At 63.6% G+C, this 57671-nt stretch carries 43 protein-coding genes and 1 tRNA gene (2 of these 44 running past the window's edge); 28 read left to right on the forward strand and 16 right to left on the reverse strand.

Features of this window, described 5'->3' with window-relative positions; translation table 11 throughout:
- On the forward strand, positions 1–6879 hold the 3' portion of the coding sequence (tssI, locus tag AC1DB0_RS22860) for a type VI secretion system tip protein TssI/VgrG (protein WP_476758744.1). Its footprint begins 1695 nt before the window's first position; only the last 6879 of its 8574 coding nucleotides appear in the window; its start codon lies off the left edge, out of view; it ends in the stop codon at positions 6877–6879.
- 56 nt (positions 6880–6935) lie between these two features.
- Positions 6936–7436: a hypothetical protein gene (locus AC1DB0_RS22865; protein ID WP_441370504.1), complete on the forward strand. Its 501-nt coding sequence runs from the start codon at positions 6936–6938 to the stop codon at positions 7434–7436.
- Positions 7437–7498: 62 nt separating this feature from the next.
- Here the strand turns inward: AC1DB0_RS22865 and AC1DB0_RS22870 are convergent, their stop codons facing one another.
- The 7 genes from AC1DB0_RS22870 to AC1DB0_RS22900 all read right to left on the reverse strand — a co-directional run bounded on the left by AC1DB0_RS22870 (position 7499) and on the right by AC1DB0_RS22900 (position 17321).
- Positions 7499–8359, reverse strand: a complete 861-nt coding sequence (locus AC1DB0_RS22870) for a DUF3304 domain-containing protein (RefSeq protein ID WP_476757828.1) — start codon at positions 8357–8359, stop codon at positions 7499–7501.
- Positions 8352–9131, reverse strand: a complete 780-nt coding sequence (locus AC1DB0_RS22875) for a DUF3304 domain-containing protein (protein WP_476757829.1) — start codon at positions 9129–9131, stop codon at positions 8352–8354. The genes AC1DB0_RS22870 and AC1DB0_RS22875 overlap by 8 nt, the downstream gene beginning before the upstream one ends.
- A 17-nt stretch (positions 9132–9148) precedes the next feature.
- Positions 9149–11455 (reverse strand): DUF2235 domain-containing protein, encoded by a 2307-nt coding sequence (locus AC1DB0_RS22880; RefSeq protein WP_476757830.1) that lies wholly within the window; start codon positions 11453–11455, stop codon positions 9149–9151.
- A complete protein-coding gene (locus AC1DB0_RS22885; protein ID WP_476757831.1) occupies positions 11448–12227 on the reverse strand; it encodes a DUF3304 domain-containing protein in 780 nt (259 codons plus the stop codon). The genes AC1DB0_RS22880 and AC1DB0_RS22885 overlap by 8 nt, the downstream gene beginning before the upstream one ends.
- 169 nt (positions 12228–12396) lie before the next feature.
- Positions 12397–13359, reverse strand: a complete 963-nt coding sequence (locus tag AC1DB0_RS22890) for a DUF4123 domain-containing protein (RefSeq protein ID WP_476757832.1) — start codon at positions 13357–13359, stop codon at positions 12397–12399.
- Positions 13360–13364: 5 nt separating this feature from the next.
- Entirely contained in the window at positions 13365–16316 is a 2952-nt protein-coding gene (locus AC1DB0_RS22895; RefSeq protein WP_476757833.1) for a type VI secretion system Vgr family protein, read from the reverse strand.
- A gap of 57 nt (positions 16317–16373) precedes the next feature.
- Positions 16374–17321: a hypothetical protein gene (locus tag AC1DB0_RS22900; RefSeq protein ID WP_476757834.1), complete on the reverse strand. Its 948-nt coding sequence runs from the start codon at positions 17319–17321 to the stop codon at positions 16374–16376.
- A 225-nt stretch (positions 17322–17546) separates the two neighbouring features.
- Between AC1DB0_RS22900 and AC1DB0_RS22905 the strand changes: the two genes are divergently transcribed.
- The 5 genes from AC1DB0_RS22905 (at position 17547) to AC1DB0_RS22925 (ending at position 25423) form a co-directional block, all read left to right on the forward strand.
- On the forward strand, positions 17547–18398 hold the full coding sequence (locus AC1DB0_RS22905) for a M15 family metallopeptidase (protein ID WP_054420519.1): 852 nt from the start codon (positions 17547–17549) through the stop codon (positions 18396–18398).
- Positions 18399–18455: 57 nt separating this feature from the next.
- Positions 18456–19814 carry a hypothetical protein gene (locus AC1DB0_RS22910; RefSeq protein WP_476757835.1) on the forward strand — a complete coding sequence of 453 codons (1359 nt, stop codon included), beginning with the start codon at positions 18456–18458 and terminating at the stop codon, positions 19812–19814.
- Positions 19815–19878: 64 nt separating this feature from the next.
- Positions 19879–23646 carry a type VI secretion system membrane subunit TssM gene (gene tssM, locus AC1DB0_RS22915; RefSeq protein ID WP_476757836.1) on the forward strand — a complete coding sequence of 1256 codons (3768 nt, stop codon included), beginning with the start codon at positions 19879–19881 and terminating at the stop codon, positions 23644–23646.
- Entirely contained in the window at positions 23643–24626 is a 984-nt protein-coding gene (gene tagF / locus AC1DB0_RS22920) for a type VI secretion system-associated protein TagF (RefSeq protein WP_175170729.1), read from the forward strand. Before tssM ends, tagF begins: the two co-directional genes overlap by 4 nt.
- 2 nt (positions 24627–24628) lie before the next feature.
- On the forward strand, positions 24629–25423 hold the full coding sequence (locus AC1DB0_RS22925; RefSeq protein ID WP_054420516.1) for an OmpA family protein: 795 nt from the start codon (positions 24629–24631) through the stop codon (positions 25421–25423).
- A 161-nt stretch (positions 25424–25584) separates the two neighbouring features.
- Here the strand turns inward: AC1DB0_RS22925 and tssA are convergent, their stop codons facing one another.
- Positions 25585–26706, reverse strand: coding sequence for a type VI secretion system protein TssA (tssA, locus tag AC1DB0_RS22930; protein ID WP_346552253.1), 1122 nt, complete (start codon positions 26704–26706; stop codon positions 25585–25587).
- Positions 26707–26836: 130 nt separating this feature from the next.
- Between tssA and AC1DB0_RS22935 the strand changes: the two genes are divergently transcribed.
- Together AC1DB0_RS22935 and AC1DB0_RS22940 are read left to right on the forward strand one after the other, a co-directional pair.
- On the forward strand, positions 26837–27091 hold the full coding sequence (locus AC1DB0_RS22935; RefSeq protein ID WP_054420514.1) for a hypothetical protein: 255 nt from the start codon (positions 26837–26839) through the stop codon (positions 27089–27091).
- Between the two features lie 17 nt (positions 27092–27108).
- Entirely contained in the window at positions 27109–27378 is a 270-nt protein-coding gene (locus tag AC1DB0_RS22940) for a PAAR domain-containing protein (RefSeq protein WP_054420513.1), read from the forward strand.
- Positions 27379–27423: 45 nt separating this feature from the next.
- On the opposite strand, the gene AC1DB0_RS22945 is transcribed toward AC1DB0_RS22940, so the two are convergent.
- The 4 genes from AC1DB0_RS22945 to AC1DB0_RS22960 all read right to left on the reverse strand — a co-directional run bounded on the left by AC1DB0_RS22945 (position 27424) and on the right by AC1DB0_RS22960 (position 31335).
- A complete protein-coding gene (locus AC1DB0_RS22945; RefSeq protein ID WP_476757837.1) occupies positions 27424–28452 on the reverse strand; it encodes a S1C family serine protease in 1029 nt (342 codons plus the stop codon).
- A gap of 29 nt (positions 28453–28481) precedes the next feature.
- On the reverse strand, positions 28482–30032 hold the full coding sequence (locus AC1DB0_RS22950; protein ID WP_476757838.1) for a hypothetical protein: 1551 nt from the start codon (positions 30030–30032) through the stop codon (positions 28482–28484).
- A 327-nt stretch (positions 30033–30359) separates the two neighbouring features.
- Positions 30360–30435, reverse strand: a tRNA-Lys gene (locus AC1DB0_RS22955).
- A 153-nt stretch (positions 30436–30588) separates the two neighbouring features.
- Complete coding sequence (locus AC1DB0_RS22960; protein ID WP_427945938.1) at positions 30589–31335, reverse strand: 3-oxoacyl-ACP reductase family protein; 747 nt, start codon at positions 31333–31335, stop codon at positions 30589–30591.
- A 116-nt stretch (positions 31336–31451) separates the two neighbouring features.
- On the opposite strand from AC1DB0_RS22960, the gene AC1DB0_RS22965 reads away from it, so the two are divergent.
- Positions 31452–32126 (forward strand): TetR/AcrR family transcriptional regulator, encoded by a 675-nt coding sequence (locus tag AC1DB0_RS22965; protein WP_447577117.1) that lies wholly within the window; start codon positions 31452–31454, stop codon positions 32124–32126.
- 11 nt (positions 32127–32137) lie between these two features.
- Entirely contained in the window at positions 32138–33733 is a 1596-nt protein-coding gene (locus AC1DB0_RS22970; RefSeq protein ID WP_476757839.1) for a diguanylate cyclase, read from the forward strand.
- 13 nt (positions 33734–33746) lie between these two features.
- On the opposite strand, the gene AC1DB0_RS22975 is transcribed toward AC1DB0_RS22970, so the two are convergent.
- Complete coding sequence (locus tag AC1DB0_RS22975) at positions 33747–35831, reverse strand: AsmA family protein (RefSeq protein WP_476757840.1); 2085 nt, start codon at positions 35829–35831, stop codon at positions 33747–33749.
- Positions 35832–36178: 347 nt separating this feature from the next.
- On the opposite strand from AC1DB0_RS22975, the gene AC1DB0_RS22980 reads away from it, so the two are divergent.
- The gene (locus AC1DB0_RS22980; protein WP_476757841.1) at positions 36179–38077 is read left to right on the forward strand and encodes an LTA synthase family protein; all 1899 of its coding nucleotides are present in this window, start codon (positions 36179–36181) and stop codon (positions 38075–38077) included.
- On the opposite strand, the gene AC1DB0_RS22985 is transcribed toward AC1DB0_RS22980, so the two are convergent.
- Positions 38078–38683 (reverse strand): DNA-3-methyladenine glycosylase I, encoded by a 606-nt coding sequence (locus tag AC1DB0_RS22985; RefSeq protein WP_476757842.1) that lies wholly within the window; start codon positions 38681–38683, stop codon positions 38078–38080.
- Positions 38684–38900: 217 nt separating this feature from the next.
- On the opposite strand from AC1DB0_RS22985, the gene AC1DB0_RS22990 reads away from it, so the two are divergent.
- Positions 38901–39362 carry a YkgJ family cysteine cluster protein gene (locus AC1DB0_RS22990; protein WP_054420495.1) on the forward strand — a complete coding sequence of 154 codons (462 nt, stop codon included), beginning with the start codon at positions 38901–38903 and terminating at the stop codon, positions 39360–39362.
- A 116-nt stretch (positions 39363–39478) separates the two neighbouring features.
- Here AC1DB0_RS22990 and AC1DB0_RS22995 read toward each other — a convergent pair whose 3' ends face one another.
- Together AC1DB0_RS22995 and AC1DB0_RS23000 are read right to left on the reverse strand one after the other, a co-directional pair.
- Complete coding sequence (locus AC1DB0_RS22995) at positions 39479–40333, reverse strand: alpha/beta hydrolase (RefSeq protein ID WP_476757843.1); 855 nt, start codon at positions 40331–40333, stop codon at positions 39479–39481.
- 215 nt (positions 40334–40548) lie between these two features.
- On the reverse strand, positions 40549–41328 hold the full coding sequence (locus AC1DB0_RS23000) for a helix-turn-helix transcriptional regulator (RefSeq protein ID WP_082386879.1): 780 nt from the start codon (positions 41326–41328) through the stop codon (positions 40549–40551).
- 108 nt (positions 41329–41436) lie between these two features.
- Here AC1DB0_RS23000 and AC1DB0_RS23005 point away from each other — a divergent pair, with 108 nt between their 5' ends.
- From AC1DB0_RS23005 to AC1DB0_RS23075, 15 genes are all read left to right on the forward strand, one after another.
- Positions 41437–41877, forward strand: a complete 441-nt coding sequence (locus tag AC1DB0_RS23005) for a transcriptional repressor (RefSeq protein ID WP_476758745.1) — start codon at positions 41437–41439, stop codon at positions 41875–41877.
- A complete protein-coding gene (locus tag AC1DB0_RS23010; protein WP_054420493.1) occupies positions 41874–42293 on the forward strand; it encodes a hypothetical protein in 420 nt (139 codons plus the stop codon). The genes AC1DB0_RS23005 and AC1DB0_RS23010 overlap by 4 nt, the downstream gene beginning before the upstream one ends.
- Before the next feature lie 415 nt (positions 42294–42708).
- Complete coding sequence (locus AC1DB0_RS23015; RefSeq protein WP_054420492.1) at positions 42709–43620, forward strand: LysR family transcriptional regulator; 912 nt, start codon at positions 42709–42711, stop codon at positions 43618–43620.
- A 180-nt stretch (positions 43621–43800) separates the two neighbouring features.
- Positions 43801–45417, forward strand: coding sequence for a methyl-accepting chemotaxis protein (locus tag AC1DB0_RS23020; protein ID WP_476757844.1), 1617 nt, complete (start codon positions 43801–43803; stop codon positions 45415–45417).
- A 225-nt stretch (positions 45418–45642) separates the two neighbouring features.
- Positions 45643–45930 (forward strand): ClpX C4-type zinc finger protein, encoded by a 288-nt coding sequence (locus tag AC1DB0_RS23025; RefSeq protein WP_054420490.1) that lies wholly within the window; start codon positions 45643–45645, stop codon positions 45928–45930.
- Between the two features lie 824 nt (positions 45931–46754).
- A complete protein-coding gene (locus AC1DB0_RS23030) occupies positions 46755–47081 on the forward strand; it encodes a hypothetical protein (protein WP_447577113.1) in 327 nt (108 codons plus the stop codon).
- 597 nt (positions 47082–47678) lie between these two features.
- Positions 47679–48413, forward strand: a complete 735-nt coding sequence (locus tag AC1DB0_RS23035) for a toxin co-regulated pilus biosynthesis Q family protein (RefSeq protein WP_476757845.1) — start codon at positions 47679–47681, stop codon at positions 48411–48413.
- Between the two features lie 24 nt (positions 48414–48437).
- A complete protein-coding gene (locus tag AC1DB0_RS23040; RefSeq protein ID WP_476757846.1) occupies positions 48438–50129 on the forward strand; it encodes a type II secretion system protein GspD in 1692 nt (563 codons plus the stop codon).
- Between the two features lie 2 nt (positions 50130–50131).
- Positions 50132–51493, forward strand: coding sequence for a hypothetical protein (locus AC1DB0_RS23045; protein WP_476757847.1), 1362 nt, complete (start codon positions 50132–50134; stop codon positions 51491–51493).
- On the forward strand, positions 51477–52013 hold the full coding sequence (locus tag AC1DB0_RS23050; protein WP_175172188.1) for a hypothetical protein: 537 nt from the start codon (positions 51477–51479) through the stop codon (positions 52011–52013). The genes AC1DB0_RS23045 and AC1DB0_RS23050 overlap by 17 nt, the downstream gene beginning before the upstream one ends.
- Positions 52010–53803 carry an ATPase, T2SS/T4P/T4SS family gene (locus tag AC1DB0_RS23055; protein ID WP_476757848.1) on the forward strand — a complete coding sequence of 598 codons (1794 nt, stop codon included), beginning with the start codon at positions 52010–52012 and terminating at the stop codon, positions 53801–53803. Before AC1DB0_RS23050 ends, AC1DB0_RS23055 begins: the two co-directional genes overlap by 4 nt.
- Positions 53800–54900, forward strand: coding sequence for a hypothetical protein (locus AC1DB0_RS23060; protein WP_476757849.1), 1101 nt, complete (start codon positions 53800–53802; stop codon positions 54898–54900). The genes AC1DB0_RS23055 and AC1DB0_RS23060 overlap by 4 nt, the downstream gene beginning before the upstream one ends.
- A 75-nt stretch (positions 54901–54975) precedes the next feature.
- Positions 54976–55599 (forward strand): pilus assembly FimT family protein, encoded by a 624-nt coding sequence (locus tag AC1DB0_RS23065; RefSeq protein WP_447577107.1) that lies wholly within the window; start codon positions 54976–54978, stop codon positions 55597–55599.
- Between the two features lie 699 nt (positions 55600–56298).
- Positions 56299–56943: a hypothetical protein gene (locus AC1DB0_RS23070; RefSeq protein WP_476757926.1), complete on the forward strand. Its 645-nt coding sequence runs from the start codon at positions 56299–56301 to the stop codon at positions 56941–56943.
- Between the two features lie 61 nt (positions 56944–57004).
- A protein-coding gene (locus AC1DB0_RS23075) for a hypothetical protein (protein ID WP_476757850.1) crosses the window boundary here: on the forward strand, positions 57005–57671 show its 5' portion. Its footprint extends 164 nt past the window's final position; only the first 667 of its 831 coding nucleotides appear in the window; the start codon lies at positions 57005–57007; the stop codon falls past the right edge of the window.

The following is a 57671-nucleotide window of genomic DNA, read 5'->3' on the forward strand; positions in this document are numbered from 1 at the left end:
TCCACGGCCGCCACGCAGCTGGGCCTGGGTTACCTGGTCGAGCAAGAACTCGACGACGCCAACCGCGGTCAATGGCGCGGCACCGGCTTCGAACTGCGCTCGGACGCCTGGACCGTGGCGCGTTCGGGCCAGGGCATGCTGATATCGGCCACCGCACGCGAACAAGGCAAGTCGACGCAGGCCGACGCCGAAGAAGCGCTGTTGCTGCTGCGCGGCGCGCAAGACGCCTCGCGCCGCTTGAACGACAGCGCCGGCCAACATCAGGCGCGCCCCTTGGCTGCGGCCGAGGGCTACGACGCCCTGCTCCAGGCGCTGGACCCCGAGCAAGACGGCCGCTACACGCCGCAAGTCAACGGACAAGCCGCCGGCAAAGCCGCCAACGGCCAACGCACGGGCGATGCAGCCGTCGAACGCATCAACGGCCCGCATCTGTTTATCGACACCCCGAATTCGCTGAACCTGGCCACGCCCGCCAGCGCCGTGCTGCACGCGGGCGAGCACCTGCACACCACCGCGCAGTCCGACGCCCACGTCGCCGCCCAGCAGACCTACGCGGCCGTCTCGGCGCGCTCTGCCAGCGTGTTCGCACAGCAAGGCCCGATCCGCGCCATCTCGGCGCAAGCGCCCGTGTCCTTGCACGCGCACACCGACATCCTGGAAGCGCTGGCCGGCCAGGACATCACCGTCACCTCGTCCGCCGAAGGCATCGAGATCCTGGGCAACCAGCGCGTCACTTTGCAAGCCGCAGGCGGCAGCGTCACGCTGGACGGCGCGGACATCGTCTTCAAGGGGCCGGGCCTGTTCTCGGTCAAGGGCGCAACGCACAACTTCGTCGGGCCGGGCAACGACGCCGCCAATCTTCCGGCGCTGCCCAGCACCACCGTTGACGATCCGCTGATCGTCAGTGCGGAGCTGGTGCACAAGGACGGCGCGTTCGCCACCGCGGCGAAGAAGGCCGGTGCGAGTTTGATGGCGGGGTTTGGTGGCGCGGGCACCGGCGCGGGGGCTGGTGCCGCGGCAGGGCTGGGCGATGTCGTGCCCAGTGGCTTGAGTGAATTGGGCAAGACCGCGGCCGGCGCCGCCTCCAAGCTGTCGCAGCTGGCCGGCCAAGCGAACACGCTGGCCGGGCTGGCGAAGAATCCGATGGGCGCACTCTCGGCAGGTTCTGGCTTGCTGGGCAACGCAAGCCCCGCCTTGGGCGGCCTGATGTCGACCGCCAAGAACACAATGGGCATGGTGTCGCAAGCGCAAGCCATGGTCGCCAACCCGATGTCGGCGCTACCCGCCGCGTCGGGCCTGCTGGGCTCCGTCGCCCCGGGCGCAAGCGGCATGATCGACAGCGCGACGTCGGCGGTTGGCACGGTGACGAAGGCGGCGGAATTGATCAAGAACCCCGCATCGGCCCTGCCCGCCGCCACCGACATGCTGGCATCCGTTGCGCCCGAAGGCGCATCAAAAATGATCAGCAGCGCGGCAGGCTTTGCGGGCGTTGGGGCGGGTGCCGGGTTGGGTTCGGAAGCGGGTGCAGGTGTAGGAGAAAGCGTCGGGGCCGCGCCCCAGGCGAGTGTGGCGGGTGCGAGTTCGGCGGGCGGTGCTGCAACGGCATCTGCATCGGCGGCGGCTCCTGCCGCTGCTCCTGCTGCTGCTTCGGCTCCTGCTCCTGCTGCTGCTTCGGCTCCTGCTCCTGCTGCTGCTTCGGCTCCTGCTGCTGCTTCGGCTGCTGCTCCTGCTTCGGCTCCTGCTGCTGCTTCGGCTGCTGCTCCTGCTTCGGCTCCTGCTGCTGCTTCGGCTGCTGCTCCTGCTTCGGCTCCCGCTTCGGCATCGGCCTCGGCTCCTACCTCGGCATCGACTTCGCCGGCGGCATCCGCATCGGCGCCTGCCACCACGGCGCCGAGTTCAGCGGCCGCACCTTCTACCGCGACGGCGTCTACTGCTGCGCCGACGCCAGCGGCATCCGCCGCCTCCACGCCCAATACAACCTCGACGAACGTGGCTGGCGCAAATGGAACAAGCAGCGCCACCGCATCGGACGGTGCGCCTGCCAGCGTGTCGCCGGCCGCCACCGCATCCGCTCCGATGTCAGCGTCTACCAGCACCGGCATGTCTTCCGGTACGCCTGATGCGGCGACGACTGCCGCCGGGTCGCCGATGGCCGCAGCGCAAGCATCCGCGACGTCGCCAGCATCGATGGGAAGTACCGCCAACATCCCGGTGGCCTCGACGGCCTCAGCCCCCGCCGTGGCGGGAATGGACGCACCCGTCAGCGCCGCGGGTGTCGCCTCCGGCGCGGGTGTCACCGCCGGCACGGGCGTCACTGCTGGCGCCGCCGCAGGCACGGGTGCAGGCGCTGGTGTCGCCGCTGGCGCAGGCGCAGCGGGCGTAGCGGGCGTAGCGGGCGCAGCGGGCGTAGGCGTTGCTGCAACGAACGCGTTGGCGCAATCGGCAGCCGGCAACGCCATCCCGGCCACCACATTGGCCGCCGCGCCTGCGACAACGGGCATCGACACCGCCAGCCTGGGCAACTCGCCATTCGGCGTGAACGCCATTGATGCGCCAGGAGTCGATGCGCCCGCATTCATGACACCGGCCACGTTCGCATCCGATTATTCGACTGCTGACGTATCCACGCCGAACGTCAATTCCGCAGGGTTGACCAACGCTACCAGCGCGGCGGATGTTCAAAGCGTGACGGCAGAACATGTCGCTTCGGAAGCGGCCATTCAGGCGCTCAACCCAACAACCACGAGCGCGGTAGGTGCGGATGCGGCGGGCGTCATTGCAACCCACGCAGGGACGGCCAACGCAGGCACGGCCAGCTTCGGAACCGCCAGCGCGGCGCCCGTCAGCCTTGACGCGGTGAATCTGGGCGCGGCCGCCACCACTACGGCGGCATTGGGCGCCACCACTACGGCGGCCTCGGGCGCAACCACTACGGCGGCCTCGGGCGCAACCACTACGGCGGCCTCGGGCGCAACGGTCAACGCTTCGGCCATCGACAAGACCAGCGTGGCCCCTTACGCAAACGGCTTGAATAGCAACGCCGAAAATACTTCGGCGCGCGACACTTCCCTGTCCGGCTCAATCAATACCTCGGCCGCTATGTTGCCGTCGACACCGGTTGCCGCCGACGCACCGCCAGCGGAATCCATCGCCACGCAGCTGTCGATCGGAACCGCGATCACCAACGCCGCTATTGCCAGCACCGGCCTGTTGGCCGCCGTTGCGGCAACGGTGGCGGCGACTACGCCGCTACGCTCGCGCTCGGATGACGACGCCCGCGACGACGCCACCACGCAGACGCCAACACACGCTACGCCGGGCGCGGCAGCATCGCACCACCACAACGCCGCCGCACTTAGCAGCGATACGCGGCACGCGACTCCTGCCGGCGAGAAGGCACACGCATCGGCGCAATCATCGGCGTTGCCATCGGCATTGCCATCCGCATTGCCATCCGCGTTGCCATCCGGGTTGCCATCCGGGTTGCCATCCGCGTTGCCATCGGCGTTGTCATCCGCGCATGCCACGCAATCCACGCAAGCCGCCGCATCGTCCGCACACGCCGCATCGTCCGCACACGCCGCATCCCAAGCAGACGCAGCATCCCAAGCAGACGCCACGCATAAAGACGATGCCGCGCAACGCCCTTCCGCTGTCCCGAACGCGGCCTTGCTGACGACGCTCGCGGCAGGCGCCAGCAGCTTGTTCAGCGCTAGCGCCTCCGCAGCCAGCAGCGCCGCATCAACCGTGTCCGCCGCTGACAGCACCTTGTCCGGCGCACTGGATCTGCCCAACGTTGCATCGCCTGCCGGCACGGCGATAGCGAGCGTCAACGTGCCTAACGTCACGACGAGTACGCTCCCGTCGGTTGCCGAACCCTTGCCCCAAGTTGAGGCTTATACCGGGGTCACAGAAGCGAGTCACGACGCGGGCCTATCCACGATGTCCAAGGCTGGCATCACAAGCGACTCCAACGTCCTTACCGCCAGCACCACCCGCGTCCCGGGATCGGAGACCGTGCTGAACAGCGCGCCGTCCATGCCGCAAACTGCCACGCAAACGCCCGGCTTCGTTCCGGCATCAGGAACCTCGCTGCCGCAAGGCGCGGGCCTTCCGGGTGCAGGCGGTGGCGGCTTGGGCATTCCCGGCGTCGACGCGTCAGCCTCTGGCAACGCGGCGATTGGCACCGCCAGCGCGGGAACCAGTGCGACCGCCGCTGCGGCGAGTACGAGTTCCAGCGCTGCCTCGGCCTCGACGGCTGCGACAGGCGGCGATGCAACCGTAGCGGCCGCGTCTGCGCCGGGTGCGGGTGCGGGTGCGGGGACAGTCGCGCAAACAGGTTCTGCCTCGGGTGGCGTCGCGGGAACGGACGCTGTGTCCGGTGCGGGTGCGAGCGTCGGTGCAGACGCTGGCGGCACTGCGAGCACCAATACCGGCACTACCGCTGGCACCAACGCAGGCAGCCACGCCAACGCCGGCACCGCTACAACCGTCACGTCCGCCGACACCAGCAACCCGGCCAGCTCCGCGCATCAAGGTGCCGCCGCCACCGGTTCCACGAACCCGGGTGGCGTCGATACTCCCTCCAGCGCCTCCCCTGCCACGGCTCCACCATCCGCTACAACCGGCGCAGCGACGACGAGCAGCACGGCCCCGGGCTCGGCGGCAGGCACCGCCCCCACCGCTACCGCGCCTTCTGCTACACCCACAACACCCGCAGCATCGACTGCCGCAGTACCGCCTGCCGCAACCGCTCCCTCGGCAAACCCCGCCCCGGCAACCACGCCCACCGCCTCTGCGCCCATCGCAAGCACCGCCCCCGCCTCCAGCCCCGACAGCGTCCTGGGCAACACGACCGCGCGCGCGGCGGGCATGTCAGACAGCACGCCCGCCACCCGCGCGACTGACTTGTCAGCCGCAGCAGGGGCAGGCGCCGCCGCAAGCACCGCGGCCTCAAGCAGTGGCGCGGGCGCATCCGGCATCGCCGCGGTTGCGGCAGGCGGCGGCCTGGCGACGTTTGCGCAGCAGGCCAGCGCCGCGTCCACGGCGATCTCCAGCGCATCCACGTTCGCCGCAGGCGGCGTCAGCGCCAACGTCGGCGCGGCGATCGTGCCGGTCATGACGCAGGCGTTGAACGCCAGTGGCGACCGCATGGCCGCCTTGAGTTCCGCCGTTGACACGCTGTTCAACTTGCCCGACGTCAATCAATCGAACATCCCATCCGTGGCCGGGGCCATCCTGAGCATGCCGGGCCTGTCATCGTCGTCGGTGCCGAGCGTGATCGGCGCCATCCTGCAATCCCCCACGCTTGCCACCGAAACCTTGCCCAAGGTGGCCGACGTGCTGATGAAAATTCCCGGCGTGGCAGATTCACCGCTGCCGCAGATCGCACGCGATGTGCTGGACTCGGTCGGGCTGGGAACCACGGCGCGCACGCAAGGCACGAACCTGCCTGGCGGTGCCCCCGCGGGCTCCGGCCGCGTGGTGGCGGGCGTCTCCACCTACCGCGCCCGCCAGGACGGCGCGCGCCTGCAATACGTCAATCTGGCCCAAGTGGCCGAACGCTGGAACGACGGCAGCGCGCTGACCACCACCGAACGGCAATCGAACCGCCCACGCATTCACGTGGAGTTCAACCGCCCCGGCCAGCACCGCTTCACCATCACGGTCAAGGCCGACCCCGCCAACATTCCCTACTCTGCACGCGAACGCGGCCGGCGCCCCAGCTATCAGGAACCGCACAGCAACCCGCGCAGCTACGTCACCAACGCCGACGGCACCCGCATCGTTGACGACATCACGCTGCCCGCCGCCGGCCTGAACCTGTACCTGTTCGAAGTGCGCGACGAACGTGGGCAACTGATCAAAACCGAACGCGTCGAGACCGTGCGCCGCTTGTACATCCAGGAGGTCATGTGCATGAGCGCGCATCCGGCCGGCCACCTGGCCGACGTCACCCCCGTCACCGCGGAATTTGCGCTGCACGGCATCGACATGATCCAGCTTCCACGCCTGCAATTCCGAGGCCGCTCGGCGGTTGACGCGGCCGACACCCCCGAGTCCCAGCAAGCCATCATGAACGCCGTGCGCGCTGTCTATTCCAGTTCCGCAGGCAAGCAGCGCGAACCCTATACGCTGGTCGTTTGCCACGTTGACCGCCTGGCCGCGCCGGGCGTCAGCGGCGACATGCGGCTGCCGGTGCCCGCCGGCCCCGGCGGGCGCGTCATGACCGTACCCATCGTCAACGACGACCGCAGCCGGTCCAGCCTCTGGTACGAATTCGACGCCAGCGACGACTGGCTGGTGCACGCGCGCTACCTCTACACAGACGCCTCGGGCGCCGAGCGCTCGATTCCGATTCCGCGCCACCTGATCACGCCCATCCGCGAGAGCAATGGGTCGGTCTGGTCCGTGTCAGTGGACCTGACCCGCGTGTCCCCCACCCCGCTGACCGGCATGCTGAACATCCAGTTCAACACCGTGGCCGCCAGCTACGCCGGCCTTGCCATCACGGGCACCAACCTGCTGTTCGTGTCGACGCTGGACCCTTACGAACCCAATTCGCAAGCCTACCTGACCGAAACCCTTGCCCACGAAATGGGCCACTTGCTGGGCATGGTGCCCAGCGGCCCCGACTGGCCTGGGCTGCGCAACCAGGACGAGTCGGCGGACGACTCAAAGCTGGACCCGCCGCCGCACTTCTACTACAACGCAGGGGGCCACTGCTATTACGGCCTGCCCGACCAGAATGGCGAGTACAACGAAGAAATCGGGCAGTGCGTGATGTACGGCATCACCTGCGCGAACATTCATTTCTGCCCCAGTTGCAGCAAGGCCGTGCGCAAGGTCGACTGCTCCGAAGGCTGGACGGCATTCTGACGCCGCCTTAGCCCCGACGACCACCGCCGCCCGCTTACGCAAATTCAGATTCCGACATGCCCATCATGACGACCGATTGGATTGAACCCGCCACCTTCGCTTCGGTGCCCTCGCACTCGCAGAAGGAACACGCCTGCATGCCGCCGCTGCAAGGCTACGACGCGCAGATGCGCATCGCCGCGCCCACCCGCGTGACGATCCGCGACGGCAGCACGCTGACGATTCCGGTCTGCGCGCGCGGCATCCTGCCCGTCGTGGACGACCCGCAGCTGCCGCGCTTCGTGGCGGTGGACACGCGCACCGGCAAGGTCTATCGCGGCATCGCATTCAACTACGTGCGGCCCAAGCTGCCCAATGTGTCGGTCGACCCCAGCGAAGGCGCCCCCCCGCCCAAGATTCCGCTGCCGCCAGGCATGACCGTCGAAACGCGCTTCACCACAGATATGGCCGGGGTACTGCATCTGCCCGCCACGCCCGCGACGTACGAGGTGTATATCGAGGCGGAAACCGTGAAGTCGAATACGGTGACGATCGAGGTTGAAGCCGGGAAGAAGTAAGCGCGGCAAAGCGGGAAGCGTGCCGCGCCGCCCGATGCGGGCCAGCCCCCATCACGCGCACGTCATTCCGACGCGCATTCTTCATTTGCGAGCATTCCAGGCGCATGCACTTTCGTAGCCGCGACGAGGCCTCGCACTTCGCTGCACACGTTCTTGTCACCGGGCGGCGCGCCGGTCGCCTTCATCTGGGCGATCTTTTCTTTTGAGAGTTTTCCCACTTCACGGCCGAAGTCGCCTGGCTTTCGGTTGGGGGCTTTCAACATGGCTGCTATCTCCGCATCTCTTTCAAAATCGGACGCGACGATGAAGTACAGATACATGTAGGCGCGCATGTCCGCGGCGTCTTCGATGCGGTACCGCATCCAGGCTTGTTTGGCGACCTTGGAAAGAACATCGTTCAGCTGGTCATCGTGCTCGTATCCAACGAGTTCGTCGCGATAGTTTTTGTACAACCAGCTAGTGGTAGCGGAGATCGGGATCCTGCTTTGCCCCGACAGCTGGCGACTCAATGCAAGTTCAATATGTTCATCGGGATAGATGTGCAATTCCAGAATGAGCGTGCCATTGCCGTCGGGCGCTTTCGTGGCAGGAAAATGCACCGACGTTTCCTTTTTGAACATCACGTCGTCGAATTTGCTGTCAAACATATGCTTGCGAATCATATCGGGGTCGCCACCGCTCCACTTCACAGTGAACTCTGTTCCCGTGAACGTGTAGCAGCAAGCGACGCGTCCCCCACCGCCGCCTGGCTCCAGGGAGCTGGAACCGGCCACACGGCCGGAAGCGTCGATGAGGCGAACGGGTGCGAGGTTCCATGGCGTGTAGTTGTAGGCAACCAGGCTGACGCCGCTGTACACCGGCTCCCCGTTGCAACCCGTTAAGAGGCCAAGTCCCAACAGCGCGCCAACTGCGACCCTACGCATTCTTGTCTCCCGGTGGTTTGCCCGTTTTCCTTATCTGATCCAGCTTGGCCTGCGGCAACGCCATGACTTCCTGAGCAAAGTCGCCCGGCGCACGTCCCGGCCTCAACAGAATCGTCTTCATCTGCGGATCTGAATCGAAGTTCGATGCGACGGTGAAATACAGCCGCATGTATTGGCGCATGTCTTGCTTGTCTTCAATGCGGTATTTCTGCCAAGCAGACTGCAACACCTTTGCAGCCACCCGCAGCAGTTCGGCGTCGCTTCGGTAGTCGCCAAGCGAAGCGCGATGCTCGCGCCACAGCCAGTCCACGGTATCGACAATCGGAATCCGCGTCTGGCCAAGCAGCTTGCGGCTTAGCGCCAGCTCCATGTGTTCGTCCGGATAGATGTGCAATTCCAGATACAGAGGACCATCACCGGGCGGGATCTCCGCCGCCGGAAAGTTGATGGCGCGCTGCCGATCAAAATACAGCGAGTCGGCCTTGCCGTCATGCAGATGCGTGCGCAACAACTCCGCATCGACGCCGCGCCAGTCGGCGATGAACTCGGTTCCCTTGAGCGTGAAGCAGCAGGTGACCGAGCCTTCACCACCGCCCGGGCTGACCTGCATCGTCGACGCAACGCCATTGCCCTTGTCCTTGACGCTGATGCTGCGGATATTCCACGGCGTGTAGTTGTAGACGATGAAGCTGACGCCTCGGTAGACCGGCTCGCCATTGCAGCCGGCCAACAAGCCCACGCAACACAGCAACGCGATCCATGCCCTACGCATGCCTGTCGCTCGCGCCGTCAAGGCCGGGTGGGTGTCATTTGTTGCATGTTCTGCTCTGATCTTGTCGCCAGAGCTTCCACCTTCTCCGCGTTGCGCATGTCCTTGGCACGTTGGTCCATTTCCGCCTTCGCATCGGTCTTGGCAAATATGTCTTTGTCGCGTACGCGGAAGTACATCGTGGTGCTGGCCAACAGGTGATCGGGCCAACTGCTCAACATGGCGTCGTGCACCAGCCAGTCGAACAAGGTCATGACCTTGGGTGGCAACTGCGTCTTGCCGTCGCGCGCATCGCGCCAGGCGGTCAGCAGGCGCTTTTGCATGGCGCGTTCTGCCTTCATGTCGGCCAGCGGGTCGGGAGCCTTCTGTGCGGTCTGGGCGTCGCCCGGCTTTGCCCCATTGCGCATGGCTTCGTAGGCATCCCGTTCTGGGGCCCACATTTCCATCACTCGAAGCTGTTCCGGGGCATGCTGTTCCCAGTTCTTACGACGCAGCTCGGTTTCGGCATCCCGCTGCTCGGCCTTTTCAAGGCTTTTGTATTCCTCTTCCAGACGATCCCAGAGTGGCTTGAATCGTTGCGGTGGCGCTTCTCCCCGGCTCGCCATGGCGCGCTCGCGGCGTTCTTTCGCAAGGGCTTGGAGTTCGCGATGCCGCGCGGTAGTTTCGGGCTTGGCAAGCTCTTCCCGCGACAGCCTCGACAAGCGCCGCGCCTCCTCCTGGGCCTCTTGCTCGGGAGTCATGTAATCGCGGTCTTTGAGCCATGCTTCGGCGGGGTCTGAAAGCCCTGCACGAAACACCGGGTCCTGATACCGCACCGCCAGCCAGCGCAAGAAGATTTCCATGTGCGGAGCGAAATCGCAACCGGGCTCGTACTTGACGAGTTCGCGGTAGGCCGCGACGAGTTCCGGGACGTGGTAGCTCTGGCCTTCGTCTTCGATGGGGACGGCGAGAGTCATTAAGTTGTAGGCGGCAGGCAAAGTCTTGGCCAGATATTCCATGCTATGAATCGCGGCTCCCTGCGACATCGCGAGGTTCATCATCTCTCGTAGAGGAACACGCGATAAGGATGCCCGAGCCCCCAGTGCGCCGGGAGGTGCTACACCCGTAACGTCGCCACTAGAACCCGGATGCAGATATTGCATGCCGCGCGTCTTTTCCAACGAATCCATGCGCTGGTTGCGACGTAGTTCATGGGCCGCAGCGAAGTGAACGGCCTTTTCAACAGCGGCGGGCACGGTCAGCGTGCGATCCTTATGACTTTGCTTGAGAAGGTCCGTGAAGGGAAGAAACCCCAGAAAGGTATTCTCGTCCATGATCGACGCAACAGAATCAAATAGCCCCAAGAATCGGATACGAATTTCAGCATCAGGGGCTCCATCTTTGCCAATGATGGCAAGGTCCTGATCATGACGGCGCTTATACTTTTTTACGATATCGTTGATGAACTGTTTTGCGATTACACCGCCTCGGTCGGCGCCAAATACTGAAATCTCGATACGTACGACTTTTTCAGTACCCGCGTTGGCAGTTTCGTAGGCTAGCTTGAATTGACGCTTTGCCGCATCCAACCGAGTGTCTATACCGGTGCCCATCAGAAGAGCAACGCTCGCGTTGTCCCGTATGATCGGAACGCCTTCCATGATGGTGGCCTTGGTGGCTTCTTTGGCACTGGTCCATGCGACCTTCAATGGGTTTTTCTTAAACCCCGTCCAAGCACCTCGAATTGTGGCTTCTGCGCGGGTGCCGACGCGCTCCAAATCCAACGCGTTCCAGATCCGCACGGTCTTCTCTGGCAGAGTTCGGACTTCCTTGATGACATCCTTGTACGTCTTAACCATAGGTTGATAGGAGCCATTCTTGAGGGACTCCTGCACCGCCTTTCGTGCCCGAGCCATCCCATCAACATTGGGAATCTCGTCAAGGCGAGTGATATTCTGGGCAGCGCCCTTTACACTAGCTACAGCCTTATCGGCCAGCTTTCCACCGGCGATCGCCATCGCGTTGACGAATTCATCGACCTTGGCGCCATGGTTAAGCTCGACGCCGATGCCGGAATAATAAAAACGTAGCCAATGCTGCTTCTTTGGGCGCTCGCTATCCTCCTCGGTGAAATGGGCCATCCACAACCTGCTCACATTCGACAAGAACGTTGGCGCATTCTCGTCCAGGTCTTTGTTGCTCCCAAACCCATCAAAGAAGAATCCCATCCGCAAAGTCAGACCGCATTCGGTGCAAGAATCCTTGGGATAGGCGGCCTCATTCTGCGCGATCGCTTTCAATACCGAGGCTGGGGTGCGATCCTGCTCTGGCAACTGCAACTTAGACATTCTTATCCCCAGGAGGCGTTCCAGCAGCCTTAACTTGGGCGATTTTTTCCTTGGTAAGTGCGGCGACGGCACGACCAAAATCACCTGGCTTTCGCTTCGGCTCCTGCAGTAGTTTCGCCAGGTCGGCGTCGTTATCAAAATTCGACGCAACAGTGAAGTAAAGATACATATACGCCCTCATATCCTCGGCGTCCTCGATACGATAGCGAATCCACGCTTGCTTCGCGACCTTTGCGAGGACATACCGTAGTTCATGTATATCCTCGTATTCCATCAATTCATCTCGGTGATGCTCGTAAAGCCACCTGGTCGTCTCTGGGATTGGAATTCTGGCTTGGCCAAGCAGCTTTCGACTCAAGGCAAACTCCATGTGCTCATCTGGATAGATATGCAATTCCAAAAAGATGGGACCGTCTCCAGGAGGAGACTCCTGAGGAGGAAAGTCAACTTTGGTCTCTTTGGTAAAGATCACGTCATCGAATTTCCCATCGAACATGTGTTTTCGCATCAAGTCTGCATCGCCGCCACGCCACTTAACAGTAAAGTCAGTTCCCTTGAGCGTGTAGCAGCATGAGACACTGCCTTCCCCCCCTCCGGACCGAAGCATTCCACTCCCGGCCGCGCCACCGAACGCATCGACGATTCGAACGGAAGTTAAGTCCCACGGCGTGTAGTTGTAGGTAATGACGCTCACACCCTGGTAGGTTGGTTCGCCATTGCAACCCGCCAATAGGCCAAGCCAGATGAGCACGCCGATCAACCCTTTACGCATCCTTGACTCCCGAATTATTCAGATTCACACAATCTCTTTGCTACGACTGCCCATTGAGCTTCGCACCAGACTTCTTGCCTCTCCGGATACTGCATGCGGTTTTAAGCTGATCAATAGTCCTTGCAGCAACATCATGTCTCCCTAATGAGATATCCAGGCTGCACGGCGATCAACCCGCCCAATGCAACGCCTGCACCTCATCCCACACCGCATCCGGCACGCTCGCCAGCGCCTTCGCCAGCGCGCCGTCAGCATCCGGCCGATATCCCCGCAAGCCCTCACGGATCAACGGATGCTCATCAAAACCAGGTGAAATCGACACGCCCCACGCCACATAGTCAAACGTGTCCTTGTCGCCCTTCACTCCATGCGCCCGCGCGCGTTCCAGCTGCGCTTGCACGCGAGGCACCAGCGCATCCTGATCCGGGTCGCCGGGCAGCAGCCCGGGATACAGACGGCGTAGTTGCACCGCGAGCTTGTCCGGGTAGTCCAGATCAAACAGCATCTGGTGCTGCTCGGGCGTGAAGCGTTGGATGCCGTCGGGCGGGTCTGCGGGCAGCCTGCCCGTGCCGGACACGTCCGCCTGCGTCCCATCGCGCAGCGCGTAGCGCAAGGTGATTAGCGGCGAGGCGAAGCGCGTGCGCTGCTCGGCGGTCCAGACTTGCAGGGCGCGCGCCAGGATGCGGGCGTCGTACCAGTGCAGAAAGAACTCACTGGCGTCGGGCAAGGCGTAGTCGCAAAACCTTCCGAAGTGCGCGATGAGTTTTTCCAGTGGCACGGCGGACGCGAAGCTCATCATTGCGTAGCGGCCGCCATTGCGTTCATGCAGGGCGTTCAACACGCGCACAAGCGACGTACTGAAATCAGCCCGGCGCGGCCCGCGCAGCACGCCTTGCGATGCGCCGTCAACTTCGATCAGCAGGGGCGCCACGTCGCCGTAGATGTCCAGGCCGGTCTGCGCCCAGATCGAGCCAAAGCTCAGGTCTTCAGTGGCGGTGATGCGCGCCAGCAGATCGGGGTGGCCACGAAAGTCGACGATCACATAGGCGCGCGCGGCTTCGCCGTAGGGGCCGCGGTGTTGCGGCAGTTCAGCCATCGTGGAAAGCAGCGCCTGCTGCCAGGAATAAGCCATCGCCATCACGCCTTGTCAGTGATCGACTGCACGCTGTCCTGGGCGTCCAGAATGCAGGTCTTGCACACGGTGAATTGCGGAAACGGATACGGCATTTGCGTCGGGCCGGCGAATTGCTTGTTGCCGGTCTTGACGTCGATGCGGCCCGGGGCCGTGACGGTGATGTTGCCGCCTTCGATGACGATGCTGGCGCCCGCTGCGTTGGCGATGCGGATGCGTTTGGGCGACGCGTATTCGATGCCGGCGTTGGAGCTGATCATGCGCAGGTCTTGCTGGGCCTGTACCGTCAGCACATCGTGTTGCGAGATCACGTCGACTTCGCCGGTGCCGGCGATCAGGTCCAGGCCCGACTCGGCGCCGCCCTGCTGCACGCCGGCCACGATGCCCAGCGCCTGGCCGGTGTGCACGCGCAACGAGCCGATGACGGCCAGGTTGTGGTCTTGTCCCGACGACCAATGCACCAGCTCGCCGGCCGTGATTTGCACGTTGCGCCCGGCGGCTTGCGTGAGCCCGGCGCGGCCCGCCATCAGCACCAGCGGATCGGTCAGGTGCGGCACTTTGCCGTCGGCCACTTCCGTGTGCTTGGCCGAGGCATCGCCCGATGCGCCGCCGAGGGCGTCGCCGGCGACGGTGCCGGAGACGGCGTGCGTCATTGCGGCCAGCGGCCCACGTTCGCCGTCCAGCCGGCTCGCGCCTGCGGACGTCGTGCCACGGGCCGAGGCCAGCCGCACGCCCTGGTGCGCGCCGACCACGCCGTCGAATGACTGCGCCATGATGTCGGCCTGCCCGGCCAAGGCCAGCGGCGCTGCGGCATCGCCGGCAGGCTCGCTGCCGCCCGCCGTGTAGGTGGTCAGCAGGATACCGCCGCCGCCGCGCAACGCGCCGAAGCCGTCGGTGCGCAATTCCGCGCCCACGCCGCGCACGTTGCCGCGATAGTTACCCGCTTGGTGTATCAGATGGCCCAGGTTCAGCTCGCTGGCAGACTGCGTGGACTTGATCTGCATGCGCAGCTGGCCGTCGCTGTCGTCGAACACGATCTGGTTGTAGCCGTCGCCGCCGAACTCCTTGCTCTTGAAGCCGCTTAGCGCGGCCGCATTGCGGTGCTGCTCGTCGCCGCCCGCCGCGCCGTGCCAGGCTGGCGCGTTGCCGCTGGCCAGGTTGGCTTGTGCGCTGGGCTTGCCATCGCTGGCCGCGGCATAGACCTCGGTGTTCATCGGTTCGCCGGCTTTGCCGCCGGGGGTGGACGGAATGCCGCCTTCGCCGCGTCCGTTGTATAGGGCACCTACGACAAGCGGCTGGTCGATGTCTTCATCCAGGAATCGCACCAGTACTTCCTGGCCGATACGCGGCACAAAGCTCATGCCCATGCCCGCGCCCGCCTGGCGTTGCGCCACGCGCGCCCAGCGGCTTTTGGCCAGGCCGTCGCCGTCGGCTTGCCAATGAAAGCGCACGCGCACGTCACCGCGCGCGTTGCGGTAGATCTCGTCTTCGCCACTGGCTTCGGTGGCGCCTTCGGCGTTCGTCACGATGGCAGTGTGGACGCCCACCGCCGATGGCGCGCCGGCAAGCCTAGCGCCGCGCGCGGTGGGCGGCATGGCGCGCCAAGGGCGGTCGCAACGCACCGCACGAAAGCGGTTGGCGTAGCCGACTTCGTGCGCACGCGCCAGCACGGCGGCTTCGGGGCGGCCGACGCCGATGTCGCCGTCGTTGCGTTGTCCGTTGTGTTGCCCGTCGCGTTGTCCGCCGCGATGTCCGTTGCGTTGCCCGCCGTGCTGTTCGTGATATTCATCCCCGTCGCCCGACGCCGACTCGTCGTCTTCAAAACACAGAAAGTCGTCCAACGCGCCCAGCTTGTTGGCCAGGTTGGCGTCGGCCTGACCGGGCAGGTTGTTCACACCCGCATGCTCCACGCGGTCTAACGCAAACACCGGTTCAAAACCCGATTCCCCTGACGGCCCCAACGGCGACATGTCTTGCAGCGTGAAGCGCGTGCCGGATCGGAACGTCCGCACATTGCCGCGCCCCAAGAATGTCTCGGCGCTTGCCTGCACGGCTTCCATCAGCAAAGTGGCCTGGAACTGCGCGTGCGCCTGATTCAGCAGCCCGCCGTGGCCCAGGGGTTCAAACCATTCCAGGCCCGCGCTCTCGTCGTCGGCGCCGCTGGCGGGGCCGGCCAGCGCTTGTCCGGTGATGGCGTGTTTGCCGCTGTCGTGCCAGGCCAGCACGGTGACGCGTTCGACGCCTCGGCGCTGCCTGCGCGCCAGGGCCTGCACGCCGTCGCGCGATTCCGTTGCATGCGCGCGCTGAAAGCGCACACCCGCGCCGGCGGACTCAGCGTCTTCAGCCAAGCTGCGGCTGTCGGCAAAGATCAGTACGGTGTGGCGCGCGGGTGCGGCGTCGTCTTCGACGGTGGTCCAGCCCAGGCCAGATTCCGCGAGCAGGCGCGACAGGAAGGCGTAATCGGTTTCGCGGTACTGCGTGGTGTAGGAACGTGCGGGCAGATCGGCCAGATGGCGCTCGACCTCGGCGGCGATCTTGTAGGTGTAGCCCTCGTAGCTATCCAGCACGTGGCGCACGATTTCAAGGACGGGCTGATTTTCATAGATGCGGCTGTCGCGCCGTTGCGTGGCCAGCCACAGCCACGGCGCCAACGTCACGCGGTAGCGCGCTTTGCCCGCATTGCCGCCCAGCATCTCGGCCGCACGCACGACACCGCTGCGGCCGGTCTCGCTGCCATCGGCGCGCGTGGTCCACAACGTAGCGGGCCGCGACACCATGTCGTTCAGGTCCAGCGCTGCGTCGTCGGCCAGCGCCACGACGCGCATCTCGGCCAGCGCTGACAGGCCTTCGCGCGCGACCCAGCCTTCAACTTGCAGGGACGCCATCGCGCCCTCGCCGTCAAGCCGGTAGAGACGGGAGTTGGCGCTGGCGCTGCCGTTGCTTGCGTTCACAGCCATGGAGCAAAAACCTCGTGGGGGACGTTAGCGATACCGGCCCGATACGGACGGCAAATTTCAGGGTTCGACGTTGGCCTGCGGGGTGGGGCATTCGGGCGCGGTGCCCCATTGCCCTGCACACACGCGCAGGCGGCATTGTTCGCCTTCGATAAAGCTGAGCTTGCGGCATTCCTTCAAGCGCTCGGACAGCGGCGAGCCGGGCATCTCACGCATGAAAACGCCTTCCGACTTATACACACGCGTGCCCGGCGGCGATGCGGGCGGCAAGCCATAGTTCATCAACGCGGATAACAGCGCGGCGTCGGTATCAGAGGGCTTGGCAGTCTTGCGCGGCGGCGTGCTGGCGGGCTTCGCGGCACGCGGTGCGTTGGCATGCTGCGCGCGTTGCTCGGCAGCCTGACGCGTGGGACCGGGAGCTGCGGCAGGCGAACCTGCGGCAGGCGATCCTGCGGCAGGCGATCCCGCGGCAGGCGATCCTGCGGCAGGCGATCCCGCGGCAGGCGATCCCGCGGCGGGCGATCCCGCGGCAGGCGGTGTCGTCATCGCCAGCATGGATAGCGGATTGGTGGGTTCGTTTTGCGGCTCAGGTTCACCACGGCCCACGCCTGCATCGCGCGCGGGCGGCGCTTCGTCAATGATGGCGGCCACGTCGGGCGGCTTATCCATGGGCTTGATGGCGAGCTCGCCCGATGGCGAAGACGGGCTCGGCATTGATGCCTGCGGCAACGAGGCGACGGGGTTGGAAGCGGATGCCACGGCAGGAGCGGGGGCCTGCGCCACCATCGGCGCGGCCCCGTCCTCATGAATGATCCAGCTGATGCCGCCCGCCATCAGCGCCAGCAATACCGCCAGCGCCACCCAACGCCGTGCGCGGCCCTCGCGCGGCGTCGCAAGATGTTTGACTTCGGCTTCCGGCGCGCGCCCTTCAAGCGCGGCAAGAATTCGCGACGACTCGGCCTCGCCGCGCGCGGGTGCTGAAGCGCTGAGCAAACTCGGCGCGGTCATCGTAGGGCGAGCTTCTTTTTTCTCTTCTGCCATGCGGGTTCCCGTGTCAGCAGGAGGCGTGTGCAGCCCCCCTGTAACCAAGCTCGACGAGAATACCCGATAGGCCTATTTTGAACATTGCTCCTTGTTACGATTCCTAAGGGTCGGACGCTGTTTGCAACGCCGGATCACTTGCCTCATGCGCGAATAGAACAAAAGATTACGCCTTCACATGAGGGACCTAACTTGTTGCTGCTACTGCCCCTGTATTTTTTACTGGCGGTGGGCGTCTCCGCTCTCCTGTTTTTTCCGGCGCTGCGCCAAGGTGCAGTCCGGAGTTTGCGCGCGTGCGTACAGGGCGTAGCACGGGGCGCAACGCGTAGCGCGAGCCATGCCGGAGGCGCGGTTGGCGGCACAGCGGGCGCAGTCAAAGATGGCATGAATGCGTCGATGGAGTGGGTGGGAAGGTATCGCTGGCAGGTCGCGATTGGGCTGACAGTTGTATTGCTTCCGTCACTTTTCGCTTTCGTCATGCGACACAATCACACATTCGTTTACAGCACTCAAACGGCCGGTCCAGACCGCCGAATTCAGGCGTTGCTGGAGGGTGAACGGCTCGCTGCACCGCCTGCATTGCCCCCCGAAGCGTTCACCACGCGCGAGGTGGAATTGGTGCGTCCGAAGCTCGGTGGCGCAAGCCGCAACTGGGATCTGTTCGATGCGGATTTCCGTCAGCGTCTGCTGCTTGCGTATCGCATCATGCGTGAACAGCATGGCTATGAAATGGCGCTGATCGAAGGCTATCGCAGCCCCGAGCGGCAAGAAGAACTGGCGGGCATGGGCACGCATGTGACGAATGCCGGCGCGTTCCAGAGCTATCACCAATATGGGTTGGCGGCCGACAGCGCGTTCTATCGCGACGGCAAGATCGTGATCTCTGAAAAAGACCCCTGGGCCATGCGCGGCTACGAGCTGTTCGGCGAAACCGCGGAACTGGTCGGCCTGACATGGGGCGGGCGCTGGAAGATGATGGACTTCGGCCACGTCGAGCTGCGCCGGCCCGGCGTCATGCAGCGTGCGCGCGAGGCCGCGAAATGAGGCCGCCGTGCTTGATTGCCCTGCCCTCTGTCACGAACCCCCTTTGATCAGGCACACATGGCTCGCGTACTGAAAAAAGGTCTGTTGATTCTGGCGCTGTTCGCAGTGGTGTGGCTGGCCGTCATTATCTGGTGGCAGGAATCCCGCACGCTGCCCACGGGCGTCGACATCGGGCTCTATTTATTTGCGCTGCCGCTGGCGATGCTTGCTGCGCTGTGGCTGGGCGTGCGCGCCGTGCGGGCCGCACGCGCACCGAAGCCCGAACCGGCGGCTGCGCCGCAAGCCGTAGCCGAAGCGCCTGCGTGTGCCGTGGAACTGCGCGTCATCGCCGTGGCGGCGCGCGCCTCGGCGGGTGACGATGCCGCGTCGATCTCGCAAGCACTGGCCGAACAGAAGCGCCCTGAACTGGACGCGGAACTGAAAACGCAGCAAGGCTTTCCGGTATTTGCCGGGCGCGTGCCGGGCCTGGACGATATGGCGCTGTACGCGACCGCGCAAGAACGTGGCGCGCCGCCTGACGCATTGGCCATCGCCGCATTGCGCGTGACGGCACTGTTGACGGATATCGCCAGCACGCTGACTCGGGAAGCGCATCGCCACGTCACGGCACTGGACGTGCCCGCCCGCGATGAAGACTGGCCCTCGCTGCGCTTCGAACTCTTGCTGCCGGCAGATTGGCCCGAGGCCGCGCGCCAGCGTGTACGCACCGAAGTGTTGGCCGCCGCGCGCGTCTGGCCGGATGCGCGCGTCAGCGCCACCGAACATCTGGCGCGCGACGCCATGGCCGCAGACCTGCTGCTGCGCGAACTGGCGTCCGCGCCCGCCGCCCCCGACGCCCCGCCGCCGTGGCGTGTGGTGCTGGCCGGCGACGGCTATGTCGACGCCGAGCGCGTCGCGCAATGGGATGCCGAGGCCACCCTGCTCACCCACGCCAATCCGCAGGGCCGCGTGCCGGGCGAAGCCGCCGCCGGCCTGCTGCTGGGGCCTGCCAATGCCGACGCAGAAGTGCGCGTGGCGCTGTCGCCCGTGCTGCAGCGGCAGAAGCCCGCCGATGCACGCGGCGCGCAGGCCGAAGCCGCGTTCTCTGACCTGGCTCGCGATCTGCTCGAGCGCGCGAACGTCACGGCTGACAGCGTGATCCAGATCGTCAGCGACGCCGATCATCGCGGCAGCCGCCCACTGGAACCACTGGGCGTGGCCTCGCAACTGTTCGCCCATATGGACGCCGCCAAAGATTGCCAGTCTGTCGCCGCAACCTGTGGCCACACCGGCGCGGCGGCGTCGCTGCTGACGCTGGCCGTGGCGGCGGACGCCTGCGTGCAGTTCGATCAAGCCGTGCTCGCTTTAACCCTGCAAGACCCCGCATTGCGCTGCGCGGCGCTGGTCTCCCGACCCGCCGCCCGCGCTACCGCCTGACCCTAAAACAACAGCGAAAACCATGCGTAGCCCATCAGGATTCCTTTCTCGATTTTCCAGCGCCATGAGCGATGTCCGCTATTGGGGCGCGCGCGTGTTCGCCAACCCGCGCACCTTCATGGTCATCGGACTGATCGCGTTGATCGTGTTCCTGTTTCTCTTTGCCGACACGATGCAAATTGCCTTCGTCTGGGCTGGGGTGTTGCTGGGCGTGCTGCTGGTGCTGTGGCTCTGCGTACAGCTGTGGCGCCGCCGCCGTACGCGGCGCGCGAATCAGAAGCTGGGCGACATGCTGGAGCAGCAGGTGCAGACGGGCGCTGCCGCCAGCCCCGCCGCCAACCGCAGCGAAATCGATGCGCTGCGCACGCGGTTGACGCAAGCCGTGCGCACGATCAAGACGTCCAAGATTGGTCAGACCTCGGGCAACGAGGCGCTGTATGAGCTGCCCTGGTACATCGTCATCGGCAACCCGGCGGCCGGCAAAAGCAGCGCGGTCATCAATTCCGGTTTGCAGTTTCCGTTTGCGGACAAGAACGGCGCGGCGGTGCGCGGCGTGGGTGGCACGCGCAACTGCGATTGGTTCTTCACCACCGAAGGCATTCTGCTGGACACGGCGGGCCGCTACTCCGTTCATGAGGAAGACCGCAACGAGTGGATGAGCTTTCTGGATCTGCTCAAGCGCCATCGCCCCAAGGCGCCGATCAACGGCATCATCGTTGCCGCCAGCATCAGCGAGCTGACCGACTCCGGCCCCGAGTTCGCCATCAACCTGGCCAAAAACCTGCGCCAGCGCGTGCAGGAACTGACCGACCGGCTGGAAGTGTTTGCGCCGGTGTACGTGATTTTCACGAAGGCGGATTTGATTGCCGGCTTCTCGGAATTCTTTGCCGACGCCGATGCGCGCGAACGCGACCGCGTGTGGGGCGCCACGCTGCCCTATGGCGCCGACGAAAGCCGCGATGTGCTGACGCTGTTCGACGATCGTTTCGACGAGCTGTATGAAGGCCTGAAGGAAATGGGCACCGCGCAGATTTCGCTGCGCCGCAGCGGCGCCCTGCCCCCGGGTCTGTTGACCTTCCCGCTGGAATTCGCAGGCATCAAACCCGCGCTGCGCACCTTCCTGTCGACGCTGTTTGAGACCAACCCGTTCCAGTACAAGCCGGTGTTCCGCGGCTTCTACTTCACCAGCGCCTTGCAGGAAGGCGCATCGCGCAGCACCTCTACCGAGAAGCTGGCCGAGCGTTTCACCTTGCGCCCGGCCTCGCAAGAAGCGGCGCGCAGCGTCACGTCGCACAACGGTTTCTTCCTGCGCGATCTGTTTTCCAGCGTGATCTTTGCGGACAAGAAGCTGGTGCGCCAGCACGCCAGCCCGAACAAGGTGCGCATGCGCTACCTGACGTTCTTCGGGCTGGTGCTGGCATTGGGCCTGGTGTTGGGCGGCTGGAGCTGGTCGTACCTGGGCAACCGGCAGCTTGCCACCAATGTGCAGGCGGACCTGGACAAGGTCGTGCGCCTGCAAAGCGAGCGAACTGACTTGCAGAGCCGTCTGGAAGCGATGGAGATTCTGCAAGACCGCATCGAACAGCTGGACCGTTATTCCGCCAGCCGGCCGCTGTCGCTGGGCCTGGGGCTGTATCAAGGCGACGTGTTGAAGCAGCGCCTGCTGGCCGAGTACTACAACGGCCTGCGCCAGTTCATGCTGGTGCCGGTGAAAGCCAGCCTGGAAGATTATCTGGGCCGCGTGGATGTCTCGCAGGCCGCCGCTTCCGGCACGCGGCCCACGGCGCCGCCGCCGCAGGCGCAGCCCGTGCGCGCCAATGCGGGCGACACCCTGTTCCAGGACGCCTCGCCCACCAACGTTGACGACGCCTACAACGCGTTGAAGACGTACCTGATGATGGCGAATCGCGAACACGTGGACCCCACCCATCTGTCGGACCAGATCACCCGCTTCTGGCGCGGCTGGCTGGAAACCAACCGGGGCGCGATGCCGCGCGATCAACTCATCCGCAGCGCCGAACGGCTGATCTCGTTCTATGTGGCGCGCGCGGCCGATGCCGATTGGCCGCAGATTGACACCAACCTGGCCATGGTCGAACGCACGCGTGGCAACCTGCGCAGCGTGATGCAGGGCATGCCGGCGCGCGAACGCGCCTACGCCACGCTGAAGGCGCGCGCCGCCACGCGCTTCCCCGCGATGACGGTGGCGCGCATTATGGGCGAAGCCGACGCGGCCGTGGTGGCCGGCAGCTACGCCGTGCCCGGCACCTTCACCCGAGAAGCCTGGGAGCAATACATCGAGCCCGCCATCGGCGAAGCGGCACGCCGCGAAGTGCAAACCAGCGATTGGGTGCTGGGCGTGAACGCGCGCGACGACCTCACGCTGGAAGGCAGCCCGGAGCAGATTCAGAAGAGTCTGGCCACGATGTACAAGACCGAGTACGCGCAGGAATGGCAGAAGATGCTGCGCGGGGTCACGATCAAACCGTTCACCAGTTTTGATCAAGCGGTGCATGGCATGAACCGCCTGGGCGACCCGCAGAATTCGCCGCTGGTGAAGCTGATCAACACCACGTATGAACAAACGTCGTGGGATAACCCGTCGTTGATCAACACGGGCATTTCGCAGGCGCAGACGGGCGTGGTGGCGTGGTTCAAGCGCGTGATCTTGCGCCAGGGCCAGCCCAAGCCCACCGAAGTGGCGCCGGGCGGTGAGCAGATCCCGATGGGGCCGGTGGGCCGCGAATTCTCTGACGTGGCGCGCTTGGTGGTCACGCGTGAGAACCAGTCGCTGATGGGCAACTACATGAACGCCCTGTCGAAGATCCGCACCCGCTTCAACCTGATCAACAACCAGGGCGACCCCGGCCCCGGCGCGCTGCTGCTGATGCGCCAGACGCTGGAAGGCAAGGACTCGGAACTGGCCGACGCACTGAAACTCGTCGACGAGCAAATGCTGGCGGGCCTGACGCCCGCGCAGCGCGAGACGTTGCGCCCGCTGCTGGTGCGCCCGCTGATTCAGGGCTACGCCGTGGCCATGCAACCGGCGCAGACCGAGCTGAACAAGGTCTGGAACGCGCAGGTCTATCAGCCGTTCACGCAAGGGCTGGCTGACAAGTATCCGTTTTCGACCAAGGCCGGCATCGAAGCCAGCGGCGAAGAAATCGGACAAGTCTTCGGCCCGCAAGGCAGCATCGCCAAGTACGTCAATGACACGCTCGGCCCGCTGACCGTGCGCCGTGGCGACATCCTGACGGCACGCACCTGGGGCGACATGGGCATTGATTTGCAGCCGTCGTTTACCGCGAACTTCGCGCAGTGGGTTGCACCGCTTGCCGGTGGCGCGGCGGGCTCGGGCGCGGCCAGCCAGCCCCAGACGTTGTTCCAGATTCAGCCCAAGCCGGCAAGCGGCGTCACGGAATACACCATCGAGATCGACGGCCAGCAACTGCGCTACCGCAACACGCCGCCGCAATGGGTGAACTTTGTGTGGCCCAACGCGCAGGGCGCACCGGGCGCGCGCATTACGGCCACCGCCTTTGATGGCACCGTGGTCGAGATCGTCAACGAACCCGGCCGCTTTGGCCTGGAACGTTTGATCTCGGGCTCGCAACGCAAGCCCAACCCGGATGGCAGTTTCGAGATGAGCTGGGCGAAGTCGAACATCACCGTGCCCGTCAAGCTACGCATCATCAGCAACGCGCAAGCGGCCAGCGCCGGCGGCACCGAGCCGGGCAGCCAAGGCTTGCGCAATCTGCGCCTTCCCGCTTCGGTGGCGGGCGCGTCCCCTCAACCCTCCGTCGCCCCGACGCCTGCCGGAGCGCAGCAATGAGCAACCCGCAGTCTCCCATGTTCCGTACGGCCTACTTCGGCAAGATTCCGTCCCGTGGCGACTTCGTCAAAAACACCTCGCATCCGCAGCTGATGGCGACGCTGGATGCGTGGGTGGCCAACACCATGGAGGTGCTGGCGCAGGACCCGCACTGGAAGACGCTGTACGACGAGGCGCAGCCCGTTCCCTTTGCGGTACTGGGCTCGCGCGGCAAACTGGCCATTGCCGGCCATTTGCAGCCCAGCCGGGATCAGTCCGGACGGCGCTTTCCGTTCATCACCGCAACGTCCGTTGAAGTGGCCCGCCCGCTGGATTTCATTGCGCGCAGCCCGCTGGCGTTCAGCCGCATGTGGAACCGCATGGGCAGCGCCGCCGCGCAACTGATGCATGACGGCGACCCCGCCCCCGCGCTGCAAACGCTGAACGACCTGGAAGGCGAAATCCGTACCGCCGCCGATGATGGTTTCGACGCCTTCATCGACTTGCAGACGATTGAACGCGTCGAGGCCATGCTGCGTGGCAACGGCCATGCGGCCAGCATGCATGACATCGTGCTGGCGCTGGGGATTCTGCTTGCGCCCGTAATGTCCAGCGGCTCGTCGCAGCTGGACACGGGCCTTGCCCTGCCGCTGCCGGATGATCCGCTCTATATCAATCTGGTCGCAAGCTATTGGATGACGCTGATCGCGCCGTTCCTTACGCGCGCGGATTTCGAGATCGCCCTGTTCATCGGGCAGATCGCCGGCAAGCACCGGCTGGTGGTGGGCTTTCGTGGCGCATCGCCGCAGACGCTGGCCACATTGCTGTCCACGCCGCAGACCTTGTCGCAGCACTACATCGTGCTGGAAGACGCGCCGTGGGTGCGTGACCACGTCAGCGCCAGCCATGGCCTGGCCAAGCTGTCGAGCTATCTGGATCAACCGCGGCTCTCTTTGCGCCAGGCGCTGGAGACGTTTCGCGAAGTCTTTATCGGAGCCTAGGCATGCGCACGCTTACTCTCGTCCTGGCCGCCGCCCTGTCGTGCGCGGCCCACGCGCAGGATGCCGCCACGGTGGTCCCCGCCAATGTCATCCCGCAACCCGGGCAAGTCGTCGCCAGCGGCGCCGTGCCAGATGAAGCCACCAAGGCCGACGTGCTGGCGCGCCTGCAAAAAGTCTATGGCGTGGGCAATGTGATCGACCGCATCGATGTGGGTGGCGTCGTGGCCCCGCCGAACTGGTCGCAACACGTAGGCAAGCTGCTGGACAGCCCGCTCAAGCAGATCAACCGCGGCCAGCTGGAAATTGACGGCACGCAGATCCGGCTGCGCGGAGAAGTCGACAACGAAGCCTCGCGCCAGCAGATTGCCAGCACGTTTGCGACCTCGCTCAACCCCACCTACAAGATCGTCAATGGCTTGCGCGTGTCGGCGGGCAAGGACGAGCAGGACGTGCTGGACAACCTGCTGAGCAACCGCGTCGTGGAGTTTGAAACCGGCAGCACGCGCCTGACCGCGCGCGGCCGCGAACTGCTGGACCGCGTGGCCGACGCGGTGCCGAAGCTGCGCGCCGACAAAATCCAGATCATCGGCCACACCGACAGCTCGGGCAGCCGCAGCACCAACCTGGCGCTGAGCCAGGCGCGCGCGGACGCGGTGCGGGATTATCTGGTGGACAAAGGCTTGCCGGTATCGCGGTTTGAAGCCATGGGCGCCGGCCCCGATCAGCCGGTCGCGACGAACGCTACGGCGGAAGGACGCGCGAAGAACCGCCGTATTGAGTTTCGCGCGGCGCGATAGGCGGCGCGATTGGCGGAGCGATTGGCGGAGCGATTGGCGGAGCGATGGGCGGAGCGATGGGCGGAGCGGGGCCTGGGCCATTGGGTTGGGCCCCGCGTCAGGCCGGATCGCGTGGGCACGGGTGCGTAGGCCGTGCCACGCCAGCCCCGCCATGTCCCGCGTCAGTTGTTTTCGCCGGCCTTCTTGATGCCCAGCAATTCTTCCAGGCCCGACAGCGTCTCGTCGTTCTTGACCACCGTGCGCAGCCACAGGTGCAGGGACATTTCGCCCCAGCTTGCGGCCTTGTCGGCCAGATAGGCGACCGGGCTGTGCGGCTCGGTGCGGCGGAAGAAGTCCGCCACATCGCGCAACTGCGCCAACGCCTGTTCGCGCGTTTGGATCGGACCGCGCACGGCGGGCGTCACGGCCACATGCGCCGGCGTGTCGGCGGCAGAGAAATGATCGGCAGCGGGCAAGGTAGGCTCCACTCGAACGGGAACGGCAGGCGTCGCGGCCGCCTGCGCGGGCGCCAGATCGGCGCGTACCAGCAAACCGGCATCCCGCGCGAAACGATGCACGAGTTCGGTCACATTGCGCAGCGACTCACGCACGCGTGAGAACGCGGGGCTTTCATCGCCCAAGCGTTCGTCCAGCGTGCGTTCCAGTTGCGCCAGCGCCTGCGCGCAGCCTTCCAGCTGGGTATCCAGTTCGGAATAAAACGACGGCGGGGTATCCCGGCGCGCCGCATCAAAACGATCCAGCGTGAGCTTGCCGCGCGTCAGTTCATTGGCATTATCGGGCGTGCGCTTGACAGCGTTCGCGAGCTGGCTCGCGGCCTCCCATAGCACCGCGCCATAGCGCGCGCCATCCGCCTGCGTCAGCGGAATCTCGCCTATCAGTTGCTGCGAGCGCGACAGCAGCCACGCCAGATTGCCCACGCGCTGCTGCACGTCGCCATCTTCGGGCACCGGGTGCAGGCCATCCCAATAATCGCGGCACAGGCCATCAATCAGCAGATAGCCATCACGCAGCCCCGCAAAGCCGCGCGTCTTAGCCCAGGCTTCCGCCAGCCACGACGCAATCCGGATGTCTTTGCTGCGCTCGCGCAGCACGGTGGAGCAGATGCGCGCCACCTCGGGCCAGTCGGCCTCTTTCAGATCAATGACCCAATCGCCCTGATCGAGCTGAGGATCGTCATGCCGGCGCGCCTCGCGAATGGCGTCGAACTCGGGCGAAAACACCAGGTCGACGCCGCAGGGCGCATCGCCGGGTATCGGTTGCAACAAGGCGTTGATGTCTGTCATAGGCGCAGGTCTGTAGTAGGCGCAAATCATCCCACAACTGCTTACGTATAACGTTCAAAGATGACACGTCCTATTACAAGGCGCATCACGATGCTTCGCTATGATTTGCGCTCCTACCGAAGGAGCATTCATGACGACGAAATCGATCCGTATGTTGCCCGACGGGCACTTCATCTCTGGCACGCCGCGGCGCGCGCCGGACGGCACTTACGTCGGTGGAGACGGCCCCATCACCCGCGCGCCAGATGGCACCTACGTGGCCGGCACGCCCCAGCGCGCGCCCGACGGCACGTACAAAGGCAGCGGCGGCCCGGTGCGCATGGCGCCCGACGGCACGTTCGTAGTTGGCCCCGCCCGGCTCGCGCCGGACGGCACCTATCTGTAAACAAATATCTCGCGCCCATGTCCCAACGCTCCGTCATCCGCAAGGGCGACAAGACGTCGCACGGCGGCGTCGTCGTGACCGGCGATGAAACCGTCGTCATCTTCGGCCAACCCATGGCCCGCGTCGGCGACCGCGTCACCTGCCCCAAATGCGGCGACACCCACACCATCGTCGAAGGCGTGCAAAACGTCAGCTCAGACCGCAAGACCGCGCTTGAAGGCATGCGCACCTCATGCGGGGCGACACTGATCGCCAGCCAGAATTTTTATCAGTTGGAATATGGTTGATGACGGAGCGAGTCGATTGACTCAGCCTTACGCGAAGCGCCCCACTTATGGGATACAGGCCGCGCTGGCTTGCATTTTGTAGACGGGGCCCGCGCGTTCTCGGACTTGGCAGTAGTAGCGATACTTGGCGGACAGCACGGCTCCGGGAATGGTTACCTCTGACTTTTGCTCATTGCTATTGACCGCCTCGAAATTTGATTGAGGCCGCGCCTTGCTAAGTTCCGCGATCACGTCGTTGCAGTACGCCGGCTGGTTGTATCCTCCGCCTCTCCAGTCGCTCCACTTCTCATGAAGCTGATCCACGGTGTATCGGTCGATACCGTGAGCGGCTGAGCGGCATTCGGGAAATGCCGCGCACGCCCCATACTTTGCGGGGCGGATACCGGCAACATCAAGCAGATGACGGGCGCGTGCAATCGGTATTACCCATGAGATAAGTTGGGCATTTTCGTGACGCGCGACGGCCACGCCGACCACTGTCCCCAGCGAATCGAAGACGGGGCCGCCGCTGTCACCGGGATTGAGCGACAAGCTCGTCTGCCACCAAGGCATTATCTTTCCGTCCACGAGCGCTGTCCGCGCGGTTTTCTCAGCGGTCGACACAATCGCGAGATCTGTTGAAGCAAAGCCAAGGCTGGTGAGCTTGGCGCCCACGGGCAGATCTGCGCCGTCAGAGACGCTTACGCTCGGCCACGTCTTACCCTCCTGCTTCGGCGGCAGCCGCAATAGCGCCAGATCGTTCCCAACGTCAATCACAACCACCGATAAGGTTAACGGTGCTTCCATTGCCTTACCGACGTGAGCGACGATGCTCTCTGATTTCACGGTCAGCCCTTTGACGGTCGGTTGTATGACATGCGCGTTGGTCAAAATGTAGCCGTCATCAGAGATGATGAAGCCGCTGCCACGGCTGTTCCTGTCATCGCTACGACCGTCTACACCCGCGTCATAGGAATAGCGGATCTGCACCACGGCAGGCCCATCCTTTGAGAAGAGGCAGTCGCTGCTTTGGCCCAGAGCGGGTAAGCAGACCACGCTGGCCAGCGCGGCCACCATCGGCGAAATTCGGCGCATTGAAATCTCCCGAGAAGGGTTAAGCAGCGTTAATCCATGACCGATAGCCGACGAAACGGCAGGTATTGGCGTTCTCTGAGAGATGACTCGGTATACGTGTTTCGACACACACCACCACATCGCTTTGGCCGTGGCGTGGATTCAATCACGGTGATCAACCGCCCCTCTGGGCCCATCTGGACCTGCTCAACCAGCATCACATGGCTTCTTGCCTTGTTCACGATATCGCCCGGTTGCAGATCCGCCCAGGTAAGCGGTGTGCTGACGTTCTTCCCAGGCAGGCTGGCTGTCGTGAAATATTTCCCGGTGCTCCAGGCGTATGAGACAAAGCCCGAGCAATCCATGCCTGTCGCCTGCGGATGCACGCAATTTCCGCTTCTACACGTGCAGATATCCCCGGCCAGACGCCCTTCGCTCAGGTGGCTTTGAAAAGCCGCGAGCGTACTCAGGTACCCGCCCCATCGATAGGGAACGCCCACCGCATCCTGCTCGCTCAAATCATTCAACCGAGCGGGCCGTTCCCATATCTTCGCGGGCGGCGCGCAAAGATTCTCGGTATCCGCATGAAGATAATTCACTGCATTCAGACGCCATGGGTAGCTCAGTGCCGCGCGCGCGCGGTCAAGGATCGACGCTCGGCCAACACTGGGCAGTGACACTAATCCCGCATCGGAGGTGCCGTTCGCCTGCTCAATGGACTTCAGAATGTTGTCTTCGTTCGCGACTAGGACGGCGTCGGACACGGCGGCCAATGGAATCGGTTGCGCATCGCCAATGGGCTTGAACTGCAACGTTTGCAAGAAAAGGCGTTCGCCGCCGGGAAACGATAACGAAACCACGCGCCCGTCTTTCAAGGGAGCGTAGGGGCGCCGGATGTCGCAACCGAACGACTCCGCTGAAACATACGCAGCGGTGACGGGTTTCGCGAAGGCATCGTAGTGCGCGAGGCGAACGAATGACGCAGGATTTGGCAACAGCTGCGACTCCTGAACGGCGACCAGTGCCTCGTCATGATCCGCCCAAATCACCCGCACGCCGTTGATGCGCATTGACGAGGCAACGTCGATGCGACGCAGCGGCCCATCTACCGTCTCGTTGACCAAGACAGCATGATCCGGCGCGGCCACGGGTTGCGGCTTGTAGCCCCTTGCGATCACCTGCTGTTTGATCAATCCGCCGACCTTACCCAAGACAAGCCCGACCTTACTGATGTCACCGGAAAGCGTTTGCAATTCCAGCTCCGTCGCGCTGACGGGAAAAATTCGAACGCTTCCCTGCTCGGGGTTGTGGTCGACTTTTGCTGTGTCGAGAAGTCGCCCGGCTTCATCAAGCATCATCACGTCGCCGAATGCGCCTGCGATGGCATAGCCCTTATACGCGACCAACAAATCTTGGGGCTCGTTCATCTGCTCGGGCAACGGGACTTCACGCACTGAGTCCGCGCCAACCAACACGATCTTTCGATTGACCTTATCGAGAATGGCCAGATTGCCCGCCGCGTCTGGCGCAATAGCGGCAGGACCGAAACATGCCTCATTCGGCCTGTCGATCAGACCAATCTGCCCCGCCGCGCTACCCACGGGAAGTTCCTGTTCTGGCGCGGCGACGGCTAACGCCGTCCACAAGAAAATTAGAGGCGCAAGCCACCGATGAGGTGTGCATGGACGTCTTGCTACGTTCAAGAAATGATGCACGCTAGGTCCCTCGACAAGGCCGACAGGTCTCATGCGCGGTACACACGAGGTCCGGATTGCCAGGGAATCTTAGGAGGTGACAAGAAAGCCGTGCATACCCAATTTTGCGTATTGCACGCGGTCATGGAGCATCGCCACAGGCGGAAAGCAAAAAGCCCACCGTTTCCGGTGGGCTTTTTGTCTAGCCTTACTTTAAGTAAGACCAGAGAATTCTGGTGGGCTGTGAGTGGCTCGAACACTCGACCTACGGATTAAGAGTCCGCTGCTCTACCAACTGAGCTAACAGCCCTGCAATCCACTCATTTCAATTCGCTTGAATCACCGACGTTGCCGTCGTTGTTGTCTGCGTTTCGTTATGTGTGTAGTGCGAAGAAGCAAGATTATATGTAGGTTTTTTGGTTTGTGCAAGTCGGGTGCGAAAAAACTTTTACCGGGGTCGCAATCAGGCCGCGTAGCCCCCGTCTACCGACAGGCTTGCGCCCGTGACATAGCGGCCGTCTGGGCCGGCCAGGAAGGCGACCATGCCTGCGATGTCACGGGTTTCGCCGTAGTGCGGCAAGGACAGCACGGCCACGAGTTCGCCGGCGCGGTCGCCGTCTGCGGGATTCATGTCGGTGTTGATCGGGCCGGGATGCACCACGTTGACGGTGATGCCGCGTGCGCCCAGGTCGCGCGCCAAGCCCTGCGTTAGGCCGACCAACGCGGACTTGCTGGCGGCGTAGAGCGCGACGCCCGCGCGCCCTGCCCGGCCGGCCAGGCAGCTGCCGATGTTGATGATGCGGCCGCCATCGGGCATGGACGCCTGCGCGGTGCGGATCGCGACGAAAGGCGCACGGACGTTGATATCCATCGTGCGCTCGTAGTCATCCATGCTGGTGTCGCCGATCAGGCCCGCAACGAAAATGCCCGCGTTGTTGACCAGCACGTCCACCGGCCCCAAGGCCTCGATCGCTTGTTCCACTGCTTGCCGCACTGCCAGCGCATCTTCGGAATCGGCCTGGATGGCGCGCACGCGGCGGCCGTCTACGGACAGTTCGTTTACCAACGCCTGCGCGGTTGCCTCCGATGACGCGCTGACATAGGTGAACGCCACGTCAGCGCCCTCGGCTGCCAGCCGCCGCACAATCGCCGCGCCAATGCCTCGGCTGCCGCCCGTCACGAACGCGACTTTTCCATTGAGATTGCCCATCGCCAGTCCTTAATTTGTAGTGATCAGTACAAATATCATCGCAGCGGCAAATCTCATCCGTCAATCATTTTTTTATCGATCAACACAAAATAGCCGACACGAGTAAAATCGCCGGCATGGCAGAACGTGGGCGTCCCCGGAACTTCGACCGGGCCCAGGCCTTGCACAAGGCCATGGAGGTTTTCTGGTCGAAGGGATATGAAGGAGCATCGCTAACCGATCTGACGGAAGCGATGGGTATCAACTCGCCCAGCCTCTACGGCGCATTCGGCTCAAAAGAAGGACTATTCCGCGAAGCGGTCGAGCTGTACCGCGACACCGAAGGCGGCTCGTCGCGCCGCGCGCTGCAAGCTGGCGCGACCGCACGCGACGGCATTCAAGACATGCTGCTGGCCGCCGCAGACCGCTTCACTGCCCCCGGCTTGCCGCCGGGCTGCATGATCGTGCTGGGCGCGCCGTCGGGCAGCGTCAACCAGGCGAGCGTGGGCGGCTTTCTTTGCGATAGCCGGCGCGACATGCAAAGCCGCATCCTGGCCCGGCTGACCGCAGGCGTCGCGCAAGGCGAACTGCCTGCGGGGGCTGACTTGAAAAGTCTGGCGGCGTTCTTCACGACGGTGCTGCACGGCATGTCGATCCAAGCCCGCGACGGCGCCAGCCGCAAGACCTTGCAGGCGGTAGCGCGGCAAGCCATGTGCGCCTGGGATGCGCTGACCAGCAGCCGGCCGCCATCGGGCGTTCCGCCGGGCGGAGTCCCGCCGGGCGGCGCTCCGTCGGGCGGCGCCCGTTCCTGACGGCGACAGTCATGTTCCGTATCGACCTTCGGCGCCTTATCCTGTGGATCAGCCTGCTGTCGGTCATCCTGGTCGTGGCGGGCGGCCTGCATGCCAGCTATCTGGTGCAGCGCGATCTGCTGCTGCACAACGCGCTTGAGGTCAACCGCGCCTACGCGTCCAAGCTGGCGACCACCACGAATGTGTTCCTGGGCGACGTGCTTCGCTATCTGTCTTACAGCGCCGATGTGCTGTCCGACATGGAAGCGCATCCGAGCCTGATGGCCGATGAGACACGGCGTCAGCAGGAACAGTTGGGGCATTTCAATTCCAGCGTGGTCGTGTCGCCGCAGGGCAAGGTGATTGCGGTGTCGTCGTCGTACCCCGAGCTGCTGGGGGCACAGCTGACGAGCGAGGCGTCGAAGGACGCGATCCGCACCAAGATGCCGATCATCAGCGAGCCCTTCAAGGCCAGCAATGGCCGCTGGCTGATTCTGTATTCGCACCCGATCTACTCGCACGATTACCGCTACCTGGGCTATATCGCCGGCACGCTGTATCTGCACGAAGACAATGTGCTGGACCGCCTGCTGGGCCAACATTTCTACCGCGACGATTCATTTTTGTACGTGGTGGACCGCAACGGCACGCTGATCTATCACCCCGACCGCAGCCTGCTGGGCCAGACCGCCCCCGACGACGAGATATTCTCCGCCGCCCGCCGCGGCGAAACCGGCGAGATGCGGTTCACGGACGAACATGGCCGCGACATGCTGGCGGGTTACGCGCCGGTGGCCAGCACCGGCTGGAGCATCATCGCGCAGCGCCCGGTGGACAGCACGCTGCAACCGCTGAGCGACCTGCTCATGGCCACCGCCCGCAATACGCTGCCGCTGCTGCTGCTGGCGGTGGCGTCGATCTGGCTGCTGTCGCGCTGGATTGCGCGGCCGCTGGGCGAACTGGCGGGCATTGCGCGGCACATGCAGGACCCGGATTCCGCGGAGCGCATCCGCAACGTGCGTTCCTGGTATTTCGAAGCGGCGCAGCTCAGACGCGGGCTGCTGATGGGGCTGGCGTCGATGCATCACAAAATTCGCGATCTGCGCCGCGAGACCACGACCGACACGCTGACCGACCTGCTGAACCGGCGCGGCCTGGACGAAGCGCTGGCGCTCTTGCAGGCCGACGAAGCGCCAGTGGCGCTGCTCGTCATCGACATCGACCACTTCAAGAGCATCAACGACCGCTACGGCCACACGGCGGGCGACCACGCCTTGCAAGCGTTGGCGATGGTAATGAACGACAGCTCGCGCAGCGGCGACACGCTGGCGCGCGCGGGCGGTGAGGAATTTGTCATGCTGATGCCAGGCGTGCCGCTCGCCGCCGCCGTCACCGCCGCGGAACGCCTGCGCCAGCGACTGGCGGCACAAGATCCGCCTGGCGTGATTGGGGCACCCATTACCGTATCGGTTGGCGTGGCGCGCTATCCCGACCACGGCGCAACGCTGGACGCCGTGTACCAGCGTGCAGACCAGGCGCTCTACTACGCCAAGAATCACGGCCGCAACGCCGTCTGCGTGGCCGACAACGACACCCCCGACGGCGCGCGCCGGGCGTCGCCCGGCTGAAACTGAACGCCCCCTACTTGCCCTTCGCAGCCGGAGGCGCCGGCGCCTTGGGCGGTTTGCGCATCTGCTCAAGCAAGGGGCCGCACGCGTTCTCGTCGTTCGTGCTGGGCGCAATCAGCGCCAGCAAACCGGCAGCGGGCGTCAACAGCACACCCAACGCCACCGCCCCCGCCCCGCGCGCCGCCAGCGGCAGCACATGCACGCCCACGTCCGGCGAACCGAAGGTGCCGCGCACGTACAACGGCGAGCGCAGCGAAAAGATGCGAAAGCCCTTGCTGTCCGGCGTGATGTCCATGTCCACGGTTTCGTTCTTGAAGTCGGCCGTGCCGGTAATGGTGATCAGCGCGTTCTCGGTGTCGAACACGAACACGCGCGGCGTCACCACGCCCTTCTTCATTTCCAGGTCGGCCGCGCCGCAATTGATGTTGACCTCGTCGTCGCCAAACAGTTTGGACACCACGTAATTGCCCACATTCAGGCCCGCGATTTCCATCAGGCTGCGGCTGATGACGCCGTCGTTCACCAGCATCTTCACGTCGCCCGTGGCGGTGCCCAACAACGCGGCCACCGAATTGCCCGTGCCGCTGACGGCCAGGTCGCCGTTCAACTCGCCCAGCGTTTTCTGCATGGCTTCGGTTGCCGGGAACAGCTGCTTCAGGCGCAAGCGGCGGGCATGCAGATCCACCTGGCCGTTCATCGTCTCGGTGGCGCCGTCCAATTTGATAGTGCCGTTGATGTTGCCGCCCGCGATGCCGAAGCGGAACGGGTCCAGCGTCAGCTTGCCGTCTTGCAAGACCACATGCACAGACAAGTCGGACAAGGGCAGCTTGCTGTCGTGGATGATGCGGCCGGCATCGAGTGCAACGTCGGCGTCCATGTCGCGCCAGCGGTCGGTGCGGAAGGCCTGGGTCGGCAACACCTTGCCTCCCTTGGGTTTGGCCGGCGCATCCTTGGACTTGTCGGCGGGCGCGGCCGCCGTGCCGCCTGCGGGCACACCGATCAGCGGCCCCAGGTCCACCATGCGCAACTGTTTGGACGACAGCTTGCCCGTGAGCTTCGGGCGCGGTGCGCCCAGCGCGAACGTGATGTCGCCATGCAGATCGCTATTGCCGACTTTGCCGTTGAAGTCCTTGTATTCAAACACCGCGCCGCCGGGATGATGGAGTTTGGCGATCAGGTGACCGTCCGTGGAATACGGCGGCGTGTCTGGCAAGGTCACGCCTGTCAGCGGATACAGCTGCGCCATCGATGCGCCCGACAATTTCAGGCGCAGATCCAGCGCGCCCAAGTTGACCGGGTCGGTCAGGGTGCCCGTTACCGCCGCACGCGTGCCGCCGATGGACACGTCGGCCTGCACGGGGAAAGGCTGGCTGGCGTCTTGCAAGGCCAGCATGCCGCCCACCTTGCCTTCGCCCTTGGTGGGCAAGCCTTTGAATTTGCCTCCCACATTCCAGCCGAACACGTAGTCGCGCGGCGCGGGCGCTTTGCCGTCTTGCGGCACGAAGGCGGCGCCGGCCACGTCCGCGAAGGGCACGGGTTTGCCCAACGGATCGACCAGCACGGTCAGGTCGGCCTTCAGGACTTCATCGACATAGCCCACGCGGCCCTTGTCGAACCCGATTTCGTTGATGTCCAGCACCCAGGGCGAAGGCTCGCCTGTCTCGGGCAAAGTGAAGACCCAATTGGCGCGGCCGTCGGCCAGCCGTTCAAGGTCGGCGGCAGGTTCGGTCAGCTGGATCTTGCGGATGACGACGCGCTGGCGCAATAGCGGCAGCGGCGCCAGGCTGAACTCGCCGCGCTTGAGCGTGGCGAAGTTCGGCGCTTTGGCCCACGGCGCATTGCCTACCGAGATATCGTTGGCGATGACGTGCGGCCATGGCACCCAGGCGCGCCATCCGCCTTCGGCCGGTTCGCGCTCCCACTTGACGCTCAAGTCGCCGTTGATGGCGAAGGGCCGGCCGATGGCGGCGCTGGCGCGCTCGTTGATCATGGGTTTTGCGCGGTTCCAATCAAAGGTGGCGATCACCACCCCTGCCACCAGCACGAGCAGCGCAAGCCCGCCTACAATCCCGATCGCTATTTTTCTTGTGCGCGTCATGGTTACTATCCTTGGCGTTGTGGCCAGCCTGTGACCGCCAGCCCTCGTTACCTGCAAGGGTATCGCGGCTCACCGCAAGGGTTACGCTTGCCGGTCCCATAATGTGTGCGGATCTTTCCGCCCGCATTCGGCCCTGGCTGCGCCCCTACGCACCGCCGCTCAGGGTTCGCGCAGCATGAAGCGTGCCTGGCGCCAGGCCAGATAGTTACAAAGCGAAATGGCGGCGGACGGCAAAATAGCGGTCAGGCTGCGGAATTTCACGGAATTTTCAACGCGGCTACTGTTCCAATGCCGATCGATTGATTCCGCCCTACCGGGCCGGATAGCAAGAACAACCTGGAGGCCCGATGCGGCATTCGACTTTGATTTTCGTGGTGGCGGCATTTGCATTGCTGACGCTAAGCCGCCTGGCGCTGGCCGCCTGGCAGTGGCAACGCGTGCGCAATGCGGGCGGCTTGGTCCCGCTGCTGCTGGGCGGACTGCGAATCGACGCGCATCAGATCGCCGTGCTGGCCGCGCTGCCCGCCGTGCTGTCGCCGCTGCTGGGGCACTTTCCCATTGCCGCAACGATTGCGGGCTATTGGTATCTGATTGCCTTTGTCTTGCTGGCCTTTCTGGAAGTGGCCTCGCCGCCCTTCATCATCGAATACGACAGCCGGCCCAACCGCCTGTTTGTGGAATACCTGAAGCACCCGCGCGAAGTGTCCGGCATGCTGTGGCGCGGCTACAAGCTTGCGCTGGTGGGCGGCTTCGGCGCGCTGGCGCTGATCGGCTGGGGCGCCTTCAACCTGTTCGGGCACGCCCAACCCGACGCGCCATTGACCTGGTGGCAGATGCCGATCGCCAGCATTGTCATTCTGGCCGTGGTCATCCTGGCCATACGCGGCACGCTGGGCCATCGCCCCATCAACCCGTCGTCGGTGGCGTACAGCTCTGACGGCATGCTCAACACGCTGGCCTTGAACTCGCTCTACAACGTGTTCTACGCTATCTACAGCATGAAGAACGAGAAGTCGGCGTCCGACGTCTATGGCGGCATGGACGACGACAAGATGCATGACCTGGTGCTGGCGCAGGCCGGCCTGCCCAACCCCCCGTCCAACCCCGACTACCCCAGCCTGCACCACCATCCCGCCACACGCAAAACGGCACGCCCGTTGAACCTGGTGATCATCCTGGAAGAAAGCCTGGGCGCCCAGTACAGCGCCGGCTTGGGTGGCGCCAACCTGACGCCGGAACTGGATGCGCTGGCGCGCGACGCCTGGACGTTCACGCGGGCGTACGCCACCGGCACGCGCTCGGTACGCGGGCTGGAAGCGGTGGTGACGGGCTTTCTGCCCACGCCCGCGCAAGCCGTGCTGAAGCTGCCCCGTTCACAGCGCGGGTTTTTCTCGCTGGCGGATCTGCTGGGCCGCCACGGCTACCATTCGCGCTTTATCTATGGCGGGGAATCGCACTTCGACAATATGAAGGGCTTTTTCCTGGGCAATGGCTTCAAGCAGATTGTTGACCGCGCCGACTTCGTTGACCCCGCTTTCGTTGGCACCTGGGGCGCGTCGGACGAAGACATGTTCAACCAGCTGGACCGCCTGCTGCGCGAAGATGGCGACAAGCCCACCTTCACGCTGGCGTTCAGCGTGTCAAACCATACGCCGTGGGAATACCCCGCTGGCCGCATCCAGACGGAAGGCAACCCCGCCACGGTAGAGAACACCGTGCGGTATGCAGACTGGGCGCTGGGCCGTTTCTTTGAACGCGCCAAGGCGTCGCCCTATTGGGAGAACACCGTATTTTTGGTGGCGGCCGACCATGATTCCCGCGTGTTCGGCGCCAGCCTGGTGCCGGTGCGCCACTTCCATATTCCGGCTGTGATCCTGGGCGCGGGCATTGAAGCGCGCCGCGATGACCGCCTGATCAGCCAGATCGACCTGCCCCCGACCCTGCTGTCGTTGATTGGCGTGGACACCGAGCACCCGATGATCGGCCACGACCTGACCCGCAGCACGCCGGGACGCGCCATCATGCAGTACGACAACACCTACGGCTACCTGAAGGAAGACGAGCTGCTGGTGCTGGCCCCCAACAAGACGCCCGTGCAGTACCGCTACACCGCGCCGGAAGACTACGCACCCGTGGCGTTGAACCCGGCACTGGCCACCGAAGCGCTGGCGCACGCGCTATGGCCCAGCTGGGCGTACCGCGAAGGCCGCTACAGCCTGCCGGGCAGCGCAGAGAAAGCCGAATAACTACGTGGGCCGTTTGAAGCCCTTGCGAGCCTTGTCGCTTAGCGCGTGGCAATGGCACTGCGGGCTGTGGTCATTCACCATGCCGACCGACTGCATGAACGCATAGACGGTGGTCGGCCCAACGAACTTCCAGCCTAGTTTTTTCAGCGCCTTGGACAAGGCGATGGACTGTTCTGACGTAGACGCGCCCAACGTGGACGGCGCCCCTTTCGGGGCTTCGTAGCGCCAGAAGAACGCCGCCAAGGACCCTTCCTTGTCGATCATTTCCAGCGCGCGGGCCGCGTTGTTGATCACGGCTTCGATCTTGCCGCGATGGCGCACGATGCCGGCGTCAGCCAGCAAGGTCAGCACCTGCTTTTCGCCAAACTTGGCCATCTTGGCGGGTTCGAAATTGGCGAAGCCGCGGCGGAAGGCCTCGCGCTTGTTCAGGATGGTGCGCCAGCTGAGCCCCGACTGGAAACCTTCCAGGCAGAGTTGTTCGAACAGGGCGCGGTCATCGCCTTGCGGGCGGCCCCATTCGGTGTCGTGATAGGCCATGTATTCGGCGGATGTATCCACCCAGCCGCAACGGGCAAGCCCGTCGGGAAATTCGGTTTTGGCGTTCAAGGCAGAGCTCCAGGCGGCAATCAGGCTACCGATGCTACCGCAGCAACGTCCCCGAAAAAAGTCGTAGCGACCGCAGTTCGAATCCAGCTATTATTTGCAGCCCTGATCCCGCGCCGGCCCTCTGCGCGCGCGCTCCGGACCCGTCAACGGGCTTGCAACCACGCAAGCCCGTTTTGCGTGGGCACCGGGCAGGGGCAGACTTTCGAACTCCCGACCCATGTCCCTGCTAGAGACCGCTGTCCTCACCTTCGTTTCCCCCGCCGTCCTGGCCGGTGACGATCCGAACGCCAACCCCTGCCTGGACTGCGGCGCATGCTGTTCGCATTTCAGGGTGTCGTTCTATTGCGGCGAACTGGCGGGCGAAAACGGCGGCCAGGTGCCCGTGGAACTCGTCACGCAGATGAGTCCATTGCGCGCCTGTATGAAGGGGACGGAAATGGGCGGCGGGCGCTGCATCTCGCTGCGCGGCGAACTGGGTCAGCCGGGCATCCACTGCGCCATCTACGAAAACCGGCCCACACCGTGCCGTGAATTCGACATCTGGATGCCGGATGGTTCGCCCAACCCCGATTGCCAACGCCTGCGCGCCGGACTCGGCTTGCCGCCCGTGGCGCCGCGGCCGGATGCGGAAAACGATCCGCAAGGCCCGCTGCATCCGAATCAGCCCGCTGCGGCCTGAGCCGCCTGGGATTCCGCCTGGGATTCCGCTTGGGATTCCGCTTGGAATGCCGCTTGGAATGCCGCTTTGAATGCCGCTTTGAATGCCGCGTTGATTGCCGCGTTGATTGCCGCTTGTCAGGCCGCCTGTGACGCCAGCGCGTGTGGGGATGCCGTTGATCGCGCCATCGGCCGCTTGCGCGTTCTGACCAGCTCGGGGTCTTTGCCCACAAACGCCAACACGCTGCGCATGACCCGTTCGCGCTCGTGGTCGACGCAGATCATGTGATAGCTGTCTTGCAGCAGCACGACTGCCGCGCCCGGAATGCGGTCGCCCAGAAAGCGGGCCGAGCGCGGACTCGTCAGCTCATCTTCTTCAGCGTGCATGATCAATGTCGGGCAACCCAGCGTGTCCAGGCCACGCTGCACCATCCCGCGCAGGCGGTCCACTTGCCGCACGCAGGCCAGCGGCACCCATTGATAGTGAAAGCCGTCACCCCGCGCGAACCCCGCCTTGATGAAGGCGCGCACCAACTCGCTCTTCACGCCATATGGGTCTTCTTCCTGCACCCGAATCCGGCGCGGCACGCCCGGCACGCGATACAGCAGATAGCGCAGGCCGCGATACCAGGGTGTGCTCCATCCATCCAGAAACACCGGCGCCGACAGCACCACCAACGCGCCGCGCGTATGCGATTCACGCTTGCACAGCTCCACGGCCAGCAGCGCGCCCAGGCACATGCCGATGACGTGCAGCACGTCATACTGCACGGCAAGTTCGCGGTAGCGCTGCGTGACGACATCCATCCAGTCTTCCACCCGCACATCCAGCAGGTCTTCCGGCCGGCCCGCGTGGCCGGGCAAGGTCACGCCATGGGTTTCGATGCCAGCACGCGCCAGCACTTTGTGCAGTCCGCCCATATCGAATTCCGTACCGCCCAGCCCATGTATGAGCAGCGCGCCGGTGCGCGGCGGGCTCAGCAGGTCATCCATGTCACACCCCAAAAGCATCTTGGGTGGACGACGACAGCGATCCACCCCCGGACGCCATACTAGGGAGGCGGCTCGCATGAAGATCCGCAAAAATGTCGGAGAAAAGTGAAGACGTGTAAAGGCGGCAGCCCGACGGCAAAAGCGCTGCGCAAGACGAAGAGGCAGAACAAGGAGCGGCAGCCGCAGCGCTGCGGCACCCGCGCAAAAAGTGACGGCTAGTCGCGGTCGGCCAGGTAGCGGGTGGGCGTTGCGCCAAACGCGCTGCGGAAACTGCCGATGAAGGCGCTGGTGCTTTCGTAGCCCACCGACAGCGCGGCTTCGGTCACGGAACCGCCACGGCACAGGATTTCCAGCGCGCGCAGCAAACGCGCCTGCTGGCGCCACTGCCCAAGCGTCACACCGGTTTCCTGCCGGAAGCGTCGCATCAGCGTGCGTGACGACATATTCAAACGCTGCGCCCATTCCTCAATGCCTGCCGTATCGTCAGGCTGGCCCAGCAGCGTGTTGGCCAGATCCTGCAAGCGCGGATCGGTGGGCATCGGCAGCAACAGCGGCGCATGCTCGCGCTGCTTGATCTCTTCCAGCAGCACGTCGAACAACTGCGCCAGATAGCTTTCCGACAATTCCCCAGCCTGCTCACTGACGAATCGGTCGATCAGCGCTTCGATCAGTTTGGATGACGGCCATGAACGGCAATGCGGCGGCAGGCGGTGGCAGGCATCGGCCCGCACGTACAGGAAGGAACCGCGCGCATCGCCAAACCATCTTGCGCCATGCTGCGTGCCGGGTGGAATCCAGCCCAGGCTGCCCGGCATCACCGTCCAGACTTCCGCGCCCGCTTGCACCACGACCAAGCCTTCATGCACCAACACCAGCATGCCCTCGTCATGAACATGCGAGGGCACGGCAATGCCTTTGGATTCCCGCCGCCCGTGCACGCTGAATGAGGTCAGCAGCACGTTGGGCTGGGCGGGCGCGACGGCCACATGAAGCATGGTTGGCAGGTTTGAGCTACAGGTTGACGGGTTCCCGTTAGCGGGAGCATTTGAAAATGTACATCATTCTCATCAGTCGGGCATCAGCCCCCCGAACGGAGAAATCATATGGACACCACGCGGCTGCGCGACGCCGGCATCAAAGCCACTTTTCCTCGAATCAAGATTCTGGACATCTTTTATCAGCGCGCGAACCAGCACATGAGCGCAGCGGACGTCTACCGAAATCTGATCTCGGACCACAGCAGMATCGGCCTGGCGACGGTTTATCGCGTCATCACGCAACTTGAAGACGCCGGGCTGCTCAAACGTACTCAGCTCGACGCGCACACGACCGTGTTCGAGCTCAATGACAAGGGGCATCACGACCACATGGTCTGCACGCAATGCGGGCAGATCCTGGAGTCCAGCGATCCCGCCATGGCGCAACTGGTGCGAAAGATCGCCAAGCGCAGTGGCTTCGCGCTGGACTCGTACAGCCTGGTGCTCTACGGCGGGTGCGGCTGCAAACCCAGCGCCCCCGTCATCCCTCACGGAGATTTCGAATGAACCGCGATCAGTTTTTCTTCCACGACCTATCCCGCTTTCCCATCGTGACGGCCAAGCACGGCGGCGCGCCCGCGGGATACTCGGCCAGCTGGATACGTGAAATGGAAATGCTGGTGGACAATCCACAGACCTTCGTCATGGTCGTGCCTGACATGCGCCAGGAAGCCAGCCACGACGACCGCAAGGCCATGGTCGAATGGCAGACCACCAACATGCCGCGTTTGAAGGCGCGCTGCCGCGCGTTCATCGCCGTTGAACGTGAACCGCACGCGCTGGACAAGATCCGCAAGCGCGGCGAAAAGATGGCTCGCGCATTCGGCATGCCGTTCCTGGCGGTCGCTACTGCCAACGAAGCGATGCAATGCGCACGCGAACTGCTGGGCCATAGCGGCCCCGGCGGTTTCGTTGTGGATTGAACCGGCTTCCTGCCCGTTTCTTTACAGCGCGCCTTCGGGCGCGCTTTGCATTGGCGCACGCCTACTACGATTCACCATTGCGCCGCGGTAATAACGTGATTGCCGAAATTAGAATGCAATATTGATAAATTTGCGATTGTGGCAAAAGGTGGAGCTGGAATAAATTCCACCTCTGGCACATTCGCCTGTCCTGCATGATTGGGACGGGCATCCTGGCGCGCCGGACTCTCCGGATGGCGCTTGTCTGCCCATCCATGGCGCAACCCGCCATCGCTTCCGTGGTCCGTACCTGTTGGCCTGCGCGTTCACGAGACGCCGTGGCGGGCGGCTATTCCAACGCCATCCGCCAAACGCGCGCTATTTTGCGGCTGCCAACCGCCTGGACTCGACATTGAGATTTACGGCATTCACATCAATGAAGCGATTCCAATTCGACAGCACCGCGCTTCGTTATTTTCTGACCGTCGTCGACACCGGGTCCGTCAATGGCGCGGCGGCTCGCCTGAACGTCGTCAGCTCCGCCGTCAGCCGGCAGATTGCGGGCCTGGAGCAGCGGCTGCAGAACCAGCTGTTCGAACGGCATCCGAAGGGGATGCGCGTCACCGAAGTGGGCCGCATCCTGGCGGACCACGCGCGCCGGGTGGAAGCCGACGCCGCCCGCACCTATGCCGAGATCGGCGGGCAAAACGGCCGTTATACACAAACGGTGAAAGTGGCCGGCGCGCATGGTTTTGCGGCACAGGCCTTGCCGCGAAAATTTGCCGCGTTTCAGGCCGAACATCCGTCGGTGCGATTCAACCTGACCGTGCTGGACGCGGGGCTGGTCACCGAACGCGTGCGCTCGGCGCAGGCGGACATCGGCGTCACGTACAGCCATGCCGCCGAAAAAGATATCGCCGTCATCTTCTCGCGCCCTGCCGAAATCGTCGCCGTGATGCGCCCGGGCCACCCTTTGTCCGTGCACGACGCCTTGCATCTGACGCAACTGTCCGCCTATCCGCTGGCGCTTCCCGAAGGCGGCAGCGCGCTGCGCCGGCTGCTGGATATGACGTCCAGCCTGTACAACATCACCTTGTCGCCCGCCTTCACGTCCAACCTGCCCGACGCGGTCTACAACTACTTGTTGACTGGCAATGCCGTGACCTTATGCGCACGGCTATCGGCATCCCAAGAGCTCGATAGCGGCCGGCTGATCTGCCGCCCCGTCGACGACGCCCTGCTCAATGGCGGCCAGATCCAGGTACAGACCCACGTGTCCCGCCCCTTGCCGGACGCCGCCCATCGCTTCCTGCGCTTCATCCGCAGCGACACGCCGCCGCTGTTCTGATTCCAGCCGGCCCCTGCGCGGCTTTCCGCCCCTTGGCATCAAGGCGTTGCCGAAACCAGAACGGGCCAGTGAAAAATGATCAATTGTTAAATATGTAATTCAAACTTACATTTGGCTCGGGTTTACCACTAGATCTCGGCCAATGGCGCTTGCGCCGTCGGCCTTTGCAGGAGCCTTGCCATGCTTAAGAACCTGAAAATCCGAACCGGACTGCTAGCTGTCCTGACCCTTTTCGTCGTGGCCCTGGCCGGCGCCACCAGCATGGGCTGGTTGTTCGCCAAGGCGGCCGACGAGGCCGTCGACGACCTGAACCGCGTGTCCACGGAACAGACCCGCCCGCTTTATGAAACCCAGGTGCTGTTGCTGCGCACCCGCATCACGCTGGTGGCGGCCTATCTGGATGTGCAGGCGGGCCGCGGCGCGCAGGCGCAGGCAAGCGTGGATCAGGCAACCAAGTTCCTGAACGATGCGCGCCAGCGTTACGGCGTCTACCAACGCGTGCCCAAATTGTCGGAAGCCGGCCGCAAACTGGCGGGGGATCTGGATGGCACGTTCAATGCCTATGTGCGCAGCATTGACTCGCTGGGCGAAGCGCTGCAAAAGCAATCGGCCGAGCAGTACGTCACCGCCGTCGCAGACGCCCGGGCCGCCGACGCCCGCTTCGAAGAACGCGTCACCGCCTTTCTGAACCACACGGAACAACGCGCGGTCGAGATCAACACCGCCTCGGACCGGCGCTACGACCAGGCCGAAATCTCTACCATCATCATGCTGGCCCTGGCGCTGATTCTGGCGATTGGATGCTGGCGTTTCATCAGCCGCCAGGTGCTGTCGCCGCTGAAGGACGCGGCCGTGCACTTTGACCGTATCGCGTCGGGCGACCTGACCCAACGCGTGGCCGTGGGCGCCGATAACGAAATCGGCGTGCTGTTCGCCGCGCTCAAACGCATGCAAGACAGCCTGACGCGCACCGTCGCGGAAGTGCGCCGCAGCGTGAATGAAATCAACACGGGCGCAGCGGAAATCTCGTCGGGCAACACGAACTTGTCTTCGCGTACCGAAGAGCAGGCCGCGTCGCTGGAAGAAACCGCGGCCAGCATGGAAGAGCTGGCCACCGCGGTGAAGCAGAACACCGAGCACGCGCATCAGGCCAACGCGCTGGCCGCCGAAAGCCGTGGCGTGGCCATGCGCGGCGGCGACGCCGTGCATCAGGTCGTAGAGACCATGGCGCGCATTTCGGACAGCTCGCGCCGTATCGCGGAAATCGTGTCGGTGATCGACGGCATCGCTTTCCAGACCAATATCCTGGCGCTGAACGCCGCCGTGGAAGCCGCCCGCGCGGGTGAACAGGGCAAGGGTTTTGCCGTGGTGGCAGGCGAAGTGCGGTCGTTGGCGCAGCGCAGCGCGCAGGCCGCGCGCGAGGTCAAGGACCTGATCGAACAGTCCACCAGCAATGTGGACAGCGGCGCGGAACAGGTCCGCCAGGCCGGCGAGACGATGCAGGAGATTGTGAGCTCGGTGCAGCGCGTGACGCAGATCATGGCCGAGATCACCGAGGCGTCCACCGAGCAATCCATTGGCATCGACCAGATCAACCGCGCCGTCACGCAGATGGACGACGTGACCCAGCAGAACGCCGCGCTGGTGGAAGAAGCGGCCGCCGCGGCGTCCTCGCTGGAAGATCAGGCCAAGCGCCTGGCCGCCACCGCCGCCTTCTTCAAGGTGCCTGCCGAAACCATCATCGACGTCACGGCAGAACCCGCCCCGGCCGCGCTGCGCACCGCCTACGCGGGATGACATTGCGTGAGGGTTGCGGGTCGCCTAGGCGGGATGACATTGCGTGAGGGTTGCGGACCGCCTACGCGGGCTCACATGGCGCGAGGCGGAATCATCCTTTTGTCCGAGTCTGTTCGTCCTAGGGCGCGTGGCTGACTTAAGAGTTGGCCCGCCAGGCCGTTGTCTAAGGGCAGGCGCCGCGTTTCGCACGGCGCCGTCCGCCCACCCGATGATGAGCCGCCCCTCATGAACCGCGCCCTCGCCTGTATGTTTTGCCAATCGACGCTGGCGCAAGGCGCGCCGCTGCTTGAGAAGAACGGCGCCGCCATCTGCAAGACCTGCGTGGATCAATTCTCCGACCGCTTCGCCGAACGCGCGTGGGCCATGGCGTCTACGTTGCAGGAACAGCTGGATGTACTGCTGGAAGAAAGCCGGCGGGCGCTGGCCCAAAGCGAATCGCTGTCTGAACGGGCGCGCACGTGCGGGCTGAGCCTGCATGCGCTGGCAGATGCGTCGGCACGCACACCTTCTTGAACCCGGGCGGGTTCCCGCCTTTCTCCCTATCCCTTTCACGCAATCTTTTTCTACGCAGTCTTTCCTACGCAGTCTTTTCCACGCAATCGCGACAGACGAAAAAAAAGCACCGCGATCACTCGCAGGTGCTTGTTTCTCTTTCCGCTTGAACAAAAAGCGGGGGTGGTGGGCTGAGCGAGACTCGAACTCGCGACCAACGGATTAAAAGTCCGCAGATCTGCAAATCCCTGTAAGTCACAATGTCTTTTTAATCAACGACTTGCAACGATAGCCCCAATCCATCAACTGGACATTCAACCAGGGGTTTGCAGAGATTTAGGTTCATTTTCAAAGATTATGGACAAGATCTGGTCAAGGCCGCCATCAGGCTCGTCACACGCTCCCCCGTAGGCCATCCCGTCTCGGGCCGCATCAGCGATCCCTCCGTTTAACCCTTCAATCCCCGCCGCGCTCTCCCGAAACCCTATTGAGGCCAACGGGACGGCGTCCCCCTCGTGCACTGAATCGCTTGCCCCCCATGGGGGCAAGCGTTCGCGCTCGTCAAAATCGAACGCAGGAGCCCCGTATGGCCAAGTCGCCCACGGCCTATCCCACGGCCGCCGCCTTTGAATTCCCTTCTACGGCTCGCGCAGCACGTCACGCAGCCCGGACATGGTTCGAAACCGCTCCCACTCTTACTCCAGCGCAATTCCGTGATCAGCAATTCCGGGACCATTGCAAAGACAAGCCCGACTCTGCCCTCGAGCGCAGGATCCGGCGGGCGGCCTTCAGACAGGCGTTCGCCGAAGCTATGGGGCATATCGTCGTAGAAGAAGCACGCTTCCATGCGCTCCCTGCTTGAACGCCCCATAACGTTTCGGCTTTCCGATGCCGCACGTCGACGTTACGAAAGCGCTGCTGCGGAACGTGGAATGACGCTCTCCGCGTATCTGCGGGATCGGCTCGAAATCGACGACCAGGTCGCCGAACATGTCTCGCAACTGCGCCTCACCCTGCTGGACGGCGGTGTTGGGGGGCAACCCGGCGAGTCTCTACTGCCCCTTTTGGTGGAAATGCTGTTGCTCACACGGAGGATTACCTCCCCGGGAGACCTCCGCGCCGTTCACCTAGAACTGGACCGTCAAGGCGTCACGCCCTGGACTGCCCCGTAACCCCTGAAAACCCTTCGGTCTATGAAAACTGCTTACGCTGCCTTCCGACTGTTCTTACTTTCGATCTTCCTTCTGCCACAGACCGTACTGGCGGAGCCTGTACTGGATCTGCCTACGATCCTCCCACGTCCGGCGGACCTGGTTCGTCGTCCTATTCCCCCATTGCCTCCTCTTCCGCAGCGCATACGAGAGAACCTCGACCGCGACACTTGGTCCTCGGCCGACGGATTGGATTGGGGCATCAAGATTGCTGAAGATGACGACGACTATGTCGTGATGTACCTATCGTCGTCKGCATGTGAACGCTGGCAGCGAGAAGGCAAGCGGTTGAAATTGCGGACTCTATATATAAACGGAGAGTCGACGGAGACGGCCGCGTGTCGCCCCGGCGTCAACAAGGCTCAGTACATGAGCCCCCGGCTGGACGCGAAGGACTCTGAGGCAATCTTGTTCAAAAGCCGCCCCGCGCCTTAGCACAAGCTGAGCAACTCCTGACGCCAGGCCTCGTCTGTTCGCTGCCAATTCGGCATCGCTTCTTGGCAGGCGCGACCATCCCCTTCCCGGCGAACTCGCCAAGCTCCCTACGGAGTATTCCCAATGCAAGCTTTCCATTTGGCGGCCGTGTTCTCGGCGGCCTGCCTCCTTTCGGCCTGCGGATTCGTTCCGCCTGCCCCTCCGACACCTCCGGACTCCGGACGAATCCTCATCAACCACGCGGATCCGCGCACCGTTCTACCGGGTAAATCGCCGACAGCCCTGGCCTCGGCAGACATTCCCCCCATTCCCGTGCCTGAAGCGCCGCCCAAGCTTGAAAGCCCCACACCCGTGGGCAGCACGCCATCGCCGGCCACTACAGGCGCAACGCCTGCAACGCCCAGCGCCAGCTCCACCGCGCCGGTAGCGGCAAGCGAAGCGATCGCGCCACCAACCGCTGCCGACGCAAGTCCACAGCAGATCGCTGCGGCGCCCGGCCCGGTCCTCACCGTGGAGGTCGCTTCGACGGAGCCGGTCGCCGAACCGGAAATCGTGGAACCGCCCAAGCAAATTTGGCGCATAAGCCCGCAGGACGGGACGGTCCGCCAAGCTCTCGTGCGCTGGGCGGCTGACGCCAACTGGACGTTTGGGCCTGACCAGTGGGAACTGAATTTCGACATACCAATACAGGCCCCGGCCGAGTTCGAGGTGGCCTCCTTCCGGGAGGCCACCCAGGCGCTGTCCCAGGCGGTCGCGATGAGCGAATCGCCTATCCACCCCTGCTTCTACGGCAACCGCGTCTTGCGCATGTTGCCCTTCACCCGCAGCTGCAACCGATCCCCAGCCACGCAATCCTAGCCGTGGCGTTGACCAGGAATACCCATGACTGCATACCGCACTGTAGCGGCCGCACTGACGCTTGCAGCGCTGTCTGGCTGCTCCGCGCTCCAATCGACAGACCGAGTCAGCGCCCGTGCTGACCACGAAGGCTCCAAGGGCGCGTTCGCTCTGGACGCCTTCAAAGGTATGGCAGGCGACACCGACCGGGCCAAAGGCCAAGTCGTAGAACTGCCTTGGATCGCAGGCCGGCCCCAACCGCTCGCCCGCGATGTCACCCTGCCGCCGGCGCTGCGCGCCAACGTCAATACGACGCTGTTGTTCGAAAACAGCGCGGCCGACCTCAACACCCTTGCCGACCGCATCCAACTCGCAACGGGAATCCTGACCCACGTGTCTGCCGACGCTTTGCTGCCGGCCGAGTATTTCCTTCCGCGTCTGGCGGTCGAACAAGGCGTTGCTACAGCAAGTGCGAACTTTGCTGCCGCGACGGCGGACACGCTGGTTCCAGCCCTTGTACCCGGGATTGCCGTCGACCGGATCGCAGGCCCCGTCCTGCCCCAAGGCGTTGCCCGCACGAAGATGGCCCCCCTGCCCCCGGGCCAAGCGCCCCTCGCCACCGTACTGGACTCGATTGCACTGCGGTTGGGCGTCTACTGGCGCTACGACGAGAAAATCGGCGCGCTTCGCTTCTATCGCACGGAGACGAAAAGCTACGTCGTGCGCACATCGACCCAGGCAGCTGAAGAGAACCTTCAGCGCGATATCAAGTCGGCAAATTCGACGCTGGCGGACAAGTCGACCAACAGTTCAAAGGAAGAGGCCCGCGAGCTGGCGGCGGTCGTCACCAAGGTCAGCCAATTCCTCAGTCGCGCCGGCGTGATCAAGTCTGCGGACGGCGCGGCCAACACCATCGTCGTCACTGACACAAAGGACGCGCAGGACCGGATCGGAGAATTTCTGGACGCTGAGAACCGCCAGATGACACGCCGCGTGCGGCTTGTCTTCGAAGAAATCACGGTCCAACGCGACCGACTCAACCAAGGGAGCATCGACTGGAAGATTCTGTTCAACAGCCTTGGGCGCGAAAACACTGCATCGGCAATTGGCGTCGGCCCCTTGCTCGACGTGGCCAAAGCTGCCGGCAGCGTGGGCGCATCGGTGGGCAGTGGTCCCTTCGCCGGCACCAACATCGCACTGAGCGCGCTTTCCCAGCTCGGTTCGATCGTCAATCACAAGAGCATTCCGCTTCTCTCGCAAAACCGCCGACCCGCGAAGTACGACACGCGAAACACCTTTCAGTACATCAAGGATCTGCAACAAACTCAGAGCACGTCCGACAGCTCGGCTCCCACGGTCACGGTTACGCAAGACGAAAAGACGGTCGGCACCTTCCTCACCGTCGTGCCCGATGCGCAGGACGACGGCCAGGTGCTCTTGACGATTGCCTACGACGACACCCGACTCATCGAAATGAAGAAGGAGCCGGTTGGGTCGCGTGATGATCAATCGTTCGTGCAGCAGACCAACATCGGTGGCCAAGGGCGCGTACAGCAGGTAATGGTTCGCCCCGGAGAGCAAGTGGTCATTGGCGGATATCAACAGTCTGCCGACAGTTCGACCCGCCGCCGTCTCGACGACAAGGCACCGATGCTCATGGGCGGGTCTGACGCCTCGCAAGAGCAGCAACTGCTGACGGTGGTGTTGGTAACCGCAATTCCAGAAGAAGGATTCTGACCGTGGCAACGCGACAGAAAGTCGCTCGGCGCACGAGCTACAAGCTCGTCGCGATACCGGGCTCGCCGAATCAACTTGTCCTCGGGCTCAAGTGGCGCACCGTCCTCGGGGAAGACCTGGAAAAGCTTGCCCTCAAGACCGCCCGCAAAGCACGGGCAACGCACTTTGTGCAAAGTGATGCGCGCAGTTCGTCGGTCGGCTTGTTGGCTGCCAAAGGAAGCGAAACGCGTGCAAAGAGCAGAGCAACGCTTTTCTCTGGCGCCGCTGCTTTTGCGCAGATGCATCGACATGGCACGCATATCGTTGCATGCACGCTCCCCGATCAATCCGTATGGTTGGCGGCGGTCGTCGACGGGGTGGTGCAGACGGGCGGCGACACGATATTCCCCGACCAGGAAAAAGCAAAGAACGCGGTCGAAGAACTGACTGCGCGCTACCGGGAACACCAGGTCCACAGCAACTACATCACGCAAGCGCGTTTGTTCTCGTTGCAACAGCTCACTGCACATGTGAATGGACAGTCTGCTTTGCGCAGGGCGTCCTTTAGGCTGTCCATGGTGTCGCCCATATGGTGGGTGCTCATAGCTGCGGTCGTCGCCTACGAGGCATGGGATTACGGATCCGCTTGGTGGGACGAACGGCAGGCGAAACTACATGAAGAGGCCCAGGCGGCACAGCCCCATTTCGACGCCAAAGCGCTATGGGGAAGCGCTATCAGCGCTTGGGCTAAGTCGGTAAAGACCCAGGGCGGCGCGGGCATGACTGAACTTCTCAATGTCATCCTGACGGTACCAGTAGAGCCCGGGCGCTGGCGGTTGACGGAAGTCGACTGCCGACCAAGCGCCGGGTCGTGCACCGCCACATACCGCCGTACACGTCTGGCCGACAACCATACGCTGCGGGCAGCACTGGCCGAATCGTTTCGCATCGTCCATCCGGATTTGGATACTGCTACCGCAACATGGCCACTTCCGAAGGCGCGCTCGGCGCCAACTGTGGCCTTGCGGGACCTCCCGACGGCAGCTGCGATCCAGACAACGTGGGAACCAAGCTGGCAAGCGCTTCGGCCCGCATTGCAAGACTTCACGCTGGCAAAGCCGGCGAGCGTGCAGATTCTCGTGCCCAACATCAAGTTGCCCAACGGCCTGGAAGAACCTGTGCCGATGCCATCGGGCACGAAGCTGCCCGCCAGCCGCGCACTGGTGATCAATGCGCCCCTGCGCTCGCTCTATGGTCTGGCCTTGCCGACGACAACCCAGATAACGCAGTTGCATGTGCGTTACCAGCCGGACTCAGCCCCCGGACTCGCCGCGAGCGCGTTCTCGGCCACCTTGAAAGGAGATATCTATGTACTCGCGCCGTGAAACTTCGCTGCGCAATCGGCTCGCCCTTTGTCTGGCGGGCCTCGCCCTGGCGATTGCCCTACCTGCCGGCGTATCGGCGCAATCCGACAATCTCTCCGTGGCGCCTGAAGCTCCTGCTGCGCCGCCAAGCCACCTGGTGCGCGAGCTGCTGGAGCATGACGCAAAACAGGCGCTCGCCATTGAACGCGAGAAGTCGAAGACTGCTTTTGCTGGCACGCCGCTCGCAGTGCCGTCCGTGACAGGAATCACGCCGGCGGATGCGGAACAGGCAGCCGCGCCCTCAGCATCACCGCCGAAACAACGCCTGGCGCGGCTAATTGCCATCGTGGGCGTTGGACGCCACCTCGCAGCGCATGTGCAACTGGAAAACAGACAGGCCGTGTATCTGACCGGGAAAGCCGCACCGGTAACAGGCGCTGGCCAGGGCTTGCGTCTGCTGGAGATTTCCCCTCCCTGCGCCACGTTCCTGTCTCAAGAGGAAGAGACGTTCACCTATTGCCTAGACGAGAGGGCACCATGAAGTTCAGCATTTTCCAATGGGCTCGGCGAATGACGCGCATGTTGCGCGTCGGCTTTCGCGAAGAAGAGCCGGCGCCGGTCCTGAGCATGTCGCTGACGCCTATCCAAACTGACGATTCTCCAGAAGGCCATCTTGACTCTTTCGAAGACGTCGAGAACATGCGCCCCGCGTTCGAGCTGCTCCGCGTCGATTGGTGCGGATCCGAAGCTGCCGCTAAAGCGTGCGTGGCAGAACTCGAAGGTGAGCGGTACGTAGTCTTCGTCAAGCAAGGGGAACAGGACTCCGACCTATACCGTGCCGTTCTCCAACGCGCTCGGGAGGCCACAGGGCGTGGCAACGTGGACGTGTACACAGTTAACCCCGTCGTGTTGCTTGCATTAGTACGGGAGCGCATGCAGGCCAAGGACGTTAAGCAGCGCACGTCCAAGACGCGAGCGCTCGGCGCACGCTCCGCGGTGCGCGTCGGGTTCCATGACTTGGCCGCTTGGGCCGTCCGTAACGGAGCGAGCGACATGCACTTGAACATCGACACCACGGCGGCAATCTCTCACGTAAGCGTGACGATCGACGGGCAATACACAACGCCCAAACAGTTGGCGATGCCGACCGAACGCCTCATCGAAATGGGCAACGTCGCCTGGTTGGACGTCCACGGCGGCAGCGGGCTATTCCTCGATATGACCAATGAACAGCAGGGTCGGCTTTACGAAGTTGTGGACGACCGCTCTTACATGCTGCGCTGGGGATCATTTGTGGCGGACAAGGGACCGTCCATCACCCTGCGGATTCTGGACATGGACGCCAAAGTTGAGCCGGTGGACATGGAAACCCTGGGCTTCCTGCCTTCGCACGTCGCAAAATTTCAACGGTGCCTGCAAAGCATGGGCGGCGCCATCGTGACGGGCGGCATTCCGGGATCGGGAAAGACCGTCACCAACGCCCAATTGATCGTGCGGCTGCCCGCAACACGCAAGGTCATGACGATCGAAGATCCCGTCGAACTGACCATTCCGCGCGCGTTGGCCGCCAGTGTCTCTCGATCGCTTGATGGCTCGGACCGCGACACGATGCGGTCCAAGCTTATGGCACTCAAGCGCGCTGCTGCGAGCGACGTCTTTCTTGGCGAAATCCGCGATTCGCTTACCGGATCGGCGTTTCAGGACATCGTCTTATCGGGAAGCAGTCTCTATACAACGACGCACGTTGGCCACGCGCTCTCAATTCCGCAGCGATTTGCCTCCAGCGAAATCGGCGTTCCGCGAACGACTTTGGGCACGCCCGGCGTTCTGAAGCTGCTCTCGCACCAAGCACTGATGCCGGTCACCTGCGACTGCGCACTGCCGGCAGATTCACTGCTGGAAGGCGCCGCCGATAGATTGGGAGTGCGCCGATCACGCGATGACTGGGCCCGCTACCTAGACGTTATCGAAACCCTGTACGACTTCGGCAGCGGTCGCATCAAAGTTAGCAATCCGGACGGTTGTGAGAAATGTCGAATCAAAGGGATTCCGGAGCTGTTCGGGTACGCCGGTCGGACAGTTGTCGCTGAAATGTTCGAACCGTCTTCAGATCCAGAAGCGCTTCGTGCCATCAGCAGCGGCGATGAGCTACGTCTACGGGAGATTTACGCCGGTCACAGGACGGCCGCATATGACCACCCCGACATGGAAGGCAAGACCACCATGGACTGCGCTGTCTACAAAATGAGTCAAGGCCTGATCGATCCACGGGACATCGAGCCGCATTTCCAGGCTTTTGCGACGCTATTACGTGAAAGGAAACCGGAATGAAACTGCCGTTCGTACTCACAAGAGTTGGGCAAGCCGCGCGAAAGTTCGCTCGAAAGCGAGCCGACTGGTATGAGTACCTGGCGGACATAGCCGAGGACACCCAGGGAAAGCGCACGATCTTGAACATTCTTGACGGAGACGCCCAGCGCTATGGGCGGAGCGCACGGGGGGTCCTTTCGACATACTGGGCACACAAGATTGTCGAAACGGGCAACATCGGGAAAACGCTCCACGGCACGCTCCCCCCAAAGGAAGTCGCCGAATTTGTCTCGTTACAGGGCCAAGACCAAGCGGTCCTATCAAGCGGCCTGCGCGATATGGCCAGCCTCGTACGGTTGAACTCCAAGCTCCGCTGGATCCTGATCACAACGCTGCTGACCTCCCTGGTCGCAGTGATCGTGTTATGGCTCGTGGTTATGGTCGCGCTTCCCTACGTCACTGCCCCGATGATCGTCGACACGTTACCTGCTGTCCCCCGCGCTTACCTGAGCGCGTCCACCCATGCATTCTTTGATCTTGCCGAATGGATACGGCAAAAGGGCATTCGTCTTTGGTTTGGGGCACTTGTAGTTGGAATCGCATTCAAGCTCTCGTTCCCCTACCTGGACGGTCCGATACGAAGGTTCCTAGATAGATGGGGGCCCTATCGCCTTTATCGGGACGTTCAGGGCATTGGTGTCATCAGCACTGCGGCAACCGCGGTTAAACCAAGGACCGGAAAAACCATGCAGCTACGTGAGGCCATTGAACTCCAGTTCGACGGGGCTTCTCGTTGGCTAACGGGCCGCTTGCAGGCCATTCAGCACCGACTCGAAGACTCGAAATCAGGCGCGCAGGTCTTTGACGTTGGACTGATGGACCGGGAGACCTATTGGTACCTCGAGGATCTTGCAGGCACCCAGGGCTTGGACGCCGCATTGCAGAAGACTCGTGTCCGAATGGAGTCCGTTGTCCTAAAGCATGTCGAAACGCGGGCGAAAGTGCTCCGCTGGGTCATTCTGACCCTCGCCGTCTTGGCAATGGCGGGCATCTTGGGGTGGCATCAAAGCGTGCTCTGGGATATGCAAAACGCCGCATTGCTCGACTCGATGAGCTAGCGTGCCCGACCCTCAATTCTGATCGCGGCCATCTTGCCGATGGTCACCACAAATCCTGAGTATCTGGAAATCAACATGAAGCACACCACCATGCAACTGCAAGTCATCAATACACGCGTTGCCCGCCAGCGCCTCCGCCAAGGAGGATTCACCCTTGTTGAACTCGCCGCGGTGCTCGTACTTATCGGCGTCCTCATCATGATAAGCATGCCCTCCATCAAAGGATTCTTCGTCCAAACCCGGGTCGGGCCGGCGGCTGCCGAACTCCAGCGCTTCATGACGGCGACGCGCTTGCTGGGCGAAGGCGACTCCGTCACGCCTTACGCAGCCATCAACAATGCGTCCAATCTGGCGCCCGCAATGGCCGAGTCTTCCGTCTTCAAGGTGAACGGCGCCACGGTGGCGCACCGCCTGGGCGGCTCTGGCGTGGGCTCGAACGGAACCATCACAATCGGGCCGGTGGCTCTCGGGGGTGGTGCTATGGGCAGCGGTCTGGGGTTGACGCTAACCAATGTGAACCACAGGGCCTGCCCCGGTTTGGCCACCACGTTGAACTCCGTCTCCGAGATGATCAGTGTGAACGGAACAGCAGCAAAAACGCTAGGCACAAACAACGAACCAGGCTCCTTCAATGCGGTAACTGCTCAAGACCTATGCGTGAAGGGTGACAACAATACGTTCGTCTTCGCCACGCGATAAATCCGTAAACCCGCGAGCCGGGCGTGGCATTGCCTCGCCTGGCATTGCATTGATGACGAAGCTGCCATGTGTCCTTCTGACGTTTCCGTGCCTCGATCAATACCCCGCCAGGCTGGCTTCACGCTTATCGAACTGATGGTAGTGATCGCGCTCGTCACGCTCGCCATCGTCCTTGGCGGACCGGCGCTTAAGCGACAAGTTGACGCGACCGCTGCGGAATCCACCGGCCGCTACCTTGCGCAACTTCGCGGCGCAGTAGTAGACCTTCAGGTCAAGCACGAAGCTTGGCTGCGCGGTGAGAACATCGCCAGCGCCCCAGCTGGCACCTACCCCCCACCACCAGCACTTAGCTGGGTCGCCGCCCCAGGAGCCCAGGTCGCACGAGGTGGTGTCGCGGATCTCGCAGCGCTAGGCCTGCTGCCGCCTGGCACGCCACGCTTCCCATCCCTCGGAGAAACCGCCCGCTTCATCCTTGTCCGCGACGGAACATGCCCCGGCGAAAACTGCCGCACGGGCGCTTACGTATATACCTGCCAACCGATCAGCGATGTGCGGAGTCGTCGACTCAATGACACCTGCACCGCACCGGCCGGCAAGGCTGCTCGGTTCAATCAAGTTCTGCTTGGCAAGGTGATGGCGGCGTCCGATGGGTACGGGGGTCATGACGCCAACGGCGGGGCCAATGTGCGCGGTCCGCTTATGAATATTCCGCGCGGCTGGTTCGACTTCGGAGCAGAGCCCGGCCACGCCGTCCTGGCAGCAGGTTTGAGCGCCACGCCATTCGGTCAATTTGTCCGCCACGGAGAAACCAGACCAGTCACGTTCAACAACACCCTGACGGTGGCCGGTGCGATTCAGACCAACACGGGCCTACTGCTCAACACGGCCGTTGCACCTGGCTCGGCGTGCACACCGGAAGGGTTATACGCGTCTACCGCAAACAAGCTGCTTGCCGTTTGCACCGGTGGCGTGTGGTTCGCCCAAACCGGTCACGTCATCACCGGCACGTACGGCGATCTTCCCAACGACGCTGCAATCCCCGCTGTCACCTGCCCGGCAGGGCTGTCACCCTGGCGGCAGGTCGCGCTACAGGCCGTCGACGCTACGGCACGCGGCGGCGACATCAACATCGGTGGTGCGATCGGCGGCAGCATCCAAGGCTCCGGCTATGTCAATGCCGCCGGCGCCGTGTCGGTCGGCGGTTCCTTCAGTGGCACATTTCAGAACTCTGGAAATAGCTACGTCCGAATGGCGCAGCGCGCCAGCCTCGCCGGTGACCGCGTCGTGATTTCACCCCCAGACATGGGCGCCCGCGCCTCGGTGATTCAAGGCTGCAAGAACTAGCTCCTCCAGCAGGTCTTTCCCCCAAGCCGCATATCGAGCGGCAAATCTATCGGAGATATCCATGTTCCTTCCCTCCACGCGAGGACAGGGCAGGGCTTTGCTCGCCCTGCTGTTCGCGCTGCTCGTGCCCACGGTCAGCCAGGCGTCTACCCCGAAACAGGCGGACGTACAGTTGCAGACCGATCTGAATACGATGGTCGTGCGTGTCGACCAAGGTGCGCCGCTACCGCCAGGCGGCTGCGTCGGTGGCTACTCCTGGCACACGACCTACGGCGGGTGCCGAATCGCCCAGACGCAGGCGGAGTATTCGCAATGCCCTGCCGGGTACACCGGCAATCAAGTCCGCTACAGGACCTACTACGTTCTACAAGCCAACGCGAACGATGTGGCCTACGAGGGATGGGGGCCGTGGCAAGACGGCTGCACGGCATCCCGCGCCGGCGGCGTACTCGATGTTGTGATCGCGAAAGCCCGTGGCAACGAGACGGGCGAGACGTTCGACAACAGTTTGGGCGGAACGATAGCCGCACAGATGCAGGTCAATTACGGAACGATGTTCGGCGCCACCATCTATCGCCCCACCGCCGAACTGAACTGCATCCACGCTACTGGCACGACGTCCGGGGACACCGCGCGGGTCTGGATGGGCCAGCTGATGCCGCCCGGCACTTCAGTGACCAAGGGCGCATCCGGCTACTGCCAGCTCTCCAACGGAAACCGAACCGCCA

This window comes from Achromobacter sp. 10T422 (genome assembly GCF_056394065.1).

Coding starts and splice junctions, on each gene's coding strand:
- AC1DB0_RS22975 (WP_476757840.1), bottom strand. CDS start 35,831: ATGACGCGCACAAGAAAAATAGCGATCGGGATTGTAGGCGGGCTTGCG.
- AC1DB0_RS22885 (WP_476757831.1), bottom strand. CDS start 12,227: ATGCGTAAAGGGTTGATCGGCGTGCTCATCTGGCTTGGCCTATTGGCG.
- tagF (WP_175170729.1), top strand. CDS start 23,643: ATGAGCAACCCGCAGTCTCCCATGTTCCGTACGGCCTACTTCGGCAAG.
- AC1DB0_RS23000 (WP_082386879.1), bottom strand. CDS start 41,328: ATGCTTCATGTGGCCGTCGCGCCCGCCCAGCCCAACGTGCTGCTGACC.
- AC1DB0_RS22945 (WP_476757837.1), bottom strand. CDS start 28,452: ATGCGCCGAATTTCGCCGATGGTGGCCGCGCTGGCCAGCGTGGTCTGC.
- AC1DB0_RS23070 (WP_476757926.1), top strand. CDS start 56,299: ATGAATATTCCGCGCGGCTGGTTCGACTTCGGAGCAGAGCCCGGCCAC.
- AC1DB0_RS23040 (WP_476757846.1), top strand. CDS start 48,438: ATGACTGCATACCGCACTGTAGCGGCCGCACTGACGCTTGCAGCGCTG.
- AC1DB0_RS22970 (WP_476757839.1), top strand. CDS start 32,138: ATGTTCCGTATCGACCTTCGGCGCCTTATCCTGTGGATCAGCCTGCTG.
- AC1DB0_RS23050 (WP_175172188.1), top strand. CDS start 51,477: ATGTACTCGCGCCGTGAAACTTCGCTGCGCAATCGGCTCGCCCTTTGT.
- tssM (WP_476757836.1), top strand. CDS start 19,879: ATGAGCGATGTCCGCTATTGGGGCGCGCGCGTGTTCGCCAACCCGCGC.
- tssA (WP_346552253.1), bottom strand. CDS start 26,706: ATGACAGACATCAACGCCTTGTTGCAACCGATACCCGGCGATGCGCCC.
- AC1DB0_RS22875 (WP_476757829.1), bottom strand. CDS start 9,131: ATGCGTAGGGCATGGATCGCGTTGCTGTGTTGCGTGGGCTTGTTGGCC.
- AC1DB0_RS22940 (WP_054420513.1), top strand. CDS start 27,109: ATGTCCCAACGCTCCGTCATCCGCAAGGGCGACAAGACGTCGCACGGC.
- AC1DB0_RS22995 (WP_476757843.1), bottom strand. CDS start 40,333: ATGGATGACCTGCTGAGCCCGCCGCGCACCGGCGCGCTGCTCATACAT.
- AC1DB0_RS23025 (WP_054420490.1), top strand. CDS start 45,643: ATGAACCGCGCCCTCGCCTGTATGTTTTGCCAATCGACGCTGGCGCAA.
- AC1DB0_RS22960 (WP_427945938.1), bottom strand. CDS start 31,335: ATGGGCAATCTCAATGGAAAAGTCGCGTTCGTGACGGGCGGCAGCCGA.
- AC1DB0_RS23010 (WP_054420493.1), top strand. CDS start 41,874: ATGAACCGCGATCAGTTTTTCTTCCACGACCTATCCCGCTTTCCCATC.
- AC1DB0_RS22880 (WP_476757830.1), bottom strand. CDS start 11,455: ATGTCTAAGTTGCAGTTGCCAGAGCAGGATCGCACCCCAGCCTCGGTA.
- AC1DB0_RS22890 (WP_476757832.1), bottom strand. CDS start 13,359: ATGGCTTATTCCTGGCAGCAGGCGCTGCTTTCCACGATGGCTGAACTG.
- AC1DB0_RS23020 (WP_476757844.1), top strand. CDS start 43,801: ATGCTTAAGAACCTGAAAATCCGAACCGGACTGCTAGCTGTCCTGACC.
- AC1DB0_RS23055 (WP_476757848.1), top strand. CDS start 52,010: ATGAAGTTCAGCATTTTCCAATGGGCTCGGCGAATGACGCGCATGTTG.
- AC1DB0_RS22990 (WP_054420495.1), top strand. CDS start 38,901: ATGTCCCTGCTAGAGACCGCTGTCCTCACCTTCGTTTCCCCCGCCGTC.
- AC1DB0_RS22870 (WP_476757828.1), bottom strand. CDS start 8,359: ATGCGTAGGGTCGCAGTTGGCGCGCTGTTGGGACTTGGCCTCTTAACG.
- AC1DB0_RS23065 (WP_447577107.1), top strand. CDS start 54,976: ATGAAGCACACCACCATGCAACTGCAAGTCATCAATACACGCGTTGCC.
- AC1DB0_RS22935 (WP_054420514.1), top strand. CDS start 26,837: ATGACGACGAAATCGATCCGTATGTTGCCCGACGGGCACTTCATCTCT.
- AC1DB0_RS22965 (WP_447577117.1), top strand. CDS start 31,452: ATGGCAGAACGTGGGCGTCCCCGGAACTTCGACCGGGCCCAGGCCTTG.
- AC1DB0_RS23015 (WP_054420492.1), top strand. CDS start 42,709: ATGAAGCGATTCCAATTCGACAGCACCGCGCTTCGTTATTTTCTGACC.
- AC1DB0_RS22865 (WP_441370504.1), top strand. CDS start 6,936: ATGCCCATCATGACGACCGATTGGATTGAACCCGCCACCTTCGCTTCG.
- AC1DB0_RS23030 (WP_447577113.1), top strand. CDS start 46,755: ATGCGCTCCCTGCTTGAACGCCCCATAACGTTTCGGCTTTCCGATGCC.
- AC1DB0_RS22895 (WP_476757833.1), bottom strand. CDS start 16,316: ATGGCTGTGAACGCAAGCAACGGCAGCGCCAGCGCCAACTCCCGTCTC.
- AC1DB0_RS22980 (WP_476757841.1), top strand. CDS start 36,179: ATGCGGCATTCGACTTTGATTTTCGTGGTGGCGGCATTTGCATTGCTG.
- AC1DB0_RS23035 (WP_476757845.1), top strand. CDS start 47,679: ATGCAAGCTTTCCATTTGGCGGCCGTGTTCTCGGCGGCCTGCCTCCTT.
- AC1DB0_RS22910 (WP_476757835.1), top strand. CDS start 18,456: ATGGCTCGCGTACTGAAAAAAGGTCTGTTGATTCTGGCGCTGTTCGCA.
- AC1DB0_RS22925 (WP_054420516.1), top strand. CDS start 24,629: ATGCGCACGCTTACTCTCGTCCTGGCCGCCGCCCTGTCGTGCGCGGCC.
- AC1DB0_RS23060 (WP_476757849.1), top strand. CDS start 53,800: ATGAAACTGCCGTTCGTACTCACAAGAGTTGGGCAAGCCGCGCGAAAG.
- AC1DB0_RS22900 (WP_476757834.1), bottom strand. CDS start 17,321: ATGACCGCGCCGAGTTTGCTCAGCGCTTCAGCACCCGCGCGCGGCGAG.